Below are 57,671 nucleotides of genomic sequence, written 5' to 3' on the forward strand. Positions count from 1 at the left end.
AAAAAGATCAAGCCCAGCCCTATACCGAAAATATTAGCAAAAATTCCAATTAATATTTGCTCGGTCATAATTACTCCTATTACGTTAGACTTCGTTGCTCCCATTAACATATATAACCCTAATTCTTTCTTACGTGCTTCTATGAAAATAGAAGTAGAGTACAAAATAAATATGACGAAAAAAGAAATAATTATAACATTACATATGATAAGTCCCCAGCGTACGTTTTGATACCACATCGTCTCTTGCATATACGGATGTACAATGACAGACATATATGCAAAAGAAGCAAATATTGCAAAACAACTACTTAAGAAAAACACTTTATAATTACGCCAATTTCCTTTTATATTTTGCAGCGCTAGTTGCCGAATGTTCATCTATCTTCCTCCTGTAACTTACTACATAGGCAAAAAGCTAGAGGTTCCCCTAGCTTTTTACGTGTTTTAAATATCCTCTTTGCGCGATCATAAAGTAAATGGCAGAAGCTAAAATGTATGCTCCAATTACAAGCGCACCTGATTTCCACAAATTAATATAAAGCATTTTCCCTAACGTATGAAGAGCAAATCCACTATGAATTGAACCGATTAAAATTGGTATAAAGAAGATAACTCCCATTTGTCGAATCGCAATTTTGCGAATTTCTTTATCTGTCATACCGATTCTCTTTAACGATTTAAATTGAATGCGATCTTGTTCTTTATCGTTAAACCATTTAAAATATGTCATACTACAAGCGAAGAAGAAGAACAGTACCGCTACGAAGAAACCGATGAACATTGTAATTGCTCCACCTTCTCTTATATCCTTATACGCAAACACTGAATTTCTCAATTCTCCTTGCTTTTCTGGTGCAATTTCATTTTTCAAATCTAATACAAGGTTTTCTGTACTTTTCCAATCCTCAATATAATAACCGTAATATTTTGTCTTTTCTTCATCTGGTACGAGTGTTGCATATTTCTCAAAATCTTGATCATTTACAATGAGATATTCACTATCATTAAAAACAGAATACTGCGTTGGATTATTTAATTGAACAGACTGCTTTTGTCCATTAATTGTAAATTCATACGATTTCGTACGATCTATCTTCATCAGTTCATTTGACATATCAACCATAACCATCGTTGCACTACCTGGTGCATTATGAACTTCTGTAGGTTGCTCTCTCTTTTGTTTGCGCACTTCTGCATTATATTCTTTTTCTGAAATAATCGTCATCGGTACTTCATGTTCACTATTAAACAACGTTATTTTCTGTGTTGCCGGTAGTTTAACGTATGTTACTTTTCGCGCATCTTCAAACCCGTGTCTCTTCACAAGCTCCTGTACCTTTTCTTCATTAATAAGGTTATGCGTATTTAACCCCTTTTCCTCATATGAAATAGCATGTGGTGTAAGTTCTACCGTTTTCGCACTCATATTTTCAAAATATACGTACAGTGTACCCACCGCTGAAGATACTACCGCCGTAATGATAGAAATTACAAATAGAAAACGAGCATTATCTTTCATTTTATAAATAAGGTTGCTAAGGACGAACATATTTGGGTACGTATAAAAAGATTGCTTTCTTTTTTGTAATGCTTTTAATACAACTGTACTACCTTGTGTAAATAGTAAATACGTTCCGCCAATTGTCAGTCCCACCACCGGTAAAAAGAGGATGAGGAAATTCAGAAACGTTACTTGGAAGCTAAGTACATATGCAACAATAATACATCCTATACCAACTACACATAACCATGTAAATGCAAACGGCTCTACTTTTTGCTTTCTTGCCTCTCTTAATAAATCAATAATTTGCAAGCGTCCTACTGTCCAAACACTAAACAATGATAGGATTAAAAATAGAATAAAGTATACACCAGCTGTAATAAGAACTGCTTTACTATTCCAAACAAGTGGAAGTGTCTTATCTATTTTTAATAATACGCTTAACGCTTGGAAAAATACTTTTGAACAAAGCATCCCAACCCCAATACCAACTACAATTGCAATACTACCTAACATCAGTTGCTCTAATATAATCATTCGGCCGAGCTGCGATTTCGTTCCGCCTATTAATGTTAGTAGACCAAACTCTTTTTTTCTTGCTCGTAAAAACGTTGAATTTGCATATAAAATAAAGAGTGCCGAGAAGATGACCACAATATAATTCATCGATTCTAATCCTTTTGTGATCATCTTTCTCATACTAATATTACCGCTTACGACATCTGGATGATAAATAAAAGAAGCATACATGAAAAATACGACAATCGATAAACAACTACTTATAAGAAACGCTTTATAGTTACGCCAATTTCCTTTTACGTTATTAAGCGCGAGCTGGCGAAAGTTCATGATATTCTCCTCCTAGCATCGCAAGTACGTCCAGGATTTCTTGGAAAAAGGCTTGTTTCGTTCTTCCTTTATGTATTTCCGAGAAAATTTCTCCATCGCGTATGAAAAGGATACGTTCACAATAACTAGCCGCTACTGGATCGTGCGTAACCATTGCAATCGTTACTTTCTTTTGCTCGTGTAAATCTTGCAGAGCACCCATTAGCGATTTTGCTGACTTCGAGTCTAAGTTTCCAGTTGGCTCATCTGCTAAAATTAACGTCGGTTCATGAATGATTGCTCTCGCTGCTGCTGCACGTTGTTGTTGTCCCCCAGATACTTCGTATACTTTTTTATTTAAAATTTCTTCGATGTTTAAAAACTTCGCAATTTCTAGTACTTTCGCATCGATTTCATTTACAGATTTCTTCGCCATTACAAGTGGTAAAATAATGTTTTCTTTAATGGATAACGTATCAAGTAAATTAAAATCTTGGAAGATGAACCCTAAATGTGTACGGCGAAACTCCGCTAATTTTGCAGCACGCATTTGATTAATTTCTTCACCATTTACAAGCACATGACCTGAAGTTTGCTTATCAATTGTTGCTAATAAATTTAAAAGCGTCGTTTTCCCACTTCCTGAAGGACCCATAATCCCTACAAATTCGCCTTCTTCTATTTTAAAATTTATATCGTTTAAAGCAGTCGTCGCTACTGAACCTTTTGATTGGTACACCTTCGTTAATCCTTTTACTTCAAGAACACTCATTTCTAATCCCCCTACGTGTTTTCTTCTTACATTTACTATAAGAAAAATAAGAAAAAGAAACGAGTGATTTCCCTTACAAAACGTTTTGTTATCTTACAGTTTTGTCATTTTTCTCATCAATGTATGATATTCTTCATCTTTTGCAAATTGGAACGTGAATGTTGTCCCTTCTCCTTCAGCCGATTGGACATACATTCCATGATGTAAATTATCGCAAATTTCCTTCGTAATATATAAGCCCATCCCAGTCGCTTCTCTCGTTTTACGTCCATTTATTCCCGTAAAAAATGGATCAAATATGCGCTTTACGTCTTGCTCTGGAATACCAATTCCATTGTCCTTAATATGTAATAACACCTTTTGATTTTTCTCTTCAATTTGAAATTGAATTTCTTTTTTCTCTGCCGCTGAAATTTTTGTATACTTGATTGCGTTTACAACAATTTGACCTATAGCAATACTCAGCCATTTTCTATCAGATGCAACCATACAAGTATCTTCTTCAAACATCACTTTCGGAAATACAGACGATTGAATAAAGGATTTCCGATTTTCATTAATAATACCTCGCACGACATCTATAACATTTACTACTTCTATCTTATAATCTTTCGCAAACTGCTCTAGTCTTGCCATATGTAACGCTAAATCTAAACCATTTAGTATACGGTTATTTTCTTCACGAATACTTTCAACTGTTGCTCTTGCCTCACGATGCTCTTTGCCAAACTTTTGCAGCAATAATTCAATAACAGATACTGGTGTTTTCATTTGGTGAATCCATTGGTTCATAAATATCATTTGCTGTTGCTCTTTTGCATGCTGTTTATGAACTTCATTCATATATTGCTGTCTTAATAACGTAAAAGATTCAACGACCATTTCTTGCTCTGATGTATAAGATTCATCAATAAGTAAAGAGTCATGTAATGTATTTCCATCAGTAACATACTTTTCGATCCTCTTTAAAAACACACTCCGTTTTCGGTAATCGTAAATGAGGTATACAGTAAACACAACTGTTCCTAATAAAAGTCCATATAACCACGTACTCCAATCAATGGATTTCTTTTCTAAAAGACTTTGCAGCTGTAAAACGAGCCCAAATAAACAAAGGCTAACAATATAAGAAAGAATTAAAGAAAAGCGGTCCATAAGGTAATTTTTAACCTTCATGCCCTTCGCCCCACTCCGTAAAAAGCGCATAACCATATCCACGTTTCGTTACAATTGCATTTTTAATGCCTAACTCCTCTAGTTTCTTCCTTACACGTTTTACATTTACGGTTAATGTATTATCATCCACAAATGCTACTTCATCCCATAGAGCTTCTAACAGTTCTTCGCGCGTTACATATTGATTCACCTGTTTCATTAAACACTCTAATAAGTAAAACTCATTTTTTGTCAGTTCAGTTTGTTGTCCTTGCCACTCAACAATATGCTGAGACGGGAATAACAACAGTCCATTTACACCTAAACAATCACTCTCAGCGGCAGAAGCATACTCTCCGTAACCACGGCGAAGTGCACTCTTCACCTTTGCCATTACGATATCTAAATGGAATGGCTTCGTAATATAATCATCGCCGCCATTTTCAATCGCCATTACTTGATCCATTTCTCCTGTTCTTGCAGAAACAAAAATAATTGGTGCATTCGATACAGTACGAATTTGACGACACCAATAAAAACCGTCAAAGTACGGTAAATTAATATCAAGTAACACGAGATGAGGATTCACTTTTACAAACTCATCTTTTATTTGACGTAAATCACTTGCTCTAAATGATTGATAGCCATACCTTTCTAAATGCTCTTCTAATATTCCCGCGATTTTCTCATCATCTTCTACAATTAATATTTTATACATGTTCGTTTTCTCCCCATAAAAAAATTCTTCTAAAACCACTCCCCTTTTTATTATAAATTGAAAATTTAATTAGTGGGGATTTTTTCCTATATAAATCCGATTTTTACGATATAAAAAAAGACTGCCGTATTTCGGCAGTCTTAATCGATAAATTCAAATTCATATTCAAGAATTTTTACAATATCTCCGTCTTTTGCACCACGTGCACGAAGCGCTTCATCAATACCCATTCCGCGCATTTGACGAGCGAAACGACGTACAGATTCATCACGTGAGAAGTCTGTCATCTTGAATGTTTTCTCGATATCGTAACCAGAGATAACAAACGTGCCATCACTTTCACGTGTAATTTCAAATTTAACACCTTCAGTATCAAATTTGTACATTACACTTGTATCAGACTCATCCGCAACTTCATGTATTGGGAATTCTGGTGTTGTTTCTATTAAGTTCGCTACTTCAAACAGTAAGTCACGAACCCCTTGTCTTGTTACAGCTGAGATTGGGAAGATTTTTACTTCGTCTCCCACTTTCTCTTTAAATGCTTGTAAGTTTTCTTCTGCATCTGGCATATCCATTTTGTTTGCAACAACAACTTGTGGACGCTCAGTTAAGCGAAGATTGTATTCTTTTAATTCATTATTAATCGTTACGTAATCTTCATATGGATCACGGCCTTCTAAACCAGACATATCAATAACATGCACGATTACACGTGTACGCTCAATATGACGTAAGAATTGGTGTCCAAGTCCGACGCCAGCATGTGCGCCTTCAATTAGTCCTGGAAGGTCAGCCATAACGAAGCTGCGGTTATCACCAGTTTCAACAACACCAAGATTTGGAACGATTGTTGTGAAGTGATACTCTGCAATTTTCGGACGCGCTGATGATACAACAGATAATAATGTAGATTTACCTACACTTGGGAATCCAACAAGTCCAACGTCTGCTAGTACTTTAAGTTCTAGAATAACATCACGCTCTTGACCTGGTTCCCCGTTCTCAGCGATTTCTGGCGCTGGGTTCGTAGCTGTTGCAAAACGTGAGTTACCACGGCCACCGCGGCCACCTTTTGCAATTACAGCAGTTTGTCCATGCGTTACTAAATCGGCAAGAATTTGACCAGTTTTTTCATCTTTTACTACTGTTCCTGGTGGAACCTTTACAAGTAAATCTTCAGATTTACGTCCGTGCTGACCTTTACTCATTCCGTGCTGACCGCGATCAGCTTTGAAATGACGTTGGTAGCGGAAGTCCATTAATGTACGTAAGCCTTCCTCAACTACGAAAACAACATCTGCACCTTTACCGCCGTCGCCACCTGCTGGGCCACCTTTTGGTACATACTTCTCACGACGATACGCAACCATACCGTTACCACCGTCGCCGCCTTTTACATATATCTTGACCTGATCTACAAACATTATTTCACCACACTTTTTTCAATTGGTTGTAATATAACTGAGACTTCTTCGTCTCGCACTGTATAAGAAATGGAATACCATTTATTGTTTTGGGTCGCAAGCCAATTCTGTAGTTCTTCTACACTCGTTAGCTTACCACGAAAATCAAAAAAGAAACGAGCATTATCCGCGTCACATTCAATTGTGATACAAACATAATTTTCAACATATACGTCTAAACTATGCTGAAGCATCGAGAAAAATTGATTCGTCCATGTACATACAGTCTCATCTAAGTGAGATAAGTTATGTAATTTCCCTAATACTTCGTACTCCAATAAGCACGGCTGCTGTTTCCAATTATATGTTAAAATCCACTCTGAAAATAAAGGCATTGATAGCCCCATCAGATTGGATTCTTGTCTCGCTTCTTGGACAAAACGATCGATGAGACTATGAATTTCTTCCACTTTTCCAAGGGAAAGGTTTCCTTTCACCATCTGCATACGATTGAGCCAATCATGTCTTGAATGGCGCAATGCATCTATAATTGTCCATTTTTCATTCATTTAGATACCCCTTAATATAGAAAAACTCTAACCTGCACTCAGGTTAGAGTTTTCCGTGAGTTCTTATGCTTCTTGAGCAACAGGATATACGCTCACTTGTTTGCGGTCACGACCAAGACGCTCAAAGCGTACTACGCCGTCAACTTTCGCGTATAAAGTGTCATCGCCACCACGACCAACGTTAACACCTGGATAAATTTTTGTACCGCGTTGACGGTAAAGAATTGAACCACCTGTAACCGTTTGACCATCTGCGCGTTTAGCACCAAGACGTTTTGACTGAGAGTCACGACCGTTCTTTGTACTACCTACACCTTTCTTAGATGCGAAAAACTGAAGATCTAATCTTAACATACGTTACACCTCCTGCACTTTTTCTATTAAACGGATATACTTTCCGTAATCAAGTTCGATCGTCTTAAGCGAAACAACTAATCCTTCTAAAAGCGTTTGTGCTTTTTCTGCTGTATGAACGTCTAAATCATTAGGCAATTCATACGTTAAGAATCCGCCATCACTTCCGAGTTCAATAGTTGCTTGCACATTACAAAGTTCTTCCACTGCATTTATAGAACCAAACACAACCGCTGTAGTTCCAGCACAGACAAGGTCTTGTCCATGTGGCGCATAATCGGCATGTCCAGTCATTTTAAATGATTGGATACTTCCTAATTTCGTGCGACTTATCGTAATTTTAATCATGTTAACCAGAATTAAGCGTTGATAGCTTCAACAACTAGCTTAGTGTAAGGTTGACGATGACCTTGTTTCTTACGATTGTTCTTTTTCGCTTTGTATTTGAAAACGATAATTTTCTTAGCGCGACCTTGTTTTTCAACTTTCGCAGTAACTGTTGCACCTTCTACAACTGGGCTACCAACTTTAACGTTTTCGCCACCAACGAAAAGAACTTTGTCAAAAGTAACAGTTTCACCAGCTTCAACATCTAATTTTTCAATGTAGATTGCTTGACCAGCTTCAACTTTAATTTGTTTTCCACCTGTTTCGATAATTGCGTACATACTTGCACCTCCTCTTAATTACTAAGACTCGCCAAAAACGAGGTAGACATAAATGCCTTTAGGGAACCTGTCTTGTGCGGTTGTAGCATATAGCCGTTTAGGTGCTATAAACTATAACATAAAGATGTTATCATGAATCATAGACGGTTGTCAATAAATGTTCTGCTAACTATTTTTTCCGCTCTACAATTTCTTTTTTACTTCCAAAACGAACGATAGCATACTTTTCGATATTATCATCTTTGAAATAAATTTCAAATGGAATATTTTTTTGTAATTCTTTTTGCAAAAACTGTTTTTGCAGTTCTTTAGGCGCAGCGATTAATACCGCTTCATCTTCTATATTGCCATATGTGATTAGTTCTCTCTCTAACTCATACGCAATTGTTTCATGCGACATCACATAACCCGTCGCTTTGCAAGGTACACACTCTTTTAATAATACGTCCCGTAAAGAATGCTTTTTACGTTTACGTGTCATTTCCAAAATCCCTAGCTCCGTAAAGCCGAGCACCCTTGTATATGTGCGGTCATCTTGCATAGCAGCTATAAGACATTCTCTTACCTTTTCTTTATCTTCTCTTTTTTTCATATTAATAAAATCAATTAATATCATACCACCAATATCACGAAGTCTTAATTGGCGTGCAATTTCTTCAGCTGCCATCTCATTTGTGCGAAGTACTGTATCTTGTAAATTTTGTTTTCCCGTAAACTTGCCCGTATTCACATCAATTACAGTCATCGTCTCCATTTGTTCTACAATTAAATAAGCACCATTTGGAAGCCACACAATTTTTTGGAGTGCTTTCTCAATTTCACGCTCTATTCCAAAATGGTTAAACATCGAAGACTTTTCATTATAAAAAGATACTTTTTCTTTTCCAACTTTGTCTTCTAATTCTTTTACTATACTTCTTGTATCTACAACTACTTTTTCAATGGTTTCAATTGGATTCTCTTGAAATACACGATCTAAAAAGGTCGTCGGTCGATGAAGTAATAACGGCGCCTTTCCTTGGCCCTCTTTTCTTTTTAACTCTTCATACAACTGTTGTAACCCTTGCATTTCAGCTTGTATTTCTTCAATTGCTCCTTTTTCAGAAGCAGAGCGGAAAATATATCCCCCCGTTCCCTCTATTTCAATTTGGAGTAACTGTTGTCTTCTTTTATTATTTTTTATTTTTCGAGAAACAGCGCGCATCTCATCAAACGGCATATAAACGACATATTTCCCGGTAAATTCTATATTCGCTGTCAATTTAGGCCCTTTCGTATCAATTGCCTCTTTCACAACTTGTACGAGTATCGCTTGCCCTTCATGTATACGATAAGAAGATGGTACATCATCGTATGAAAGGTAAGCATGTTTTTCTAAACCGATGTTTACAAAAGCTGCATTCATTCCAGCAATTGTTCTTACGACACGTCCAACATAAATATGCCCAACAATCTCTTGCTCTTCATTACGTTTCCATAAAAACTCAACAATTTTTTTCTTCTCTTCAATTGCAACGCGCTTTTCCGAACCAGCGTAATTCACATATAACGTTTTCAAAATTATTTCCTCACTTTATAATCTTCTTTGCTTTTACAATAATAAAAGGTTAGTGCTATCGTCAACACTAACCGATTAATTCTTCAACTGATGAAGTTGTTCGTTTTTCAGTAAAATATGCATAGAGCAATTCATTTTCATCCAATGTGTAATGCTCTTTATATTTTCCACGGACGATAATAGAATGCTTATATCCTCTACGAAATTTTGTGAAGATCGTATATAAACGATCTTCCGTTTGCACTTCAATAGGTGCAATCTTTTCGATTCCTCTTTTGTTTCCATAATAACGTTCTAATAAAAAACGCATAAATGCATACCGTCTTTGTTTCCACTCTTGATATAATGACACTGCTAAAAATATGAGTAGTACCCACATCATAATATTGTTACTATTCCAGAGTAACTGCCATCCTAATATTACACCAAAAAAAACACATGACAATTGCATCATCTTTTCATGTGCTTGTAAATAAGGGAAACGATATGATAATACATTAAACAATACTTTCCCGCCATCTAACGGCCAAATAGGGAGTAAATTAAATGCTAAAATAATTATATTATTCCACATAAAGAAATAATATAAATCTGTATTCAGCCAACCGACTTCGAACAACATATAACCTACCAGCATCATCCAAACATGTTGAATCGGTCCTGCAATTACGACAACAAGTTCCTCTTTCAATGACTTATTACCATGTTCCTCAAGCTCGGCCACGCCACCAAACGGCAAAAGTTGAATTCTTTTTATACGCCAATTATAGTGTGCTGCTGCAAAAGCATGCCCAAGTTCATGAATAAGAACAATACAAAATAACAGTAGTAACTCTTTAAAACGCGCAGTAAAAATACCAATGACAATAATAACCCAAAATAATGGATGCACGGAAATTTTCGTTAAAACGTCCCTATATTTAATCAAATGATATCACCTGGATCGGATCAATAAATTTTTCATTCTTTTTTATCGCGAAATAAAACTTTCCATTTTTATCATTTGTATCATTACTCACCGTTCCAATTTTTTGTTTCTTTGAAACGTAATCATATAATTTCACTGACATATCGTTTAAGTTTGCATACCATGACTCCGTACCATCTGCATGTTGAATTTGAACTGTATTTCCAAGTTCCTCTTTCTTGCCTGCAAAAACAACTAACCCTTCATTTACTGACTCCACTTTTGCATTTGTAGCTGTTTGGACAAATACACCTTGGCCATTTTTTTGAAACCCTTGCATTACCTTTCCAGAAGCAGGAATTGCATAATCCTTTTGCTGAATACTTCCTTCTTTTTTCTCGTTCGGCGAATAGAATACGAGCGGTTTTCCAAATTGCTTTTCATACCATTTCGCTACAGTAGCAAACTGAAATTCCTCTTTCATCACTTTTTCTGTAACAGCTTTAGCTCCATTGAATGAAGAAGGAGCATTCTTATATAAAATAGCAACCGAAAGAACTAATATTGCTGATAATAAAACTTTGAAGAAAAAGACTTCCTTTCGAAATAAAGGATGCATTTCCTTTTCTCCATCTTCAATAAATACCGCTTCACTATCGAAATTCCCTCCGTTAAAATACTGCTCTTCCTCCATCCTTTCTTGCTCGGCCTTCCTTTTTGCAATCCGCTTTTTAATTTCTTCTACGCGTCTATTCTTCATACTGTCTCCTTTCTTTCGTTAAGCTAATTTCATTAGAAACAGTTGTATACAGTTTGTACATATGTATGAGCTAAGAAAGAAAGATATTCGTGTGAAGAAAAAAGAAAGCACCTCGCATATGTGCGAAGTGCTCTTAACGGATTCCAAAGAAGTTTTTCACCTTTGCAAATACCGATACCTTTTCTTGTTCAAATGCTTGTAATGGTACATTCTCACCTAACAAGCGTCTTGCAATATTACGATAAGCCAACGCTGCTTTTCCGCTTGGTTGCAACGCCACAGGTTCACCTGTATTTGTAGCTCGAATAACTTCATCGTCATCTTCGACAACACCAAGAAGCTCGATTGACAATGTACGTACAATTTCATCAACATCTAACATATCCTGTTCATGAAGCATATGACTACGTACACGGTTAATAACAAGTTTCGGTGGTTCAATATCCTCTTTTTCTAAAAGCCCAATAATACGATCCGCATCGCGCATTGAGGATACTTCTGGAGTCGTAACAACGATTGCTTTATCCGCACCAGCTACCGCATTTTTAAATCCCTGCTCAATCCCCGCAGGACAATCGATTAATATGTAATCATAATCTTGACGTAATACTTGTATTAATTCATCCATTTGTTCAGGTGTTACCGCTGATTTATCACTCGTTTGTGCTGCAGGTAATAAATAAAGATCATCAAAACGTTTGTCTTTAATAAGAGCCTGAGGTAAACGGCAACGCCCTTCAACGACATCAACAAGATCAAATACAATACGATTTTCCAGCCCCATTACTACGTCTAAATTTCGAAGACCGATATCTGTGTCAATTAAGCACACTTTCTTTCCAGATAACGCTAGGGCCGTACCAATGTTCGCAGATGTAGTAGTTTTACCTACTCCGCCTTTTCCAGATGTAATTACTATTGCCTCTCCCACAGCTATACAATTCCCCTTTCTAACTTTGTTAAATTAGGTCTAAGATGAGTGAGAAGTTGCAGGCGATCGACAACAATGTGATTGTTCTCATTAATATACGCACATTCTGCCGCCTCCGCTCCGTCTTCTTTCTCTTCCGGAGCCCGCATTGCCACATCACTAATTCGAAGTTGCATCGGGTTCATAACAGATGCAGCGATTACAGCATCCGAATCCCCATAATACCCAGCATGTGCAATTCCTCTTAATGATCCTACGACAAAAATATTCCCCCCAGCGATAACCGTTCCGCCTGGATTAACATCTCCAATTAACAACAAATTTCCTTTTACATGTAAAACTTGTCCAGAGCGAACAATTTTGGAAATAGGGACAATTTCTGTTTCTTCTTTCCAAGCTATTGCTTCTGCTTTAGTGATAACATCACTTTCAATTGAATCCACAACAAGATTCTTTTTATTACGAATTAACGTACGAATCTCTTCTTGTTGGACTTCTGTTAAATAACGATTTCCTACTTTCACATGCACTTCAATTAAAGAGCGCCCATCACCATCGTAGTAATGTGTAGAAAGTTTTTCGTCTAATTCCACCAATAATTCTGAGAATGAACAACAATCATCTAAATGAAGCGTTATCCCATCTTTTGTCCCTTTTATCGTTACATTTTGTTGCTTTTTTTCTTCCACTAAAGTTCACCCCACCGATTCAATTCGACATAAAATTAGAAAATCCTTTTTTCTTTTTCTTCCATCGCTTTTGAAAGACGCACTATATATCGTCTCAGTGGGAAACAAACTATCAATAAGAAAATAGCATTTAACAATAAAGTAGAAAGGAGACGATCTGTGAAAAAGACATACGCTGGCATATGAGTACGTCCTAATAAAGTTAAGAATCCATACACATAATACTCTAGTGCTACAATGCTAGCTAATATGATAGAAACAACAATAAATAAATTCAATTGTAGTACTTTCATCACACTATATACTAAATAAGCTAAAATCGGATAAGCAAAAATATATATCCCGACAAGTTCTGTGTATACGGTATCAAATAAGAAGCCAAATAATAGTCCGTAATAAATCCCTTGGACCGGACTATAATACACTGTAATAAAACATAAGACGATTATAAAGAAATGCGGTGCTGCTATGCTGTCTTTCCAAAACACATCCGTTGGAACAACAGTAGCAAACATATTTTCAAATAGAAACACAAAAAGGAGCAAAAGAGGAAGAGCTGCTCTTTTTAATATCTTCATCATCTCTTCTTCTCCTCCTATTCTAATGGCGCTGAAGGTGTTGCACGTTTAGCAACCGTAATATGCTCTACGTCATTTAAATCAGCGGCAGGTTTTACATAAGCTGTTTTTGTTAAGCCATATGCATCCGGCTGAACTTCAACGATTTTTCCAATTACAAGACCTTTCGGGAAAATATCACCCAGTCCAGATGTTACAACTAGTTGATCTTTCACTACCGGTGCATCAGAGCCAATCTTTGTGAAAAGAAGTAATTGCTTTTCTTTGTCATAACCTTCAATCAATCCAAAGATTTTCTCTTGCCCTTGTACAATAGCAGAAACACGATTTGTTCGGCTCATAGAACTTAGTAATTCTACTGATGATGTAAACTGAGATACACTTTTCACTCTTCCAACTAACCCTTGTGAAGTTACTACAGCCATATCTTTTTTAATTCCTTGCTGTGCCCCTTTATCAATTCCAATTAAATCGTACCATTTATCTGGATTACGAGAAACAACAGTAGCTGGAATTTCAGTATACCCGCTATTTAACTCTTTTTTACCAGTTAGCTCTTGTAGCTTCTTGTTATCATCTTCTAATTGTTTTACTTTCCCTGATAGACCTGCATAATTATCTAATTTTGCTTTTAATTCTTTATTCTCTTCATACGTGCGCTTTACATCCTCTACATTTTCGAAGAATCCAGCTACGTATTTCGCTGGCTTTTGGAATACACGTTCTACAACACCGACAGTATCTTTAACAAACTGCTCTGGCCATGTTAAACTGTTCCGTTCTTTCAATGAGATTCCAATCAATGCCACGAGAAGAATAATACTAACCAACAAAACAATTAATCTTTTGTTTAAGAAAAACTGTGGCACGTTCACACCCTCTTAATTTCACTGATTTTTATTTTGCAATATTATCGAGCAGCAGTTTTGAAAAGATCGATATTGTCTAATGCTTTACCTGTTCCAATTGCTACGCAATCTAATGGATCTTCTGCAACAAGAACTGGCATTTTCGTTTCTTCACTAATTACTTTATCTAAATTACGTAGTAATGCCCCGCCACCTGTTAATACGATACCGCGGTCCATAATATCAGCCGCTAATTCAGGTGGAGTTTTTTCTAACGTATTTTTAACTGATTCTACAATCGCATCTACTGTATCTTTTAATGCATCTGCAATTTCTTCTGGCTGAATTAGTACTGTTTTTGGTAAACCACTTACTAAATCACGACCGCGAATTTCCATAGGCTCGATACCTTCGGGCTCGCCTGCAGAACCAATTTCTAATTTTAATGCTTCAGCTGTTCTTTCACCGATCATTAAGTTATAGCTTTTCTTAATGTACTGAATGATTGAATCGTCCATATCATCACCAGCAACACGGACTGACTGGCTTGTTACAATACCACCTAGAGAAATAATTGCAACTTCTGTTGTACCACCACCGATATCAACAACCATACTACCAGTTGGTTCCCAAACAGGTAAGTTTGCACCAATTGCTGCTGCAAATGGCTCTTCGATAGGATAAGCATCACGAGCACCCGCTTGACGAGTCGCATCGATTACTGCACGTCTTTCTACAGCTGTAATACCAGATGGTACACATACCATTACATACGGCTTACGTGAGAAGAAACCGTTTGATTTTTGAGCTTGTTGAATGTAATATTTCATCATTGTTGCAGTTGTTTCGTAATCAGCAATTACACCGTCTTTCATCGGGCGAAGTGCCACAACGTTCCCTGGTGTACGACCAATCATTTGTTTTGCGTCGCTACCTACAGCAACGATTTGTTTCGTATCAGTTTGTAACGCCACTACTGAAGGTTCACGTAAAACTACACCTTTTCCTTTTACATATACAAGCGTGTTCGCAGTTCCTAAGTCTATTCCAAGATCGCGAGTAAATCCACCAAATCCAAACATATTATTTATCTTCCTTTCTTGTTTTCACGGACTCATTTTTTCTTAATTTATATTATAAAAACAGTACGTTTTTTATATCTTTATCCTTTTTGTAGATAAATTTCTACAAAAAACTCATAAATCACATTATAAAACAAAATAAGTAAAAAGCATAGTCTTAAATATGACCTTTTTCCTTTAAACTCACGAATTTATGGTCACCTATTATAATATGATCAAGCACTTCAATTCCGATAATCTGGCCGCATTCTACTAAGCGTTTTGTTACTTCAATATCTTCACGGCTCGGCGTGGGATCTCCTGAGGGATGGTTATGAAGACATATGATAGAGGCTGCTGCACGACGGAAGGCTTCTTTAAAAACCTCCCTCGGGTGTACAATTGACGTGTTTAAACTTCCAATAAAGATCGTTTGCCTATGTATAACTTGATTTTTTGTATTTAAATATAAACAAACAAAATGCTCTTGTTGTAAAAAACGCATTTCTTCCATCATGTATTTCGCACAATCTTCTGGACTTCGAATACTATATCTATTTTGATATTCTAAACGTACCATTCTTCTGCCTAGTTCAAAGGCTGCCATAAGTTGCGATGCCTTTGAAATCCCAATACCATGTATACTAATTAGCTCCTCTAATGTTGCATCTTTCAACATACGTAAGCCATCAAATTGGTGTAAAATTTTATCTGACAACTTTAAAACTGTTTCTTCTTTAGAACCTGTTCTGAGTAACACTGCGAGAAGCTCTCGATTTGATAAACTTCCAGCACCTTCTAACAATAAACGCTCCCGTGGCTGTTCTTCTCTTACAACATCACGAATACCGTTCATCTCTCCACCCCTTTATTTGTTCTCTCAAAGAAAACCCCATGCAATTTTACGCATGGGTTACATCAATATCAAATTGTTTTAATTCCCGAACGAGACGTGCAATTGGTAAGCCAACTACACTATAGTAGTCCCCTTGAATATTTTGAACGAAAATAGATCCTTTACCTTGAATCCCATAACTACCGGCTTTATCAAGAGGTTCTTTCGACGCGACGTATGTATCAATTTCCTCTTCTGTTAACTCCCAAAATGTAACTTCTGTACGCTCATAAAAAGTAACCGTTTTTTCTTTTGCTATAATCGCAACACCTGTATACACTTCATGTGTTTTCCCTGATAGTAATTGTAACATCTCTCTCGCCTCATCCTCATTAGAAGGCTTACCAAGAATACGCGACTCATATGTAACAATTGTATCTGCACCTAACACAATGTGATCACTATTATTTTCTGCCACCGCTGATGCTTTTTGCAAGGCAAGCGACATTACAATATCAGAAGGCGATGAATATGCACCAATTGTTTCCTCTACTTCACTTACAACGATTTCAAATGGCACACTAGCTAACTCAAGTAATTCCTTCCTCCGAGGTGATCCTGAAGCTAAAATTATTTTTCTCATATTTTCTCCTTCCTTTCTCACATGAAGCAGAACAATTTATATTAATCGTATCAAAGGAATAGTTTGCCCACAAATGAAAGAAATATTAATTTCTCTAACTAAAATAAAACTTCTTTATTGCATACGATTATATTCCCGTCATAGAGAAAGCACTTTGCTCTAAATTCAAAAGAAAAGAAAGAAGTACATGTACTTCTTTCTTACTCATTTTATTATCCTATCATTTCACTTTCTACGAAACAATTTTTTCATACGAGAGTAAACCATCAATAATAACTTGATTTAATTTCGCCAAAGATTCCTTATCCATCTTCCCATCTTTTACTGTTTGTACAGCTACCGACGTATACATATACAGTTTCTTTGCTTCTTCTCGTTTCATACTTTCCCCTTCTTTTTCAACCTTTTTCCATTCTTTTTCAATTGCTTCTATATCTTTTGGGCTGCTTTTTCCACCAACTTGTACGCTAGAAGCATATTTTGCTAAATGAGTGTATAATGGCTGCACTTTTGTTAAAAATGTCCCTACTTCTTTATCATCTTTCAGCAATGCTTTATCTGTTATATCCCAGCTCTTTTTTAAAACGGAGACACCATCATTTTTATACTTAGTCATTAATTGATTTATAGACTGTTCATCGCTAGCAATACCAACAACTATTGCATACTTATCACCGCTCGGTCTCAAAGCACCAATGCCCCCATTGCCTTTCCATTCTTCAAGAGCTGCCTGTCCCTTTTCTTCAGAAGAATAAAGCCCCCCTTGAACAAAAAATAATTTCATCGGATCCAATGACGTTCCTGCCTGTGCTTTTTGTTTTTCTTCTTTCGGTGCTGGTGTTTGTTCTGCCGTTCCACCCACCTTTGATTCTCCATTTCCAGTCGGCCTTGAAGCTGTCACTTCACTTCCTCCTGTCGTTCCTTGTCCAGTAAGTAAATGAAGCATCCCCATTCCAAACGCCGTACCGATAATGATTGCAGTTGCAACGATTACAATTAATGTATTACTCCACTTCTTTCGGTATTTTTCCACAGACATTGATTTCGCTTTTTGAAACGGAACAACATTTTTCGGTCGTTCACTTTCTACTACCATCCATTCAAATTCATCTTTCTTTTTTTCCTCATACTTCGCTTCTGTTCCATTCACTTTCACTGAGATCGTTCGTGATTGCTTGTCCATACACTCACACCTCACCTCTTATCGTTGTCCGCATCATATCATATTCATTTCATAAAAAAACGAGATATTTGTCAGAGGAATTCGCCAAATAACCCTATATATTTATCTTATATGTATGCATTTGACTTCATTTGTAGAACAAAAAAACTAGATAGCAAAGACTATCTAGTTTTTCTCGCGAATATATTTTCGTACTTCAGAAATGAAATAAAGAGAACCCGTTATGATAAGAACATCATTTTCTGCTATCTTTTCAACTTTTGTATCAATTGCCTCTTTCCAATTTTCAAAAACTAATTTTGATTCTTTCTGTGAATATGATGCAAGCTTGTCAGCAGAAATAGCACGATCAAAGGCGAATGTTGTAAAAATAATTTCATCTGCAATGGTTTCTAATTGGCCTACCATGTTATGTAATTGTTTATCACCAAGGGCAGTAAATAACACTATTACATTTTTATCTTTGTAATGCGCTTCTACTGTTTTCACAAGGCTTTCGATACCTTCTGGATTATGAGCACCATCTATAATAATATCCGGGTTACTTTGCAGCTTTTCAAAGCGCCCAATCCAATATGCTTCCAGTAATCCCGTTCTTATTTCCTCTTCCTCAATTAAAAATGATAAATATGTTTTTACATACATTACTGCCATAAGTGCTAACGCTGCATTTCCTACTTGATGAATGCCTTTCATTGAGATTTGCAAATCTTCAAATGCAGAAAAAGGACAAGTAAAATCAAACTGTTCCCCATCTTCATTAGACTGTTTATGTAACGCTGTAAAATGCTTGCTAAGTTCGTATAAGTTTGCATGATTTTCCTTTGCAACATTTTGAATGACTTGCAAAGCTTCTTCATCTTGTACACCAGTAATTACCGGCACGCCAGACTTAATAATCCCCGCCTTTTCATATGCAATTTCCCCTAGTGTATTTCCTAAAATATGCATATGATCGTGACCGATATTCGTAATAATCGTGAGAACAGGGTGTATTACATTAGTAGAGTCAAAACGTCCACCAAGCCCTGTTTCAAATAAAACAACATCACAGAAATTGACTTTACCGAAATAGTAAATCGCCATAACAGTAATAATTTCAAACTCTGTCGCTTCCCCTAAATCCGTTTCATCTAGTTTTTCCACGACTGGTTTTACCATCTTTACAAGTTCAGTAATCTCTTCGTCTGCAATTGGTGTTCCATTCACACTAATGCGTTCATTAAATGATTCGATGTAAGGAGAGGTAAACGTTCCTACCTTATATTTCGCGCCTTCTAACATGTAACGCATATATGTTAACGTTGAACCTTTTCCATTTGTACCAGCAAGATGAACACATTTTATATGACGCTCTGGATTTCCAAGTTCTTCTAACATCCATCTCATTCTTTCTAATCCTGGCTTAATTCCAAATTTCAATCGGCTATGGATCCACCCTATCGCTTCTTCGTATGTATGTATCACGTATGTTTTTCCCCTTTCAAAAGACAACTTTCATAGTTCTATTATACGCAAAGAAAAGAGACTCACCAATATAGTGAGTCTCTAAAAACATTTTTACTTTTCAAGATCTGCTAGACGTTGACGAACTGCTTCGCGTTTTTCTAGGTAATCTTGCTCTTTCGCACGCTCTCCTTCAATAACCGCTGCAGGAGCTTTCGCTACGAAACCTTGGTTAGAAAGTTTCTTCTGTACACGTTCTACTTCTTTATCGAACTTCTCAAGTTCTTTCTCAAGACGAGCTCTCTCTTCATCAAGATTGATAAGATCAGCTAACGGTAAGAATAACTCTGCACCTGATACGATTGCAGTCATTGCTTTTTCTGGCGCTTGTAAGTCCGTTTGAATTGTTAATTCGCTTGGGTTACAGAAACGCTCAATGTAAGAGCTGTTTTTCGTAAGTTGAGCAAGTACAGCCTCATCTTTTGCTTTAATTTGCATTTGAACTTTTTTGCTCATTGGCGTATTTACTTCTGCACGGATATTACGAACAGAGCGAATGATATCAACTAGAAGGTGCATTTCTGCCGCAGCTTCCGTATCTTGTAAATCTTCGCGAACTGTTGGCCACGCAGCTACTGTAATAGATTCGCCTTCATGCGGTAAATGTTGCCAAATTTTCTCTGTTACGAATGGCATGAATGGGTGTAATAGACGCATTGTTTGATCTAATACGTAAGCTAAAATAGAACGAGTTGTTTTCTTAGCTGCTTCATCTTCACCGTATAGTGGAAGTTTCGCCATTTCAATATACCAATCACAGAAATCGTCCCAAATGAAGTTGTATAATGAACGACCAGCTTCACCAAACTCATATTTATCCATGTTACGTGTTACGCTTTCGATTGTTTCGTTTAAGCGCGTTAAGATCCACTTATCTGCTACTGATTTTTCACCAGTTAAATCGATTTCTTCATACTTCATATCATCCATGTTCATTAATACGAAACGTGATGCGTTCCAAATTTTATTAATGAAGTTCCAAGTAGATTCTACTTTTTCCATGCTGAAACGTAAATCTTGACCTGGTGCACTTCCTGTTGATAAGAAGAAACGCATTGCATCTGCACCGTACTTCTCGATAACATCCATTGGGTCAATACCGTTACCAAGAGATTTACTCATCTTACGACCTTGCTCGTCACGAACTAAACCGTGAATTAATACATCTTTAAATGGACGCTCTCCTGTAAACTCTAAACCTTGGAAAATCATACGAGATACCCAGAAGAAGATGATATCATAACCCGTTACTAGTGCATCTGTTGAATAGTAACGTTTGAAATCTGCTGAATCTTCATTTGGCCAACCAAGTGTTGAGAATGGCCATAACGCTGAACTGAACCATGTATCAAGTACGTCGTTATCTTGATTCCAGTTTTCAATATCTGCTGGTGCTTCTGTACCTACGTATACTTCACCAGTTTCTTTATGGTACCAAGCTGGAATACGGTGTCCCCACCATAATTGACGAGAAATACACCAGTCATGAATATTTTCCATCCAACGTAAATATGTGTTTTCAAAACGCTCTGGTACGAACGTTACTTTTTCTTCTTCTTTTTGTTGAAGCGCTACTGCTTTTTCAGCAAGTGGAGCCATTTTTACGAACCACTGTGTTGATAAATAAGGCTCAACAACTGCACCGCTACGCTCACTATGACCTACTGAATGCATATGTGGCTCGATTTCTACTAATACGCCAGCTTCTTGTAAGTCTTTTACTAATTCTTTACGGCATTCGAAACGATCCATACCGTTATACTTACCAGCTTTTTCGTTCATTGTTCCATCTTCGTTCATTACTAATATGCGTGGTAAGTCATGACGGTTACCTACTTCAAAGTCATTCGGGTCATGAGCTGGTGTAATTTTTACAACGCCCGTTCCGAAATCTTTTTCTACGTACTCATCAGCAATAATCGGAATCTCACGGCCTACGATTGGAAGTGTAACTGTTTTTCCGATTAAATGTTTGTAACGATCGTCTTCTGGATGAACTGCTACTGCTGTATCACCAAGCATCGTTTCTGGACGAGTTGTCGCAAGACGAATGTGACCAGAACCATCTGTTAACGGATAGTTCATATGATAGAATGCACCTTGAACTTCTTTATGAATTACTTCAATATCAGAAAGAGCTGTACGTGTTGCTGGATCCCAGTTGATGATATATTCACCACGGTAAATTAAGCCTTTTTCGTATAATTGAACGAATACTTTATTAACCGCATCTGATAAACCTTTGTCTAATGTGAAGCGTTCACGAGAATAGTCTAGTCCTAAACCAACTTTTCCCCATTGTTGACGAATGTGAGAAGCGTACTCTTCTTTCCACTCCCAAGCTTTTTCAAGAAATTTTTCACGGCCAAGATCGTAACGTGAAATACCTTCTTCACGAAGTTTTCCTTCTACTTTCGCTTGTGTTGCGATACCAGCATGGTCCATTCCTGGAAGCCATAGTACATCGTATCCTTGCATACGCTTCGTACGAGTTAAAATATCTTGAAGAGTTGTATCCCAAGCATGACCTAGGTGTAACTTACCAGTTACGTTCGGAGGTGGAATTACAATTGTATACGGTTGTTTCTTCTCGTCTCCTGTTGCTTCAAAATATTTGCCTTCAAGCCACCATTGATAAAGGCCTTCTTCAACGGACATATGATCATATTTAGTTGGTAAATTCTTTTCCGTGTTTGACATTATTTTCCCTCCTTAAAATAAAAAATGTCCCTCATCCAAAAAGGACGAGGGACATCGCGGTACCACCTTTATTTACAAACAAATTCATAATTTGCTTATACTCTTAATTTGATAACGGACAAATCCGTCTTTTCCTAATAAGAACTATTCCGTTCAGAAAAGATGCTCCAGGGCTACCTTCTAACATAACTATCTAGAGAATCTCCCAGCTAATGATTCTCCTCTCTGAAGACGTTTCATGTTATACTCTTCCCCTTCAAGGCATTTATATGATTGTTAATTATTATATACAATAGTGTAAAAAACGAAACCTTATTCGTCAAGATAAATTTAAAACTACAGCTTTTCGTGCCAAAAAAGAAGATAAGTAGAATCCTCTACTTATCTTCTTTACCCCGCTATTTGCGGGCAGTAAGACCTCCACCTCAAAACTCAGCTGAATCAAAGAAGTTAGATGGGAGCCCTGCTGCCCGTAAACGCCCAATTGGTGAAGGCTAATCATCAGCGGGGAATGCCTTTACTTTATCCGTTCCCTTGCTGGGCAGCTTGTAATTGCGACAGGAAATATTCTATATTGCTAACGAGCCAATGCGATTGTTGCAAACTCTTTACTCCGCGCAGTTCATTTTCCTCGTTGCGATTATCTCTTCTTTTCTTATAGGACTGGATTTGCCGAATAAATTGCGATGGATACGTCATATACGCAAACATAAGTAGTTGCTCTTCTTTCGTAAAAGGGAAATTTTTTTGATACATTTGAAACCATTCAAACCGATCACTTCTTGCAATTGGATATGTGTTTAAAGACCGTGAATAAAAACCTACTATATCTTGCACAGGCGTTGCAAACTTCGATTTTTCTAAACTAATAAAATAGCCATTCCGCTCATAGTCAAATAAAAAATGATTAAGTGACACATTACCATGCACAAAAGTAATACGCGTTTTCTCTTTTTCTTTCATCGCATCGTTCCACTCATTTAATTGCTTCGTTGCAAATTCACGCGCTCTCATTACATGATGATAGTACGTACAATATTGCAATTCAAACGGGGACATATACCATTTTGATTCAGATTCTACGAGAAACTCTTCTAACATCTCACCATCATTTTCCCAACGATCGGATATACTTGTATAATGTTTTTCTAAATCTTCTTCCGTATACGTTTCTTCCTTCACAGTTTTTTGATGCAACGTTCCAAGTGTCTGAAACATTTTATGGTATTGATCATTGTCCTCACCGTTTCCTTCTGCACGTTCTAACCAAGGCATTAAATAATAATTATACGTCCCGTCACTTAAAATATAACTTCCATCCGTCGCATGATATATAGGTACATAATTTGAAAAACCTTTCTCCTTCAAATATTGAATATGATGCAGAAAGTTATTCCGCTCTAACTTTCTGCCTTCTATTTTCTTGAGTGCATATGGACCTTGATTCGTATAAATTTTCATTACATTTCCGTGCTCTTCCATATGCTGCGTATCCAATCTATATTGCCTCACGATAGGTTCATAGTGATTTCGCAACTCAATATCCATACGAATAACCCTTTCTATTCAAAACATAGCCTCTAAGAAAGGAAGTGAGTGAAAACACTCACTTCCTTATTTCGTCTTTACCCTTGAAACGGGAATATAAATAATTTGCCCCGTATTTAAAAATATATCTTCTGTTTGATTAACACGGTATAAATTTTGTACAGACGTTTCATAACGGTCTGCAATAGATTCAATTGTATCCCCTTCTTGCACGAAATACATTCTTAACTTTGTAAATTCTTCTTCCGGTTCTTTCGTAAATAGTTTTGTTAAATAAAGCGCATTTTCATCTCGCTGTGAGTACTCTTCTTCTTGTTCTTCCTGCTTTTTCGCTTTTTCTTTCTTGAAATCTTTTCGTCCGAACAGTTCAAATTGCGGCGTTGTTTCTTGCTCCTCTTCACGTTCCACAAATTCATGTTCTTCTATTTTCTCTTCTTCTAATTCCTGCTCTTTTCTTTCCTCTAATTGGAACGGTTCAAATGCGTAATCTTCCCACTCATCTGATTCCTTATATGCTGGTTCTTCTACATGCGGCGCCGGTCTATTTTCATCCTCTTGCGCTGAATCTTCTTCTAACTCAGCATACACCGTTTCTTCCTCTTCCTCTTCAACTTCATCCTCGCTTCTCTCTTCATCACACAAACCGGTAATAGATATATCCGCTAATAATTGTAAGCAACCATTTTCCTTTAATTCATAATCAAATTCCTCGATTGATACATATAGCTCTTCAATTACTTTCACTCGATTTCTCGGAATTGATATTTCAAGTGGAAAGGAATGAACAAGTTCATTAACCCCATCTTCTCTTGTTTCTACATAATCAATTGACTTTGCTGGCGATAGTTCTCTTAATGAATACGCTGAATCATCTTTTCGTGCAACATACTCTCCCGTTAAATCTAATTGTCCTCTCACGATTACTTCATGATCAAGCTCTTCTATCTCAACGTCTGGATCTAACGAAATTGACAAAAGTTCTTCGACTTCCTGTCCTTTTTGGAACCACACAGATTCTTTTAATGAAAATCGTAATGAATGATCTGCAGCCACTTCTTTTCCCCCTCCCAAACTATATGTCATTACAGATTTATGTGCGGAAAGCTTACTTTATGAATAAAAAAAATCGCTCCCCTTACGGAGAGCGATTTTCTCTAATACATTACGCTTTTAATTTTGACATTGCAATTTCAGCTGCTGCAATCGTCGCTTCAATATCTGCATCACTATGTGCTGTCGATAAGAATAAACCTTCGAATTGAGATGGCGGTAAGAATACACCTTGTTCTACCATTTCACGATAGTAAGCCGCAAAGAATTCTAAGTTTGAAGATTTTGCTGCATCGTAATTAATAACGGGTTCATCTGTAAAGAAAATACCAATCATAGAGCCTGCACGGTTAATATGGTGCGGAATGCCATGTTTTTCAGCTGCTTTACGTAATCCAGCTTCTAACATTTCAGCTTTACGCTCAAATTCTACATATGATTCTGGCGTTAACTGTACTAACGTTTCATAACCTGCCGCCATTGCAAGTGGGTTACCTGATAAAGTACCAGCTTGGTAAATCGGTCCGCTTGGCGCAACTTGGCGCATAATTTCCGCTTTACCACCGTATGCTCCTACTGGTAAACCACCACCGATTACTTTACCTAAGCATGTTAAATCAGGCGTTACGCCATAATAACCTTGGCCACAATTATAAGCTACTCGGAACCCTGTCATTACTTCATCAAAAATAAGCAATGCACCGTTTTGTTCTGTTACTTCACGAAGACCTTCTAAAAATCCAGGCTGCGGAGGAACAACCCCCATATTTCCTGCTACTGGTTCTACAATTACACAAGCAATATCATCACCGAATTGTTCAAACGCGTATTTTACACTTTCTAAATCGTTATAAGCTACTGTAATCGTATTTTTCGCTACACCTTCTGGTACACCAGGACTATCTGGTAAACCTAAAGTCGCCACACCAGAACCAGCTTTAATTAATAACGAATCACCATGACCGTGGTAACAACCGATAAATTTCAAGATTTTATTACGACCTGTATAACCACGAGCTAAACGTAGTGCACTCATTGTTGCTTCCGTTCCAGAGTTAACCATACGCACAATCTCAATTGATGGCACGCGCTCAATAACAAGTTTTGCTAATTTATTTTCAATTTCTGTTGGTGCACCGAAGCTTGTACCTCTTTCAGCAACAGATTTTAACGCTTCTACAACACGATCATTTGCATGACCATGAATTAAAGGACCCCATGATAATACGTAGTCGATGTATTCATTCCCATCGATATCATATACTTTAGAGCCTTTTCCACGCTCCATAAACAACGGATTCATCCCAACAGACTTAAAGGCACGAACCGGGCTATTTACGCCACCAGGCATTAAGTCTTGCGCCTCTTCAAACGCTGCAATTGACTTATCAAACTTTTTCATTATTTAGCGCCTCCTTCTTGTAACCATCTTGCTGCATCTTTTGCATGATACGTAATAATTAAATCTGCTCCTGCACGTTTCATACTAATTAATTTTTCAAGAACAACTTCTTTTTCATTAATCCAACCATTTTGCGCTGCCGCTTTAATCATCGAATATTCACCACTTACATTATAAGCGACAACTGGTAAATTAAAGTTATTTTTCACATCACGAACGATATCTAAGTAAGAAAGCGCTGGTTTTACGATTAAGAAGTCTGCACCTTCCATTACATCTGATTCTGCTTCACGGAATGCTTCCATACGGTTTGCCGGATCCATTTGATATGTTTTACGGTCACCAAATTGCGGTGCACCGTGCGCAGCATCACGGAATGGTCCATAAAATGCTGATGAATATTTCACAGCGTACGACATAACTGGCACGTGTCCAAAACCATTTTCGTCTAATGCATGGCGAATTGCTGTTACGAAGCCGTCCATCATGTTTGATGGCGCAATAATGTCCGCTCCTGCTTTCGCTTGACTTACAGCTGTTTTCGCAAGAACTGCAAGAGACTCGTCATTTAAAATAATACCATCTTCAATTACACCGCAATGACCATGGCTTGTAAATTGACATAAACATGTGTCTGCAACTACTACTAGCTCAGGGAAATCACCTTTAATTTGCTGAATAGCACGTTGTACAATTCCATGATCACAATATGCTGATGATCCAACTTCATCTTTTTCAGCAGGTAAACCAAATACAATAACAGAACGAATACCTAAATCAACAACTTCTTGCATTTCAGCTTGCAATAAATCTAAAGACATTTGATATACGCCTGGCATAGAAGGAACTTCATTACGAACATTTTCACCTTCTAATACAAAAATAGGGTAAATAAAATCTTCCGTATGTAAAAACGTTTCACGCACAAGCGCACGCATGCCCCCGCTTTGTCTTAAACGACGATGACGATTAAATTGTAAAGAGTTCATAGATTTCTATCCCCATTCTTTCATTTTATAGATTCACAAACACATTGTAGTAATGCTTCTACAGTGTACTCTTTCGGCACAATAACAGACGGAAAATAAAGACTTGCCTCTTTTTCCGTAATAGGTCCTATACAAGCAATTGTACATTTTTTTGTCCATTCTCTCCAGTTTGTACCCTTAAGTAAACGAACAAAACTAGTAACAGTTGAAGGGCTCGTAAATGTAATAATGTCTACTTTCCCTAACTTCAATGCCGCTATAAGCTCTTGCTTTTTTTCTATATTCACTTTCGTACCGTATACGGTTAGCTCATCTAGAGAAACACCAATTTCCCGTAGGGCAACCGGAATTACCTCTCTTGCTAAATTCCCTTTCGGAAATAAAATACGTTCATTTCCACTTAATTCTTTTAGAAACTCTTCTGCAAATGCTTCTGCAACAAATGAAGTCGGAACAAAATGAACTTGATAGCCCCTTTTTTCTAACTCTAATTTTGTTTTCACACCTACCGCAGCGATTTTAATGGTTAGTGGTAGTTTCTTTTTTAAACTATCTAGAAAAAAAGCTACACCATTTCTGCTCGTAAAAATAACCCAGTCGTATGAATGTAGCTGCTCTTCAATATGTTGAATTTGCCTATGAGACATACCTTCCATACGCAAAAGCGGAATTTCCAATGGAATTCCGCTCTTTTCTTTCACTGCTACACTCATTTGTTTCGCTTGATGCTGGGCACGTGTAATCAATACCGTTTTTCCAGCGAGAGCGTTCATATTTATTGTTGCTCCTTATTTGCAGCAAGAATGAGTTCTTTGGCGCCTTGCTTAATTAAACGGTCCGCGGCCTCTAATCCTACTTCCTCAGGATTAGTACCCACTACTGTCTCTTTTAATAAAACAGAGCCATCCATAGAGCCGACAAGAGCTGTTAATTCGATTGCATCGTTTTCTGTAAGGGTTGCATATCCAGCAATTGGAACTTGGCATCCACCTTCAAGTTTATGAAGAAATACTCGCTCCGCTGCCACTGTTCTTTCTGTTATCGTATCATTAATATGCGCTAACAATTGCAATAAATCCTTATCATCCTCACGACACTCAATCGCTAATGCACCTTGTCCTACAGCAGGTACACATAACGCTTCATCTAAATGTTCTGTAATAACTTCATCATCCCAGCCCATTCTTTGTAATCCAGCTGTCGCTAAAATAATCGCATCGTAATCTTCTTCTTTTAATTTACGTAAACGTGTATCGATATTCCCGCGAATCCACTTAACTTGTAAATCTGGTCTCGCAGCGAGTAGCTGTGCACTACGTCTTAAACTACTCGTACCTAAAATAGCACCTTCCGCTAACTCTTTAAACGATGCTCCATTTTTTGAGATAAAAGCATCACGAGGGTCAACACGCTTTGGTGTACAGCCAATCATTAAACCTTCTGGAAGTACGGCTGGCATATCTTTCATACTATGTACAGCCATATCGATTTCTTTCGTAAGTAGCGCATGTTCAATCTCTTTTACAAACAAGCCTTTGCCGCCTACTTTTGAAAGAGTAACATCTAAAATAACATCACCTTTTGTGACAATTTCTTTCACTTCAAATTCATATGGTAGACCTAGGGCTTTTAACTGATCAATAAACCAGTTTGTTTGCGTTAATGCTAGTTTACTCTTTCGTGATCCTACAATAATTTTGCGCATAATTCTCTCTCCTCATTATAAATACCAAAAGTGGAAATTGGATAAACTGCTTAATAGAAAAATGTTTACTAGCATTACGAGAAACGATCCGATATTCCACTGTACAATTTTCTTACCTTGCAACACATCTGCCGCTCGTAAATATAAACCTGTGCAATACACAAATAGAACGACAAAAGATCCGATTACTTTCGTATCATACCAATGGAAATTATCCAATTTTGTATATCCCCATATACATCCTAATAAAATTGCTAGTAAGAAAAATGGAACAGAAAATAAATTTAATCCGTAAGACATAGATTCTAGCTTCGGTAAATTCCCTAACCTTCTTAATCTCGCATTCCATTTTTTCTTTTTTAATAGGCGATATTGTAATAAGTACATAATAGAAAAAATGAACGATACAGTAAACGTTGCGTAAGAAATAATTGCCATACCGACATGCACGTATACAAGTTCTGAAACTAATTGTTCCGCAAGTACTGGCGACATCTTTCCGAGCGGTGTAAAAATAGAAAAAGCGCTTACGCCAAATGCAACAACATTTGTAAAAAAGACTAAAAAGTCGATTCTCATAAATCGATTAATGACTAACGACATCGTAATCAATAACCAAACATAAAAATAAATCCCTGATAATAAAGTTAAAATAGGATTCGTTTCTGAATCTGTAGCCCTAAGCAACATAAAAATAGACTGCAGGACCCATACAATCGCAAGTAACCAAAAAGCAAATCGGTTCGCCTTTCGGTTACTTTGGAAATAATCTATAAAATATAAACTAATGCTACAAGCATATAAAATAATTGCAATATGATAAATAATACTGTTATTTAAAAAACTCATCCGATCATCCTTCCAAATTATAAAGATGGAACGGATGGTGTCCACACTTTTTTATGTTCTACTTCTTCCGCACAACTCTCTACGTCTTCCGTTTCTAAATCGAAAATCTTCGCAAATAACGCTAATTTTTCGCTCGCTCCCTCTTCAGCAGCTATTTCTTTCGCTACTAAAATTGGGTCTTTTAATAATTGATTAATAATACTTTTCGTATGCTTACTAATGACTTTTTTCTCACGATCACTAAGGTTTGGTATTTTTCGCTCTAGGCTTACCATCGTTTCACTTTGGATTGCAAGTGCCTTATCACGAAGAGCTGATATTAATGGAACAACACCAAGTGTACTTAACCACGTTTTAAATAGAACAATTTCCTCTTCAATCATAAATTGAATTTTCTCTGCTTCTTTCAAACGCTCAGCACGGTTTGCCTCCACTACTCCTTGTAAATCATCAATATCATACAAGAAAGAACCTTCTAGCTCATCAATCGCTGGATCAATATCACGTGGCACTGCAATGTCAACCATAAACAAAGGGCGACCAGAGCGCATTTTCTCTACCTTCGTCATCATCTCTTTCGTAATGACATACTCCGATGCACCAGTTGAACTAATTAAAATATCTGCTTCTAATAATGCACATTGTAATTCGCTTAACGATTTTGCATGTCCCATATATTTCTCAGCCATTACTTCTGCTTTCGAAAGCGTCCTATTCATAACTGTTACTTTACGAGCACCACTTCCATATAAGTTTTGCAGTGCAAGTTCGCCCATTTTACCAGCACCAAGAATAAGCACATGACAATCTGTTAACTCGCCAAATATTTTCTTTCCAAGCTCAACAGCAGCATAACTAACAGACATCGCACTTTCCCCGATTGTTGTTTCTGAGTGGGCACGTTTTGCTAATGTAATGACTTGCTTAAACAATTCATTAAAAATTGTGCCTGTTGCTTTAACTTGTTGCGCTTCTAAAAAGCTATCTTTTATTTGACCTAAAATCTGCGTTTCTCCGACTACCATAGAATCTAAACCGCACGTTACGCGGAATAAATGATCTATTGCACCATCTTGTTCAAAAATAGTTAAATATGGCGCGACTTCTTCTATTTCAAGCTGAAACCAATCAGCTAAAAACTTCTTAATATAATACCGTCCCGTGTGTAATTGATCGACAACAGCATAAATCTCAGTGCGATTACAAGTTGATACAATGACATTCTCTAACACGCTCTTTTGATTTTGTAATGTAGTCATCGCTCGCTCTAGTTCTGCTGCCTGAAATGTGAGTTTCTCACGAAATTCTACAGGGGCTGTTCGATAATTTACACTAACAACAAGAATATGCACGCAGCATGTCCCCCTTCACCCGTTTTATCACTTTATCTACTATCATAATACAACTTTCCTCTTATGAATCTGACAATCGTGTGAACAACCGATTATTTTTTAATTATTCTCCGTATGTAATAAAGGAGATTCAGTAACACTAATAAAAAAAACTTCTACTTTATAATGATTATAAATTAATAACTCTATTTGTACGTTACCAAAAAAAGCCCTCATAATCAAGTGATGGAAACTATTCCATATAAATTATAACATCATCTTCCCTATCTTCTTTCATCATGAAGGAAAATATGTATGATTGTTCCAAAATGCAACAAAGACTTTCTCAATACAATGTATTTGACATTGTATTTCTTTTTCGTTATATTGGTTTTACAAAATTAAATTGTGCACAACTTAATTAGAAGGGAGTTATTTATGACAGAGGACTCTTTGCATCTAGATAACCAACTTTGTTTTTCTATTTACGCCTGCTCTAGAGAGGTTACTCGTTTTTATCGACCTTATTTAGAAGAAATGGGTATTACGTATCCCCAGTACATTACTTTACTCGTACTATGGGAGCAAGATGGACTAACAGTAAAAGAAATTGGAGAACGTCTATTTTTAGATTCTGGTACGTTAACACCTATGTTAAAACGCATGGAATCATTAAAACTTGTAAAACGTGTTCGTTCCAAAGAAGACGAGCGAAAAGTTTGTATTGAATTAACAGAACAAGGCAAAGATTTAAAGGAAAAGGCTTGTTCATTACCGACAACGATGGCTACAAACTTAGGAATTACAGAGCAAGAATATCGCTCTTTATTAATTCAACTAAATAAACTAATTGACACAATGAAAACAATTAATGATGGAAAAGGGGAATAAATATGGATAAATTATATACTGCTTCAGTAACAGCAACAGGTGGAAGAAATGGGAAAGTAGTTTCAGATGATGGCATATTAAATCTTGATGTAAAAATGCCGAAAGCACTAGGTGGTGCAGGCGGAGAAGCAACAAATCCAGAACAACTATTTGCAGCTGGTTATGCAGCTTGTTTCGATAGTGCATTACAACTTGTCATTCGTACAAAACGTGTGAAAGTAGAAAGTACAGAAGTAACTGCTCACGTTTCTATCGGAAAAGATACAGATGGTGGTTTCGGTCTATCTGCTGTACTTGATGTACATGTGGCTGGCGTTTCACATAGCGAAGCACAAGAACTTGTAGAAGCGGCTCACGGTGTATGTCCTTACTCGAAAGCAACACGAGGAAATATTGAAGTTACATTAAACGTACGCTAAAAAATTTAGCAAAACAAAAACGCGCGACATTCGTCACGCGTTTTTTGTTTTTGTAAATTTATGAATTGCTTTCCACGCTTCTTCTTTTCCAAGTCCTGTTTCAGAAGAGAATAGAACAATTTCATCGCCAATTTCAACAGCAAGCGTTTCTTTTACAACTTTTAAATGCTTTTGCCATTTCCCTTTCGGAATTTTATCGGCTTTCGTCGCAATAATAATTGTTGGGATTTCATAATGCTTTAAGAAATCATACATCATCACGTCATCACTTGTTGGTTGGTGACGTAAATCAACTACTAATACAGCTGCGTCTAATTGCTCACGGGTTGTAAAGTACGTTTCAATCATTTTCCCCCATGCAGCGCGCTCCGATTTAGATACTTTTGCATATCCATAACCTGGAACGTCAACAAAGTGCATCATCTCATTGATTAAGAAAAAGTTCAGCGTTTGCGTTTTTCCTGGTTTAGAAGAAATACGCACTAACTTTTTACGATTTAAAATTTTATTAATAAAGGAAGACTTCCCCACATTTGAACGACCTGCTAATGCAATTTCTGGTAAATCACTGTCTGGATATTGTTCTGGTTTAACAGCACTAATTACAATATCTGCTTTTGTTACTTTCATTGTTTCACTCCTACTAATGCGTGCTCCAATACTTCATCTAAATGAGATGCAAGCACAAACGTAAGGTTTTCTTTTACGCTCTCTGGAATATCATCTAAATCTTTCTCGTTTTCTGCTGGCAAAATAATTTTTGTTAAGCCTGCGCGGTGAGCACTTAATGTTTTTTCTTTTAAACCACCAATTGGTAATACACGACCACGAAGTGTAATTTCACCTGTCATACCCACTTCTTTACTTACAGGAATACCTGTTAGCGCAGAAATAAGTGCCGTTGCCATCGTAATACCTGCTGACGGTCCGTCTTTTGGAACTGCTCCTTCTGGAACGTGAATATGAATATCATTTTTCTCATGGAAATTCGGATCGATCTGAAGCTCTTCTGCACGAGAACGTATATAACTAAACGCAGCTTGTGCTGATTCTTTCATAACATCCCCAAGTTTCCCTGTTAAAATTAGTTTCCCTTTTCCTGGCGCTACAGAAACTTCAATGGCAAGTGTATCGCCGCCTGCTGCTGTGTAAGCTAGACCTGTTGCCATACCAACTTGGTCTGTTTTTTCAGCTTGCCCATAACGGAATATGTGTTTACCAAGTAAATCAACAATCTTTTTCTCTGTCACAACGATACGTTTACGTTCTGCTGTAACGATAATCTTCGCTACTTTACGGCAAACTTTTGCAATTTGGCGCTCTAGCGTACGAACACCAGCCTCACGTGTATAATAACGAATAATCTCAAGCAGCGCTTCATCACGCACTTGTAAATTACCTTTTCGTAAGCCATGTTCTTTTAATTGTTTCGGCAATAAATGCTCACGAGCAATGTGTACTTTTTCAAGTTCTGTATAGCCAGCAATCGAAATGATTTCCATGCGGTCAAGTAATGGACCTGGAATACTTGAAAGTGTATTAGCAGTTGCTACAAACATAACTTTTGATAGATCATATGGTTCTTCAATGTAATGATCACTGAAGTTATGGTTTTGTTCTGGATCTAATACTTCAAGTAATGCCGCTGATGGATCTCCACGGAAATCGTTAGACATTTTATCAATCTCATCTAATAAGAAGACTGGATTAACTGTTTTCGCCTTTTTCATACCTTGAATAATGCGTCCTGGCATTGCTCCAACATATGTACGACGGTGACCACGAATTTCAGATTCATCACGCACACCACCAAGAGATACACGGACGAAGTTACGATTCAATGATGTTGCAATTGAACGCGCTAATGAAGTTTTGCCGACCCCAGGAGGGCCTACTAAACAAAGGATAGGTCCTTTTAATGAATTCGTTAACTTCTGTACAGCTAAATATTCAAGTACACGCTCTTTCACTTTTTCAAGACCGTAATGATCGTTATTTAAAATCTCTTCCGAATGAGCAAGATCAATTATATCTTCTGTTGCCTCTGTCCACGGAAGCGCTAATAACCAATCAATATAATTGCGAATAACACCACTCTCCGCAGAACTTGCTGGTAACTTTTCATAACGATCTAATTCTTTCAGGGCAGCCTTCATTGTTTCTTCCGGCATTCCTGACTGTTCAATTTTCTCACGAAGTTCTTCTACTTCTCCGCCCTTGCCTTCTTTGTCGCCAAGTTCAGTTTGAATCGCCTTCATTTGCTCACGTAAGAAATATTCTTTTTGCGTGCGCTCCATGGAACGTTTCACTTTTTGCCCAATTTTCTTTTCTAGGCTAAGTAACTCTTGTTCATCTTGAATAATTGAAATAAGTGTTTGTAATCGTTCTTTTACAGATACAATCTCTAAAATCTCTTGTTTCTGCTTCGTTTTAATCGGCAAGTGAGAAGCAATTAAATCAGCTAATCTCCCTGGTTCTTCCACATCAGCTACCGTTGCAAAAGTTTCATTTGAAACTTTTTTCGAAACTTTAATATATTGTTCGAAATGCTCCAGTAACGTACGCATAAAAGCTTTCTCTTCTAAATCATCTTCTACTTCTTCAGTTACCGTTTTAATAGACACTTGTACTACATTTTCTTCTTCGATAAACTCTATTACTTCTGCTCTATGTAAACCTTCCACAAGGACACGAAGCGTACCGTTCGGCAATTTTAACATTTGCTTCACTTTCGCCACTGTACCTACACTATATATGTCATCTTCTTTCGGATCATCGATATTCATTTCTTTTTGCATTGCTAAAAAGATGATATTTTCATCCATTGCCGCCTGCTCTAGTGCTTGTATCGATTTATCACGTCCTACATCAAGATGCAAAACCATCGTTGGATATACGAGAACGCCTCTTAATGGTAGGAGGGGCACGATTCTTTCGTTCGTATTCATACTAGACATAGCACCTCCATAATAAATTAAACTCCTGTTCAACTATTTTATATTACAATACACCTAGATGCAATTGCTGAGATTCCGCGCAATTGTAAATAGCTTGTTTTTCTACCTCACGAAAAGAAAAAGACTCCGATTAAGCATACAAACTTAAACGAAGTCTGGCAAATTTTATTATTGTTTATTTTTACATAGATTGTGCATCTGTTTCGTCTACGTTAGTATGTACATCTAGCTCTCTATGCATATTTCCTTGCATAAACGTTAACTCAAATACTTCTTTTAACTTACGGACAGGAATAATTTCAATTCCCTTGATCGTATACAAAAATGGTTGCATATTTTCAGCAGGAATAATGACTTTCTTAGCTCCCGCTTTTTTCGCAGCTTTTATTTTTGCGTATACACCACCAATAGGCTTTACTTCTCCGTGTATACTTATTTCACCTGTCATCGCTACTTCATTATTTACATACGTGCGATGCACCGCAGAATATACACCTGTTGCCATAGCGATTCCTGCAGAAGGGCCATCAATTGGGATACCCCCTGGAAAATTAATATGTATATCGTATCCTTCTGGCAACACATCTAAAGAACGAAGTACTGTTAATACATTATCAACAGAGCCTTTCGCCATACTTTTACGACGAATAGATTTCGTTTGACTACCAATACTTTCTTCTTCCACAATTCCGGTAACATTTACCGATCCTTTATCTTTCGCCGGAATTGCTGTTACTTCAATTTCTAATAACGCACCTGTATTTGGTCCGTATACAGCAAGACCATTTACAAGACCAATCCTTGGAATCGGATAAATGCGCTTTTCATATTTCGGTGTAAGCTGACTTGAGTGAACAACCCACTCTATATCTTCATCCTTAATGAAAGAACGTTCTTCATTTATCGCCATACCCGCAGAGATTTGCACGAGATTAATCGCTTCTCGTCCATTCCTTGCATACATCCCAATCATCTCAATACCATTTTCACCTATTTGCATTTCCACTTTTTCCGCGGCATTTTTCGCTACTTTTTGAATTTCTTCCGTATCTAATTCACGGAAAAATACTTCTAAGCAACGTGACCGAATAGCAGGAGGAATTTCCTCTGGCGAACGTGTCGTTGCTCCAACTAAGCGAAAATCTGCCGGTAAGCCTTTTTGGAAAATATCATGTATATATGTTGGGATCATTGTATTTTCTTCACTATAGTACGCACTTTCTAAAAATACTTTTCGATCTTCTAACACCTTTAACATTTTGTTCATTTGAATCGGATGGAGCTCGCCAATCTCATCAATAAACAAAATACCACCATGTGCATCTGTTACAGCACCTTTTTTCGGTTGCGGAATACCTGCTTGCCCCATCGCCCCAGCACCTTGATAAATCGGATCATGCACCGAACCAATTAAAGGGTCTGCGATACCACGTTCATCAAACCGAGCTGTTGTCGCATCAAGTTCAATAAATGTTGCATTCGTACGAAATGGAGATTTAGGATTTCGTTTCGCTTCTTCTAATACAAGACGTGCTGCCGCTGTTTTCCCAACACCTGGTGGGCCATATATGATTACATGTTGCGGATTCGGACCACAAAGAGCCGCTTTTAACGACTTAATTCCGTCCTCTTGCCCTACAATATCTAAAAAGGTTGTAGGACGCACCTTTTCTGCTAGCGGCTCTGTTAAAGAAATCTCACGCATTTTACGAAGCTGTTCTAATTCTTTTTTCGATTCTCGATCAATTGAAACTTTTTGTGTTCGTTGATTTCGAAGTAAATGCCAGAAATACAATCCGACAATTACACCAAAAACAAGTTGAACAACTAAAAATATATTTGTCCAGCTCATTATTTATTTCCTCCCGCAATATTTTATCTCTTAGTATTTCCGCGGAGGAACGTAGCTAAACATAAAGAAAAACAGCAATTATAAAAATTGCTGTTTCCCTTTCGCATTATGCAGATGTTTTTGTATCAAGTACAGTACCGTCTTGTAACACCAATTTTGGCGGCTCATTATCAGCTACTGTTTCTTTTGTAAGAATACACTTCTCGATATCTTTACGAGATGGAAGTTCGAACATTACATCAAGCATTAAGCCTTCAATAATAGAACGAAGTCCACGAGCACCCGTTTTACGTTCAATTGCTTTTTTCGCAATTTCGATTAGTGCACCTTCTTCAAACTCTAACTCAACATCGTCAAGCTCCAATAGTTTTTGGAATTGCTTAACAAGTGCATTTTTCGGTTTCGTTAAAATATCAACAAGAGCATCTTCATCAAGTGGCTCTAGGTTCGCAATAACTGGAAGACGACCGATAAACTCTGGAATTAAACCAAATCTTAAAAGATCCTCTGGTAATACGTGAGATAAAACATGCTTCTCATTTACATCAGCATTTTTCTTCTCAGAACCAAATCCAATTACTTTTTCACCAAGGCGACGTTTAATAATCGGCTCAATGCCATCAAACGCTCCACCACAAATGAATAAGATGTTCGTTGTATCAATTTGAATAAACTCTTGGTGCGGATGCTTACGACCACCTTGAGGTGGAACGCTTGCTACAGTACCTTCTAAAATTTTCAGAAGTGCTTGCTGCACACCTTCACCAGATACATCACGTGTAATTGATGGATTTTCGGACTTACGTGCCACTTTATCAATCTCATCAATATAAATGATTCCTTTTTCCGCTTTCTCTACATCATAATCAGCTGCTTGAATTAATTTTAGTAAGATATTTTCTACATCTTCTCCAACATATCCAGCTTCTGTTAAAGATGTTGCGTCCGCGATTGCAAATGGAACATTTAGAATACGCGCTAACGTTTGTGCAAGTAATGTTTTACCACTACCTGTTGGCCCGATAAGTGCGATATTACTCTTCGCTAATTCTACATCATCAATTTTGCTGTTAGAATTAATGCGTTTGTAATGGTTATATACCGCTACCGCTAGTGCTTTTTTCGCGCTATCTTGCCCGATGACATACTCATCTAAGATTTCACGAATTTCTACCGGTTTCGGTACATCTTTGAATTCTACTTCTTCGTCCTTCGCAAGCTCCTCTTGTACAATTTCAGTACAAAGTTCGATACACTCGTCACAAATGTAAACACCTGGACCTGCCACTAACTTTCGAACTTGCGTTTGTGTTTTACCACAGAAAGAACATTTTAATTGCCCTTTTTCATCATTAAATTTAAACATATTTTCACACCCCTTACAAAGTGCTAACCTCTTGCCTTCGTATGTACACGATAAATGTATCGTATGTAAATACATATTATGTCACTACGTGGCGAGAAATACAAATAATATGACTAGTTATGTACAAATAAAAAATTTTTAAAACTTTTGAAATATGTATATTCGACTTGTAAAGGAACTTTTCCTTCTCCATCGAAAAGTTTTATAAATATATTTCTATATTTATAAAACAAGGCACGATTTTAATCGTGCCTTGTTATTTTATTATGCAGCGTTTTCTACTAAGAAGTCTACAGCTTTACGCACTTTAAGATCTTCAGCTAAAGCGTCTACGCTTCCAAGAGCTTGCTTGATAGCGTCTACTGGCATACCGTACATTTCAGCCATTTTTTCAACTTCTGCAGTTACTTCTTCTTCAGTAACTTCGATGTTTTCAGCTTCAATGATAGCTTCAAGAACAAGATTGATTCTTACACGTTTTTGTGCATCTTCTTTCATTTGCTCTTTTAATTTGTCAGCATCAGTACCTGTGAATTGGTAGTAAAGCTCAAGGTTCATACCTTGTTGGCTTAAACGTTGCTCGAATTCACGAACCATACGATCTAACTCAGTGTTGATCATAGCTTCTGGAATTTCGATTTCAGCGTTAGCAGCAGCTAATTCTACTACTTCGTCACGTACTTTGTGCTCAGCTTCGTGCTTTTTGCCTTCTTCTAAGTTTGTGCGAAGTTTTGCTTTTAATTCATCAAGAGTTGCAACCGCTTCGTCTGCTTCTTTAGCGAACTCGTCGTTTAACTCAGGAAGTTCTTTTGTTTTGATTTCATGAATTGTTACTTTGAATGTTGCTGGTTTGCCAGCTAATTCAGCAGCATGGTACTCTTCTGGGAATGATACTTCAACGTCTTTAGACTCACCAGATTTAAGACCGATTACTTGCTCTTCGAAACCTGGGATGAATGTACCAGAACCGATTGCTAGAGAGTAGTTTTCGCCTTTTCCACCTTCAAATGCTTCGCCATCAACGAAACCTTCGAAGTCGATTACAGCTGTATCACCGTTTTCAACAGTTCCTTCTTCTTTAACAACTAGTTCAGCTTGACGCTCTTGTAAAGATTTTAATTCGTTCTCTACATCTTCGTCAGTTACAGTTGTTTCAACTTTTTCTACTGCTAAACCTTTGTACTCACCTAATTTAACTTCAGGTTTTACTGTAACTTTTGCAGTGAAGATAAGGTTAGCATTTTTTTCGAACTTCTCGATGTCGATTTCAGGATGATCAACTGGGAAGATACCAGCTTCTTCAATCGCTTCACCGTATGCTTTTGGTAAAATGATATCTAAAGCATCTTGGTATAAAGATTCAATACCAAAGCGTTGTTCGAATAATGGACGAGGCATTTTTCCTTTACGGAAACCTGGTACGTTAATTGTTTTTACTACTTTTTTGAACGCAGCGTCGATAGAGTTGTTTACTTCTTTAGCATCAACTTCGATTGTTAAAACGCCAACGTTACCTTCTAATTTTTCCCATTTTGTAGACATTTATTCTTTCCCTCCAACTATAATAATGTATGCACATACCTCTATAGATTAAGATCTTCATTATCTCTTTTTTGAAATAACAAATACACAAATAATCCTCTAGCAAAAGCTTTCAGATATAATGTTCCAATCTACTAATTGCCCAGAAGACAACTACGGTATATTTTGTTCGAGAATAATATGAAACATATTAAGTAAGAGAATTACACTTCTCTTCTCTTACAAACAGGCAGTTTTCTGCCTTTTGCAACCCTTACATTATAACATAGAATATGCTCGTTTCAAGAACTGAACGATTCTTTTTCATAATTATACGGGCAAATATCCTTCTCTTTCAACACGTAATAACCATTGATAGGCAATATGAAACTCTTCCAATTCGATATTGTATGCTGCCATAAGCTCTTCTTCATCAATAGCCAATCCGAAACGCTTTCTTCCAATTCTCTCTAAAACAGCTGACCAAATCTCTTCTTTATCCATTAATAGAGCGAATGGGAAAACGCTAATTTGCAATTCTTTCCAATATGTAACCATCGCTTCAAATATATCGGGATAATTTTGCTCTAATCGACTTGATAATTTATGTATAATGTTATTGGATTGCTCCTCATTATGACCTGTAAATGCTGGAATTACCTTAATCGTATTCCCAAACTTTTCTACCTCTATTTCCTCTTCTACCTGACTTTCTATCATTTTATACAAAATAGAAGTTTTCAAATAGGGGTGTTGCTCTTCGTCTATTAAAAATTTCTTTAAAACAGGTAATGCAAGATCTAAGTCTTTTAATGAAAGTCGCTGAATCGCTCTTAGCTTCTGTCCAAAGTTTTCTCCAAAAATTTCTTTAGTAAACTCATCCAACTCAAAATTTGAATCCACTAGCGATGCGTCTCCCTCATTTAGCATACCTTCTGCAAATAAAGCAAGCTGCGCTAATTTTTCCTTTTGATCAGGCATTATATCTTTCGTTTGTAAAACCTTTTCAACAGTTTCAATAACACCTTCATAATCATTTGTTTGAACTAAAATAGTCACGTACGTTTCAAGAATATCACCAAATAAGACAACTCCTGTTTTAAGCAACTGTTCACATTTGTCTTTCGCTTCTTCCATACGTTTTAATTCGAGTAAACAAATAACTGAAGCTAATTCCGTTTGTTCCGTTTCCGCATTATACTGACGTAATATTTCAAAGCAGCGCAATGCATCTTCGAACTTCCGCTCTTTCAGCGCTAAAAAACCTTCATCAATATAGCGCTCTGATAGTTGTGGAAACAATACGACCGTATTTTCTTTTTTATCCATACGTCCGCCTCTTTTTCTTGATTTTAATTATGTTCAAAGTAAATATATCAAATGCGTAATGAGAACACAACATCCCAAAACTATTTGTTTGAAATATGAAAATATTTAATTTTTACATTCCAATACAAATAAATCTCTACTAAAAATTAAAATTGTACAAATAAAAATCCCCAGCAACAAACGCAGAGGATTCATCATTAATGGAAAGCTTTTATAATTGTGGGGTATATTACAAGGGTAATAATTTGGAGAACAATAATTGCCATAACAATCATGCTAAAATAGAAGATTGGTTTACTTCGCTTCATTAAAAACATAATAATAAGCATCGTACAAGCAAACAAACTTAAGAAGAACAAACTTGTTGTCGAACTAAGTATACCACTTGGGACAAAGAACAATAATACTACACTACAAGTACCTATAATTCCAAATAACCATTCCATTCATTCACTCATTCCCTTTCCCTCTCATGGCTGTTTTCTCTAAGCAATCAAATGTTTCACAACATCAACTACATACGTTAATTTCTCATACGCTACAAATCCAAAAGCAACCGTCAAGCCCGTTACAACTAATCCTTTCATCATTTCTGCCTCCTCGTTTTATCGTTGTTATCTTCATTATAAAAGATTAGCAATTTCTTACCATCGAACTACCTTACAGTTACCTTACAGAATTGTAAGATTTCAAAAAGAGATTGAAAAACACCTCATATCGCTTGAGGTGCTTTCACGGAATTTATTTATAATCACTTGCAAAATTAACTTTTTTCTCTTGGTTATTTTTCGGAGAATCCACTCTTAAACTAATAGATTTACTAAATAATTTAGGATCAAAATAATTATTCATTACTTTTCTTAACTTACCTTCAGATATTTTCGTATTACAAGAAAACAAAGGATGAAGATCATGTTAATATATTTTTGTACAATTAAGACTTTAATTTACAAGGGGGATTATATATGTTTAAAAAAATGGCCGCAGATGTATTAGGACTAAGCGATGTAGGTTCTGTTATTACACCGAAAGACTATGATAAGGTCGATGCCGATGATTATGTAATGCATGAAGATGGGGAGAAAATTTACTTTCTAATTAAATCAAAATCAGATGAATATTGCTTCACAAACAAAGGGTTAATTCACTTAGACGGTACAAGCGCAACAAGTAAAAAACGTACACTACGCCGCTTTAGCTATAGTAAATATCAAATTAAAAACGTAGCGCTTGAAACTGCGGGAACGATTGATTTAGATGTAGAAATTAAGTTCCAAATGGGCGATGAACACTATTCAATTGATGTCCATAAAAAACATATTGAAGAATTAAAAGATTTATATAAAGCTTTACTTAAAATAGAAGAAATCTCATACGACAACGATATTACATTGCAGTATGCCCATAAAAGTTTAGATATGGCATCTAACGCTTTCAGCCGTATTTCAAACGCACAAGTAAATTTAGCAGAACAGTTTAAAGAAATAAACGAAATCGCTTTTAACTGGCTCGTTGATACGAAGAAACAATATAATGTGAAAGATTATGGTTTTGTCTTTGACAAGTTTATTAACAACTAATTTAAAACAAACAAAAAACCTTGTTATCAAAAGATAACAAGGTTTTCTTAGCGTCCCAGGAGAGATTCGAACTCCCGCTCCGCCCATTTCTGTACTATTTTATATATTTTGATCGCAGTCTTAATATATCTTCTCCTTCGCGAATGCCTGCCGATCCCTTTCTCACATTTTTTACGACAGTCCAATTCGGGTTAGTTTCATCACCGATGTTCTGTACTGTAAAATTGCCATCACCATATTTCCGGTGACCTTCTGCCAATTTCTCCGTTAAATCATTCTCATTTGATCTCGCCATCTTTGCGCCATCTCCCTTTTTTATACGACCTTCTTAAACCATCTAACCAATCACAGGTCCAGTCAATTGGAGATTCTCGTTTTCCGCTTCTATTAATTGTAACACACTACCGGGAATAAGTTCCGATAACTGCTGCTGAATCGTACTAGAATGGTAAAGAGTTTTATAATATTGTAAGTAAACAATTAAGAGAATCTGGATATGGATTTGAGTTCCATCATAAACCTATTGATTCTTTAAATTAAATAAGAGGAATAGGGCGCATAAATGGCGCTCTTTTTATTTAAGAAAAAGAAGTACATATGCAACTGCTTAATATCAAAGGAAAGGTCGCAAATATCAAGAATGAACTACACCTATAACCCAAACATCAAATTTTAGACAAACAAAAAACCTTGTTATCAAAAGATAACAAGGTCTTTTTAGCGTCCCAGGAGAGATTCGAACTCCCGACCGTACGCTTAGAAGGCGTATGCTCTATCCGGCTGAGCTACTGGGACATGGAGCGGGTGAAGAGAATCGAACTCTCGACCAGAGCTTGGAAGGCTCTTGTTTTACCACTAAACTACACCCGCATATGTTATTTTCTTTTCTTCGTTAGCGCCGTTGCCCTATCGACAATATTTATTATATGTATAACCACACATAAAGTCAACACCTTTTTTAAAAGAGGATAAATTTTCTTATCCTCTTTTAAAAACTGCTTGTTCAACTAGTTGTCCGTCTAACGTTTCAAAACGAACTTCCATTTGATTTTCATCCATTTCTAATAAAGCAAATGTCTTTTCTACACGCTGACGTGGTAATAAAATACTGCCTGGATTAATAAATAAAACGCCCTCGATTAATTCCGCACCTAATACGTGAGAATGTCCAAAGCATGCAACTTGCGCTCCCACTTCTTCAGCATGGTACGCTAGCGTTTGTAATGTCATTTTCACATTATGGCGATGTCCATGCACAACTAAGAAGCGAATTCCATCTACATCAGTTACAATTTCATCTTGAAAGTTAGCATAATCACAGTTTCCTTTTACAACACGGAAACCTTGCAGTTCTTCATGAGCAGGCGTTAGCTCTGAATCACCGCAATGAATCATGATATCTACTTTCCCTTCATATTTCTCTTTCAACTGCTGTAATTCCTTCACAGAGCTATGACTATCACTTACGATTAAAGCTTTCATCATTCTCTCTCCCTTATTCTCCTAAAAACCATTCCGGGATTTTTTCTTCTAATTTACGAAGAGCACGGCCACGATGGCTAATAGCATTTTTCTCATCTGAACTTAGTTCCGCCATCGCTTTTTTATATTCTTCCACATAAAAAATCGGATCATATCCAAAGCCGTTTTCCCCGCGGCGTTGTTCTAAAATAAATCCTTCACACGTCCCGTTTACAATGACAGGCTTTTTATCACCTTCAGGGAAAGCAACTGCTAATGCACAATAGAAACGAGCTTTACGCTTTTCAAACGCTACTTCATTTAATTCTTGTAAAACTTTATCAATATTCGCTTGATCATCTTTCGGCTCTCCAGCAAAACGAGCTGAATACACGCCTGGTTTCCCGTTTAACGCATCTACAATAAGACCTGAATCATCCGCAATTACAATTGCATTCAACTGTCTACTCAAACTATCCGCTTTTAAGATCGCATTTTCTTCAAATGTTTCACCAGTTTCTTCGACTTCTTCAATATGAGGAAAATCGTGTAATGATTTCACTTCTAAATCAAATCGCTCAAATAACTCAGCAAATTCACGTACTTTCCCCATATTTTTTGTCGCTACAACAACTTGTTTCATTTTTTCCACCTCTACTCTATATGAGATACGATGTCACCTAACGCTTCTTTTTGCATATCAATCAGTTGGAAAATGCCTTGTTCTGCTGCATCAAGTAATTCATTTAACTGCGCTCTACTAAACGTCGCTTCTTCTCCAGTTCCTTGCACTTCAACGAACTGACCTTTTCCAGTCATAATTACATTCATATCAACGTCTGCTTTAGAATCTTCTGCATAGTTTAAATCTAAAACAACACCTTGCTCTTCAACAATTCCTACTGACGTTGCTGCTAAATAATCTTTTACTGGAATTTTAGATACTTTTTCTGCTTGTAATAACTTCTCAAACGCTAATACCATCGCTACATATGCACCTGTAATAGAAGCTGTTCTCGTTCCACCATCCGCTTGAATAACATCACAATCAATCCAAACCGTTCTCTCACCAAGCGCTTCTAAGTCAACTACCGCACGTAATGCTCGTCCAATTAAGCGCTGGATTTCCATTGTACGTCCTGTTACTTTCCCTTTACTTGACTCCCTAATTGTACGTTGTTCTGTCGCACGTGGAATCATCGCATATTCAGCTGTTACCCAGCCCTTTCCTTCTCCACGCATAAATGGCGGGACACGCTCTTCAATTGTCGCTGAGCAAATCACCTTTGTATCCCCAACCTCAATTAATACTGATCCTTCTGGATGTTTTAAATAATTCGTATGAATATGTATATGGCGTAATTCTGTTTTCTCTCTACCATCTACTCGCATAAAAATAACCTCCTCATAACTACTTGTTAGTATAGCCAAATTTAAATGTATGATATGTATACAATAAAAGAAGAGGAACCCAAAAAGCAATTCCTCTTTCTTACTTAAGTATATCAAATTATTGACGATTAAAAACTACCTGTATTCACGTTTTCTGGACGATCTACAGGTTTTATTAACTTTCCGCCCTTTTCATCTATAAGATTTGCTTTTCCATTTACTTCAATAGAAATATTTTTCACACCTTTCTTTTCTGTTAAAGATAAAACTAACGACTTCAATACGTAATTTGAAATCATATTTTTATCTGGGTTTACAAATATATTTTCATTAAAGTTTAATGTAAGATTTCCGTCTTGTAATTTCGGATTCGTAATAAGCTTAACGCCTGGATTAAAATCATTCAGGAGCGATTGATGGATCGGACCTTTTACAAGTTCATCTATAATTGCTGCATAGTCATTTTCTTTACCTTCTGCAACGCGGCGTGTGACTGGTACGTAGTATTGCTGTTTATTATTATTTTGCGCCATAAAATACAGTGTGACTGGTTTTGTATTTGTTACATCTGCTACTTGTTCATCATCGAAGTTAATACCATTTGCACGGCTCACTCCTTCACCAAGCGGTGTACCACCAACCGGCATCTTTGCCAATTTCTCACCATTTATTTGGAACTGCACTTGTTTTATCTCTGTAAATTGCGTCAACGTCCAAGCTATAGATTCAACGATTTGACGCTCTTCTTCTTTCGCATAGTTTTTCATTTCTTTAGAGAAATCAATAACTGCCGTTCCGTCCTTTTTCAAATCTAAGGTCATCGTTGTATTCGCCGGAATGACTGCACGAAACCCATTCGGTAATAAATTCGTTACCGGTCCATCTTTCACAAGGTATTCTAACGTTTGCTTCACAGTCTCATTTGCTTTCGGAGTAGGTATAGCTAACGTTTGTGGTACAACATAACCATTTTTATCAACAAGGTATAGTTCTCTATTTACCATTTGCCCTTGCTTATCTTTTTTAGCTACTTCTTTCTTCCCACCCTCTGTATACGTAACTTGTTTTGGCGGATCAATTTGTTCAGTTGCTTTCTCTTGATTTATAAAGCCACACCCTGTTAGTAAAACAGCGCTCACAGTAGCACCAACAACCCATTTAAAAGTGGATTTAGGCATGCCATTCCCCCCTAAAATCTAAGTTTGTACTATTATGTATACGAGCTGTTTCACGTTTTAGAACAAGCTGTGCCTCTTATAAATTGAAACTTTAATCAGCAGGGGTCTTACTACCCAGCAAATAGCAAGATAAAACAAAAACTCCTGATTTCTCAGGAGCTCACTTATATAAATTCTACTATTATTCTTTTTCTAAATGAATATGCTTCACATTTTCAATCGGTTGACCGAACCATTTTGATGCAATTTCTTTAAACAAGCCTATTTTTCCTGTTGTTAAGAAGAGATGATCGCTTTGTTCTTCTCCTTCATTCAACATTTTACTATGATATAAGATTGTACTTACTTCACGTGCTGTTTCATCACCAGAACTAATTAGTTGCACTTTATCTCCCATTACTTTTTTAATAACAGGTCCTAAAATCGGATAATGTGTACACCCTAATATAAGTGTATCAATATCGGTACTTTTCAGTGGTTGCAGCGTTTCTCTTACAACTTCATACGCCATTTCACTTTCGAAATTCCCACTCTCTACAAGTTCAACGAAAGGTGGACAAGCTAAACTTTCTACCATAACACGGTTATTAATAGACTTTAACGCCTCTTCGTATGCACCACTTTTCACCGTTCCAATCGTTCCAATAATCCCAACGTGATACGTGTTTGTCACTTTTAAAGCTGTACGTGATCCTGGGTGAATAACTCCTACTACTGGAATTGGTAATTGTTTTTGCATCTCTTCTAATACAACTGCAGTTGCTGTATTACACGCAATAACTAACATTTTAATATTTAAATCTAGTAAATGCTCCGTCATTTCCCACGTAAATTGACGTACTTCTTCTCGAGAACGTGGACCATAAGGACAACGTGCTGTATCTCCTAAATATATGATACGCTCTTTCGGCAACTGACGAATTAATTCCTTTGCTACTGTTAAACCGCCAACTCCTGAATCGATAACACCGATTGCTCTATTCAACTTCATCACCCGTTTTCTCATTCATCATCTTTTATGCTTATCATTATATTTTACACACTTTAAGTTCGCTCACTTCAAATGCTTCTGTATGAAAATTTTCATTTTCCCATGTATAGACTAGGACCTTTTTTATTTTGCTCCTTTTTTTCGTAATTTGCAAGATAGAAAAATAACCGACCTTCTATAAGAAAGTCGGTTTCTTATATATAAAGTGCATATTCATTGCTCCATCTTTTTTTGAAAAGAAGACATTCCCATTAATAAGAAGAAATGAGCAGAAATTAAAATGACGATAATTTATTTACAGCCCTTTTTATAGCCTTACCTATTTCCACGCTAGACTGTGGATTTTGTCCTGTAATTAAATGACCATCTACTACTACATGCGGCGTAAAATTTGGGGCTACATAAAACAAAGCTCCTTCTTCTTTCAACTTACTTTCTAACAAAAACGGAACGCGCTTTTCTAAATGTACAGCTCTTTCTTCATCGTTTGTATAACCTGTTATACGCTTACCCGCAACAAAAAACGAGCCATCCTTATTTTTCACACCGACTAAGGAGCTTACTCCGTGACAAACAGCCGCTACAATCCGGTTATTGTTATACATATTCTCAATCAAATTTGCTACATATGGATTACCTGGAAAATCTACAATCGCCCCGTGCCCACCACCAAATAAAACCGCATCATAATCCGAAAAATGAACATTTGAAATCGGCCTCGTATTTTGCAATAAAGAAGCTACATGCTTGAATTCGCGAGGTATACCATTCGGAATAGACACTCTATCTATAGGCACTCTCCCGCCTTTTATTGAAACAATATCAACATCAAACTTAGCCTTTTTAAATACATGATAAGGAGCTGCGAGCTCTTCCAGCCACAAACCAGTCGGGTGTCCATTCATATCATGAGCACTTGTTGAAACTAACAGTATCCTTTTCAACATATCCCCTCCTTATTACCTATTTATGTATGGAGTGTTCTTATCATTCATATAGCAAGTGAAGCAAACAAAAAATAGCCGACTTTTATATAAAAGTCGGCTGCTTTCTTATAATTCGAGCTCTCCCATACGAAGAAGCTCCACAACTGCTTGTGAACGTCCTTTAACCCCTAGCTTTTGCATTGCGTTTGAGATGTGGTTGCGAACTGTCTTTTCACTTATAAAAAGTTCACCTGCAATTTCCTTCGTTGTTTTATCTTGAACCAGCAATTCAAATACTTCTCTCTCTCTCTTTGTGAGTAAAGGTTTAGATTGATACGCTTTTTCCTTCAACTGGTATAACCCTCCTTGCTTAAGCCAGAGCTGTGTATGTGTAAGTTGGGTGTTTATTTAGTCAAGATATTGTATGAACGAAATGTGCAGGTGGTGAATGAAAATGGGCTTTATTTCCTATGTTATTTTAGACTTTTATACAGTGCGTACACTCTTTTTATCCACTTACTTTCCAACGCGCCATATTTGTTCTAGCAATATACTTACAACCGTACCTACAAATAAACCATTACCGAATATATATTGCATAACAGACGGCAAGGATTGGAGTGCTCCAGACGGTAAAAACATAACGCCGCTGCCAAATAATACTGCAACGCCTAAAATCGTTACATTCCTTTCACTCATCGGCACTTGTTTTATATTATTAAATCCAATTCCAATTAACTGTACGAACGAAGCCATTAAAACAGCCGATGCGACAGCTGATGGTAAAGATGCTAAGTAACGAATAATACTTGGAAAAAGAGACATTACGACTAGTAACGCACATGCCATTAAGAACGATCGTATATACTTTTGTTTTGTTAAACGTATAAATCCTGCCGTTGCTGGTAACGGAACGACACCTACAGTTGAAAATACAGAAGAGATGAGATGTGAAATCCCCCCAACCCATGTTCCATCTTTCAACTGTTTTTGTTCAATAGTCGCTTTATGAATAGTTGCTTGATTAATTGCTATAATAGCTGCCACCGTATTCGAAACTAAAATACATACCATAACGAAACTTGATACAGCCATACCTGTATTCCATTTTGGAAGTCCCCAAGCAAATATATGTGGAAGTTGCACAAAATGAGTTACTTGAGATGGGATTGTCACTTTTCCTGCAATGAGAAAAATAATCCACCCACTAATTAATCCTATTAAAACTGCATAACTTTTGACAAAGCCTTTTCCAAAATTAGATAGTATAATAACGAACAGAAATATACTAAACGCAATCATTGCTGTAAATCCGTCGATTTGAGAAATAGTAGCTGTAATTCCTAACATTCCTTTTAAAAATACACCACTTAATTGTAAACATAATAAAAGTAAAAACGTCCCTGTCACAAGCGGCGTAAATAAAAATAAAATACGTCCTATAAAACCAGTTACTCCTAATCCTATTAAAATAACACCGGAGATTATCATTCCTAATTCTAAAATTTGCAGTGTACTATGTAATTGATCCTGTCCGGCCGTTGCATAAGCAAGTACGGTAAATACACCAACCCAAGATCCAGCCGGCCCATCCGCAATTGGCAGTCTATGCCCAAGCCACCCTTGTAAAAAAGAAGATATACCAACTACAAAAAACGTACGCTGCATTAAATAAAATATTTCTTCCGTCGTAAGATGAAATAATCCGCCAACGACAATTGGTAGTGCTATTGAATTTGCTAATAAAAATATAAACCATTGCAAAGTTCCCATAATATGATTTTGGTTATGTTGATTGTCCAATTTTTTCATCCCTTCTAGCTTTCCTATAAAAATATATTGTAAGAATAAAAAAGAAGAGTTCTATACTCACCATTAGAACCCTCCTCAAAATATTTAAACGATTCTTCTACACAAGATTATTTAATTCCACCTCATTTAAACTTCCAACAACAATATTTCCTTTATACACGACTAAACGTTTTTCTGTTTGACGCGCTACTGCTTCAGCAGCGCATGTCGCATTCGTCAAAACAAAGTTCGCTTCATCCCCTATATTCGGCCATACTCGCTTCCCTTCATTATTTAACGTTTCTTTTCCTCCTGTAATAAAGCGGAGTGCTTTTCCTAAAGACCTTTCGTCACTCCACCCAAAACGCTCTGCTAATCGATTCACCTTTTGAAGCATATCACCTGTTCCAAACGGTGACCAATGATCTGTAATGCTATCATTGCCTAATGAAACCTTAACACCTTTTTTATCTAATAACGGAATTGGGATTACTTGTTTACCAATTGGCACTGTTGAAGTAATATCAATATTTACATTTGCGAGTCTTTCTGACACTTCTTCAGCCTCTTTATCAGTAACACCACCAAGTCCAAGTGCATGACTAATCGTTACACGGCCTTGCCATCCTGCTTCTTCTGTTAAACTTGCCAATCTCTTCATCGTAAACGTTCCAAGATTATTCGCATCGTGCAAATGAATATCAACATCCGCATTAAATTCTACTGCGATATCCATAATTGTATGTAATGACTTTTCGATGTCATTATCCACTGTAGCTGGATCTACTCCTCCGACTAGATGAGCACCCATACGCATCGCATCTTTCACGAGTTGTACAGAATTACTGCGCAATAATCCATGTTGCGGAAACGCAACAATTCTACTAGATACTCGATTTTTATATGTTTCTAATGCCGCTAACGTCGCCTCCAAATTACCAAGCCCAATAATTGGATCAACATTACAATGCGTTCTAATATTCGTTGCACCATTTTGCAGTAGTAACTCTAGCATATTTTCCGCTCTATTTTTGGCAGTCGCTAATTGCTTTGGTAAAATTTTTTCTTCTTCATTAAAACGTGTAAAAATACTTTCTGCTGGCATACAAGCTTTCCATGGGCCACTATAATATGTTTTATCAATGTGAATGTGCATCTCTTTGAAAGCTGGCAACATTAATAAGTGCTTAGCATCAAAAGTTACTATATCTTCCTCTTGAACAATCCCTTTTATAATTTTTTTAATTCGACCATCTTCAATAAGTAAACTGCATAATTCTGTTTCTGTTTGTGAAATTCTCTCTTCTTCATATGTATATCCTGATTCAAGCATTACGTTAGTCAACCAATATACTGTCATCTCTATTTCCCCACCCTTTATTAAAAATCACCTCATAACTACAAGTTTAATATCCACTGAAAATTAAGACAATTAATACGATCACTTCTCACAAAAAAATGTAATACAACCCCATAGTCTTCTCATAAATTTCCATATAGAATAAAAGTATGCAGTTTGATATAAAAAGGAGTTGATTGGAATATGTCAAAAAAGTTATGTAAATCCGAAACTGATAAAATGCTATTTGGTATATGTGGTGGTTTAGGAGAATATTTTGATATTAGCTCTACTCTTATTCGTATCATTTGGGTTATTGCTGTTTTATGTTTTGGGACAGGATTTTTAGTTTATTTCATTTGTTTATTACTTATGCCACGTTCGTACTAACGGCATCATTTCACATACTTAAGAAGAGCAAATCACCTATAGAAGCCTATAGGTGATTTTTTCATGAAGAATATTTCATCGTTAAATGTAATACCGCCACTTCTTCTTCTTCATTTTTATAAATATGCTTCTTATTCGCTTCAAATTGAATGGAATCAAACTCATTTAATTCGTATACATCATTCTCCACTTGAATAGACACTTTCCCTTTCATTACCGTTACAAGCTCAATCGCACCTTCATGATGAGCTTCTGGCTCATATATACTATTTGATCGTAAACAAGCACGGTGCATTTCCATCCCTGTTTCTTTCGTATAACGGAACATCGTTTCTAAATGCCACGCTTGTCCTTCATCTACTGCAAATCCTTCTCCACAGCGCGCAACAGCTACAGGTTCTCCAACAACCATTAATCTGGATAAAGGAATTGATAACCCTTTCGTTATTTTCCAAATGACAGCTAGCGTCGGATTTGTTTCCCCTCTTTCGATCTTTCCTAATGTTAATTTACTAACTCCTGTTTTATGAGCTAATTCTTCTAAACTTAATTTCTGTTCATTTCGAATTTGTCTCAATAACTGTCCAACTTGTTGAATGACTTCTTTCGTTTGCATATCTTCATTTTCTTTCATATATAAAACCACCTTAAAGTATAAAATAGTTTACTTTCAATAATTAAAAGTATATCATACTATACATAATTATTTATTTTCGAAAGGAGTGCTATACTTCATGCGCGCAATTTTATTAGGTCTTTTATCATCGGCCTTTTTTTCTGCAACCTTTATTATTAATAGAGCAATGAATGTATCTGGAACGAGCTGGGCTTGGACAGCTTCCTTCCGTTTTTTATTTGCTCTTCCTATTTTATTCCTTATCGTTTTATTTCGCAAAAACTTTAGGGGATTATGGGAAGAGTTAAAAAAACATCCATTGGCATGGATCGGATGGGGTTCTGTTGCCGGTATTGGTTTTTATTCTTTATTAAGTTTCGCAGCTGTCTTTTCTCCAGCTTGGCTCGTTGCTGGAACTTGGCAAGTTACGATTTTAGCTGGTTTACTACTATCACCACTATTTTTCGTGAAAATAGAAACAAAATCAGGTACGAAACTTGTACGTGGAAAAATTCCACTTCGTAGCTTATATGTTGCATTATTTATTTTACTTGGTGTAATTTGTATGCAAGCAACTGCCGCAGGCCATATTACAATGACTCAGTTCATTTCAGGTTTTTTACCTGTCGTATTAGCCGCTTTCTTATATCCGTTCGGTAACCGAAAAATGATGGAGCTTGTTGGTGAACGCCTTGATACGTTCCAACGTGTATTAGGAATGGCAATTGGAAGCCTTCCTATAACAATCTTGCTTGGTATATACGGATTTTCTACTACTGGCATTCCAACATCCAACCAAATGCTTCAAGGATTTTTGTTAGCATTATGTTCCGGCGTTATTGCAACGATGACATTTTTCTTTGCTACTGACTTAGCAAAAGATAACCTCGCTCTACTTGGAGCTGTTGAAGCAACACAAGCTGGAACGATGGTCTTTACCGTACTTGGAGAAATCATTTTCTTAAATGGTTCACTCCCTGGAGGGCTTTCTCTCATCGGAATGATTATTATAATGTTAGGAATGGTTGCAAATAGTATTTTAAACCGTTCTGTTCCAGTCGTTAAACAGAAAAAATCAGCATAAAAAAAGGGTATGGTTCTATAGAGATGAACCATACTCTTTTTTATTGTCCCCCTATTTCGCCTTATCAGAATAGTATTTCATTGGCTGCTTATACTAAAACTTATGTTATAATACGTTTCATGCGCATTAATAGGAGGTAAATTATGTTAAAAAAAGCAATCGCTGAATTTATTGGTACATTTGTACTTGTATTATTCGGAACTGGAGTAGCTGTCACTGGCGGCGGAATTGAAGGAATTGGAACATTAGGAATCGCTATGGCTTTCGGTCTATCTATTGTAGCTATGGCATATAGCATCGGAACAATTTCTGGATGTCACATTAACCCAGCAGTATCAGTAGCTATGTTCATCAACAAACGAATGAACGCTATGGAACTTTGTTATTATGTATTAGCTCAAATTTTAGGTGGTTTATTAGGAACTGCAACGTTAGTAACAATTTTAAAATCTGCTAAAACACCTTTAGATAATTTAGGACAAAATGGTTTCGGAACTCTTGGTTTATCTGGAGCATTTTTAGTTGAGTTCATTTTAACTTTCGTATTTATTTTAGTTATCGTTGCTGTAACAGGTAAAAAAGGAAGTTCTTCTTTAGCTGGACTAGTAATTGGTTTCACATTAGTTTTAATTCACTTATTAGGAATTCCGTTAACTGGAACATCTGTTAACCCAGCTCGTAGTATCGCACCAGCTTTATTTGTTGGTGGAGAAGCACTTTCTCAACTATGGGTATTCATCGTAGCACCAATTCTTGGTGGTATCTTCGCAGCTATCGTAGGTAAATTCATTTTAAATACTGAAAAATAGAATTTTCAATATTTCTGAATAAAAAAAGGCGAGCCCTCATTATGAGGAAGCTCGCTTTTTTTATTCTTTCATTTTAGACTTTAAATTTGTAACTAATTGATCTACCGTTACATTTGCAAGTACGTTTTCCATCGCTTCTTGCGCTTGCATTAAAATAATTTCTAATACTGATTGAATATTAGCTCCTACTGGACATTCAATGTTGGGATTTTCATGGAAGGAAAATAGCTGTCCTTCTTCTACAACTTCCACTGCTTTATATACATCAAGTAATGTAATTTCTTCTAAATCTCGAGCAAGTGTCGTACCACCTTTACCAGCTTGTACATCAACAAGTCCTGCTCTCTTCAACATTCCTGTAATGCGACGAATCACAACTGGATTTGTATTCACACTACCGGCAATCCATTCAGAGGTACAGCGAGAGTTTCGATCTATCGCAAGTAATGTCAGCATATGAACACCTACTGTAAAACGACTACTAATCCCCATCTGCACACCCTCCTTTTTATTCATTCTATTAAAAGACGACTCTTATCATTATATACTATTTTTAATTTATACATAAAGAAAAAGCATGATTTCAATAGGAAATCATGCTTTTCTCTCATTATTGACGCTTTATAAATTTCGCTAAATCTTTAAATTTCACTTTATCTGAGTAATTCATTACGCCGTTTACGTAAATGCGGCTTGTAACAGCATTTAATACCGCAATTGTCGCCAATAAGACTGCTAATGTTATCGTAATTTCTAGCATACCTGCTTCACCAGCTACAATACGTGAGAAGGTAACCATCGGTGTAAAAAATGGAACGTAAGAACTTACAACGACGATAGTACTATTCGGATCACTTAATGATTTAATACTAATAAAGAATGCAGCCATAATTAAAATCATTACCGGGAAAGATACAGCTTGTAAATCCTCCGTCTTAGACACGACAGCTCCAGCAGCAGCATACATCATCGCATAAAGTAAATATCCCGTAATGAAATAAACAAGAAACATGCTGATAACCTTTGCATCTAATTTCGTGAAGTCAATTGGAATACCCAATAGTGAGGCACTTTCTAAATCGACCCAACCTAACAAATATGGAATAAGATAACCACACGCCAATATGACAAGTTGCAATAACGCCGTTGAAACAACCGCTAAAATTTTCGCATACATCATCGTAAGAGGCTTCACTTTCGGAAGCATTACTTCCATTACACGTGACGCCTTTTCAGATGCAATATTCATTGCGATTGTATTTCCGAACGCTACAATAAACATATATAAAGCAAATGTAAAGAAATAGGCAATTCCGAAAGAAGATGTACGATCTTTTATCGCTTCTTGCTTTACTTGAATTTCTGTTTGTAATTGCTGTGCAATTTCTGTTGAAACATTATTTTTGGCAATCGTCACCATCGTATATTGTTGCTTTAAATATCCTGCCATAATTGCAGAAGTTGCTTGGCTTGGAAATCCATTATACATATATGTAATCGATGGAGCCCCATCCTTTTCCGTCACATGGAATAGACCATCTAAATCGCCTTCTTCTACTTGCTTATGCAGTTTATCAAAATCATCCTTTGAACCAATTGTTATTTTTGCTGATGGCAATAGCTTATTTAGCTCATCTTTTTGTACTTTATATGTGGAACTCTCTACTACAACTGCAATTTTATCTTTATCCTTATTTTTATCATCGCCTGAAGTAAAATGATTAAATGCAAAAATCCCAAACACAACTAAAAATAAAATCGCACTCGTAATTAATGATTTTTTAGATAAAAATGCTTCCCTAAAATAAAATGAAAATACGTGAGAAAATTTACGCATCGTTATTTCGCCCTCTCTACAAAGATTTCGTTTAACGTCGGCTCTAACATTTTGAATTGTCGTAAGCTAACACCTTGCTCTTGCAACTGTTGCAAAATCTTGAGAGCTTCCGCATCGTCTTGTACTTTCACATAAAGAAGGCCTTGTTGTTTTTCATACGATACATGTATAGCTTCTAATCCCTTTTCATTCTCTACTGTATCTTCAATCGTTAAATTACGGAAACCGTATTCTTTCTTAATATCACTTAGCTGTCCTTTTACGACTGCTTCACCTTTTTTCAAAATACATACATGTTGGCAAAAAGCCTCTACTTGTTCCATACGATGACTTGATAAAATAATCGTCTTTCCGCTCTGTACTTGTTCTTCAATAATACTAGCTAACATCCCAGCATTAACTGGATCGAGGCCGCTGAATGGTTCATCTAAAATGAGAAGTTCCGGATTATGAAGAAGAGCAGCAATTAATTGGATTTTTTGCTGATTCCCTTTTGAAAGCTCTCCAGCCGTTTTAAATTTATATTCTGGTATCGCTAAACGCTCTAACCAGTGATCAATAGCGTGATCCACTTCTTTCTTCGACATTCCTTCTAATCTACCAAAATATCGCAGCTGATCTATTACTCTACTTTTTGTATATAAACCTCTTTCTTCTGGTAAATACCCAATTGTTACACCACTATTTCCAAATGCTTTTCCATCCCATGTAATCGAACCTTCATTAGGCGTTAATAATCCGAGAAGCATTTTGATTGTTGTTGTTTTCCCTGCACCATTTCGTCCAAGTAACCCTAGTACTTCACCTTTTGGTAACGAAATTTGCAAACCGTTAACTGCTTTTGATTCCCCAAATTGTTTCGTTAAGTTTTGAATTTGTAAACTCAAGTATAAAGC

Annotated in this window: 58 protein-coding genes, 2 tRNA genes, 1 pseudogene and 2 other annotated features (1 of these 63 only partly in view); of the genes and pseudogenes, 7 read left to right on the forward strand and 54 right to left on the reverse strand. The window is 36.7% G+C overall.

The genetic code is table 11. The features are described 5' to 3' along the window. The 31 genes from DN407_RS21975 to hemA all read right to left on the reverse strand — a co-directional run. A protein-coding gene (locus DN407_RS21975) for an ABC transporter permease (protein ID WP_001026334.1) crosses the window boundary here: on the reverse strand, positions 1-380 show its 5' end (the start). 1,534 nt of this gene lie to the left of the window's left edge; the window shows 380 of its 1,914 coding nt (coding positions 1-380); the start codon lies at positions 378-380; its stop codon lies beyond the left edge, outside the window. Between the two features lie 49 nt (positions 381-429). Then, complete coding sequence (locus tag DN407_RS21980; protein WP_097842816.1) at positions 430-2,352, reverse strand: ABC transporter permease; 1,923 nt, start codon at positions 2,350-2,352, stop codon at positions 430-432. After that, entirely contained in the window at positions 2,327-3,103 is a 777-nt protein-coding gene (locus tag DN407_RS21985; protein WP_000114529.1) for an ABC transporter ATP-binding protein, read from the reverse strand. Before DN407_RS21985 ends, DN407_RS21980 begins: the two co-directional genes overlap by 26 nt. A 93-nt stretch (positions 3,104-3,196) precedes the next feature. Next, positions 3,197-4,279, reverse strand: a complete 1,083-nt coding sequence (locus DN407_RS21990) for a HAMP domain-containing histidine kinase (RefSeq protein WP_000865398.1) — start codon at positions 4,277-4,279, stop codon at positions 3,197-3,199. Then, positions 4,269-4,976 (reverse strand): response regulator transcription factor, encoded by a 708-nt coding sequence (locus DN407_RS21995; protein WP_001986640.1) that lies wholly within the window; start codon positions 4,974-4,976, stop codon positions 4,269-4,271. The genes DN407_RS21990 and DN407_RS21995 overlap by 11 nt, the downstream gene beginning before the upstream one ends. Before the next feature lie 140 nt (positions 4,977-5,116). Then, positions 5,117-6,403, reverse strand: a complete 1,287-nt coding sequence (gene obgE / locus DN407_RS22000; RefSeq protein WP_000497128.1) for a GTPase ObgE — start codon at positions 6,401-6,403, stop codon at positions 5,117-5,119. Continuing rightward, positions 6,403-6,951 carry a sporulation initiation phosphotransferase B gene (locus tag DN407_RS22005; RefSeq protein WP_001003584.1) on the reverse strand — a complete coding sequence of 183 codons (549 nt, stop codon included), beginning with the start codon at positions 6,949-6,951 and terminating at the stop codon, positions 6,403-6,405. The genes obgE and DN407_RS22005 overlap by 1 nt, the downstream gene beginning before the upstream one ends. A 63-nt stretch (positions 6,952-7,014) precedes the next feature. After that, complete coding sequence (gene rpmA, locus DN407_RS31705) at positions 7,015-7,305, reverse strand: 50S ribosomal protein L27 (protein WP_000944958.1); 291 nt, start codon at positions 7,303-7,305, stop codon at positions 7,015-7,017. Positions 7,306-7,308: 3 nt separating this feature from the next. Then, positions 7,309-7,653, reverse strand: coding sequence for a ribosomal-processing cysteine protease Prp (locus DN407_RS31710; protein ID WP_002001054.1), 345 nt, complete (start codon positions 7,651-7,653; stop codon positions 7,309-7,311). Positions 7,654-7,664: 11 nt separating this feature from the next. Next, entirely contained in the window at positions 7,665-7,973 is a 309-nt protein-coding gene (gene rplU / locus DN407_RS22015) for a 50S ribosomal protein L21 (protein WP_000270907.1), read from the reverse strand. A 14-nt stretch (positions 7,974-7,987) separates the two neighbouring features. Then, positions 7,988-8,065, reverse strand: a sequence feature (ribosomal protein L21 leader region). A gap of 77 nt (positions 8,066-8,142) precedes the next feature. Beyond that, positions 8,143-9,531, reverse strand: coding sequence for an Rne/Rng family ribonuclease (locus DN407_RS22020; RefSeq protein ID WP_149216634.1), 1,389 nt, complete (start codon positions 9,529-9,531; stop codon positions 8,143-8,145). Between the two features lie 67 nt (positions 9,532-9,598). After that, on the reverse strand, positions 9,599-10,459 hold the full coding sequence (gene spoIVFB, locus DN407_RS22025) for a stage IV sporulation intramembrane metalloprotease SpoIVFB (protein ID WP_000599056.1): 861 nt from the start codon (positions 10,457-10,459) through the stop codon (positions 9,599-9,601). Further along, positions 10,452-11,198 carry a stage IV sporulation protein SpoIVFA gene (spoIVFA, locus tag DN407_RS22030; protein ID WP_000797471.1) on the reverse strand — a complete coding sequence of 249 codons (747 nt, stop codon included), beginning with the start codon at positions 11,196-11,198 and terminating at the stop codon, positions 10,452-10,454. Before spoIVFA ends, spoIVFB begins: the two co-directional genes overlap by 8 nt. A 133-nt stretch (positions 11,199-11,331) precedes the next feature. After that, the gene (gene minD / locus DN407_RS22035) at positions 11,332-12,129 is read right to left on the reverse strand and encodes a septum site-determining protein MinD (protein ID WP_000503309.1); all 798 of its coding nucleotides are present in this window, start codon (positions 12,127-12,129) and stop codon (positions 11,332-11,334) included. 2 nt (positions 12,130-12,131) lie between these two features. After that, entirely contained in the window at positions 12,132-12,818 is a 687-nt protein-coding gene (gene minC, locus DN407_RS22040) for a septum site-determining protein MinC (RefSeq protein ID WP_000391525.1), read from the reverse strand. A 35-nt stretch (positions 12,819-12,853) separates the two neighbouring features. After that, on the reverse strand, positions 12,854-13,399 hold the full coding sequence (gene mreD / locus DN407_RS22045) for a rod shape-determining protein MreD (RefSeq protein ID WP_065703119.1): 546 nt from the start codon (positions 13,397-13,399) through the stop codon (positions 12,854-12,856). Positions 13,400-13,413: 14 nt separating this feature from the next. Continuing rightward, entirely contained in the window at positions 13,414-14,265 is an 852-nt protein-coding gene (gene mreC / locus DN407_RS22050) for a rod shape-determining protein MreC (protein ID WP_001135490.1), read from the reverse strand. A 41-nt stretch (positions 14,266-14,306) separates the two neighbouring features. Next, on the reverse strand, positions 14,307-15,326 hold the full coding sequence (gene mreB, locus DN407_RS22055; RefSeq protein ID WP_000466736.1) for a cell shape-determining protein MreB: 1,020 nt from the start codon (positions 15,324-15,326) through the stop codon (positions 14,307-14,309). A 157-nt stretch (positions 15,327-15,483) separates the two neighbouring features. Continuing rightward, positions 15,484-16,161, reverse strand: a complete 678-nt coding sequence (gene radC / locus DN407_RS22060) for a DNA repair protein RadC (RefSeq protein ID WP_001013391.1) — start codon at positions 16,159-16,161, stop codon at positions 15,484-15,486. Positions 16,162-16,207: 46 nt separating this feature from the next. After that, complete coding sequence (locus DN407_RS22065) at positions 16,208-16,783, reverse strand: Maf family protein (RefSeq protein WP_149216635.1); 576 nt, start codon at positions 16,781-16,783, stop codon at positions 16,208-16,210. Positions 16,784-17,015: 232 nt separating this feature from the next. Continuing rightward, a complete protein-coding gene (locus DN407_RS22070) occupies positions 17,016-17,966 on the reverse strand; it encodes a hypothetical protein (RefSeq protein WP_000361010.1) in 951 nt (316 codons plus the stop codon). A gap of 165 nt (positions 17,967-18,131) precedes the next feature. Then, positions 18,132-19,433, reverse strand: coding sequence for a bifunctional folylpolyglutamate synthase/dihydrofolate synthase (locus tag DN407_RS22075; RefSeq protein ID WP_000582070.1), 1,302 nt, complete (start codon positions 19,431-19,433; stop codon positions 18,132-18,134). A gap of 93 nt (positions 19,434-19,526) precedes the next feature. Beyond that, positions 19,527-22,172 (reverse strand): valine--tRNA ligase, encoded by a 2,646-nt coding sequence (locus DN407_RS22080; protein ID WP_000072250.1) that lies wholly within the window; start codon positions 22,170-22,172, stop codon positions 19,527-19,529. A 37-nt stretch (positions 22,173-22,209) separates the two neighbouring features. Beyond that, positions 22,210-22,441: a binding site (T-box leader), on the reverse strand. Between the two features lie 253 nt (positions 22,442-22,694). Further along, positions 22,695-23,720, reverse strand: a complete 1,026-nt coding sequence (gene ysxE / locus DN407_RS22090) for a spore coat protein YsxE (protein WP_000350658.1) — start codon at positions 23,718-23,720, stop codon at positions 22,695-22,697. Positions 23,721-23,786: 66 nt separating this feature from the next. Next, positions 23,787-24,803 (reverse strand): stage VI sporulation protein D, encoded by a 1,017-nt coding sequence (spoVID, locus tag DN407_RS22095; RefSeq protein ID WP_141444320.1) that lies wholly within the window; start codon positions 24,801-24,803, stop codon positions 23,787-23,789. 79 nt (positions 24,804-24,882) lie between these two features. Continuing rightward, on the reverse strand, positions 24,883-26,172 hold the full coding sequence (gene hemL / locus DN407_RS22100) for a glutamate-1-semialdehyde 2,1-aminomutase (RefSeq protein ID WP_000712943.1): 1,290 nt from the start codon (positions 26,170-26,172) through the stop codon (positions 24,883-24,885). After that, positions 26,172-27,161: a porphobilinogen synthase gene (gene hemB / locus DN407_RS22105; RefSeq protein WP_001087065.1), complete on the reverse strand. Its 990-nt coding sequence runs from the start codon at positions 27,159-27,161 to the stop codon at positions 26,172-26,174. The genes hemL and hemB overlap by 1 nt, the downstream gene beginning before the upstream one ends. A gap of 20 nt (positions 27,162-27,181) precedes the next feature. Further along, the gene (gene hemD, locus DN407_RS22110; RefSeq protein WP_000992350.1) at positions 27,182-27,934 is read right to left on the reverse strand and encodes a uroporphyrinogen-III synthase; all 753 of its coding nucleotides are present in this window, start codon (positions 27,932-27,934) and stop codon (positions 27,182-27,184) included. 2 nt (positions 27,935-27,936) lie between these two features. After that, on the reverse strand, positions 27,937-28,866 hold the full coding sequence (gene hemC / locus DN407_RS22115) for a hydroxymethylbilane synthase (protein WP_001226396.1): 930 nt from the start codon (positions 28,864-28,866) through the stop codon (positions 27,937-27,939). Positions 28,867-28,881: 15 nt separating this feature from the next. After that, positions 28,882-29,715 carry a cytochrome c biogenesis protein gene (locus tag DN407_RS22120; protein ID WP_000008991.1) on the reverse strand — a complete coding sequence of 278 codons (834 nt, stop codon included), beginning with the start codon at positions 29,713-29,715 and terminating at the stop codon, positions 28,882-28,884. 17 nt (positions 29,716-29,732) lie between these two features. Continuing rightward, positions 29,733-31,067, reverse strand: a complete 1,335-nt coding sequence (gene hemA, locus DN407_RS22125) for a glutamyl-tRNA reductase (RefSeq protein ID WP_000547867.1) — start codon at positions 31,065-31,067, stop codon at positions 29,733-29,735. Positions 31,068-31,484: 417 nt separating this feature from the next. On the opposite strand from hemA, the gene DN407_RS22130 reads away from it, so the two are divergent. Together DN407_RS22130 and DN407_RS22135 are read left to right on the forward strand one after the other, a co-directional pair. Continuing rightward, on the forward strand, positions 31,485-31,937 hold the full coding sequence (locus tag DN407_RS22130) for a MarR family winged helix-turn-helix transcriptional regulator (RefSeq protein ID WP_000133916.1): 453 nt from the start codon (positions 31,485-31,487) through the stop codon (positions 31,935-31,937). Between the two features lie 2 nt (positions 31,938-31,939). After that, complete coding sequence (locus DN407_RS22135) at positions 31,940-32,356, forward strand: organic hydroperoxide resistance protein (RefSeq protein ID WP_000359781.1); 417 nt, start codon at positions 31,940-31,942, stop codon at positions 32,354-32,356. 33 nt (positions 32,357-32,389) lie between these two features. Here the strand turns inward: DN407_RS22135 and ysxC are convergent, their stop codons facing one another. From ysxC to DN407_RS22170, 7 genes are all read right to left on the reverse strand, one after another. Continuing rightward, entirely contained in the window at positions 32,390-32,986 is a 597-nt protein-coding gene (gene ysxC / locus DN407_RS22140) for a ribosome biogenesis GTP-binding protein YsxC (protein WP_000869116.1), read from the reverse strand. Beyond that, positions 32,983-35,313, reverse strand: a complete 2,331-nt coding sequence (gene lon / locus DN407_RS22145; protein ID WP_000097285.1) for an endopeptidase La — start codon at positions 35,311-35,313, stop codon at positions 32,983-32,985. The genes ysxC and lon overlap by 4 nt, the downstream gene beginning before the upstream one ends. Before the next feature lie 181 nt (positions 35,314-35,494). Then, positions 35,495-37,165, reverse strand: coding sequence for an ATP-dependent protease LonB (gene lonB, locus DN407_RS22150; protein ID WP_000119180.1), 1,671 nt, complete (start codon positions 37,163-37,165; stop codon positions 35,495-35,497). Between the two features lie 106 nt (positions 37,166-37,271). Then, positions 37,272-38,531 carry an ATP-dependent protease ATP-binding subunit ClpX gene (gene clpX, locus DN407_RS22155; RefSeq protein WP_000472289.1) on the reverse strand — a complete coding sequence of 420 codons (1,260 nt, stop codon included), beginning with the start codon at positions 38,529-38,531 and terminating at the stop codon, positions 37,272-37,274. Positions 38,532-38,795: 264 nt separating this feature from the next. Then, entirely contained in the window at positions 38,796-40,073 is a 1,278-nt protein-coding gene (gene tig, locus DN407_RS22160) for a trigger factor (RefSeq protein WP_000105215.1), read from the reverse strand. A 309-nt stretch (positions 40,074-40,382) separates the two neighbouring features. Next, positions 40,383-41,381, reverse strand: a complete 999-nt coding sequence (locus DN407_RS22165; RefSeq protein ID WP_000358272.1) for a hypothetical protein — start codon at positions 41,379-41,381, stop codon at positions 40,383-40,385. Positions 41,382-41,578: 197 nt separating this feature from the next. After that, the gene (locus DN407_RS22170; protein ID WP_001983650.1) at positions 41,579-41,827 is read right to left on the reverse strand and encodes a hypothetical protein; all 249 of its coding nucleotides are present in this window, start codon (positions 41,825-41,827) and stop codon (positions 41,579-41,581) included. A gap of 519 nt (positions 41,828-42,346) precedes the next feature. Here DN407_RS22170 and DN407_RS22175 point away from each other — a divergent pair. After that, positions 42,347-42,961: a PH domain-containing protein gene (locus tag DN407_RS22175; RefSeq protein WP_000473866.1), complete on the forward strand. Its 615-nt coding sequence runs from the start codon at positions 42,347-42,349 to the stop codon at positions 42,959-42,961. A gap of 94 nt (positions 42,962-43,055) precedes the next feature. Here the strand turns inward: DN407_RS22175 and DN407_RS22180 are convergent, their stop codons facing one another. Further along, positions 43,056-43,256 (reverse strand): hypothetical protein, encoded by a 201-nt coding sequence (locus DN407_RS22180; protein ID WP_000124460.1) that lies wholly within the window; start codon positions 43,254-43,256, stop codon positions 43,056-43,058. 152 nt (positions 43,257-43,408) lie between these two features. Between DN407_RS22180 and DN407_RS32965 the strand changes: the two are divergent. Then, positions 43,409-43,501 (forward strand): annotated as a pseudogene (locus DN407_RS32965) (DUF6572 domain-containing protein); the annotation flags it as partial. A 181-nt stretch (positions 43,502-43,682) separates the two neighbouring features. Here the strand turns inward: DN407_RS32965 and DN407_RS22185 are convergent. From DN407_RS22185 to DN407_RS22235, 11 genes are all read right to left on the reverse strand, one after another. After that, positions 43,683-43,756, reverse strand: a tRNA-Arg gene (locus DN407_RS22185). Position 43,757: 1 nt separating this feature from the next. After that, positions 43,758-43,831: transfer RNA gene (locus DN407_RS22190), tRNA-Gly, on the reverse strand. 108 nt (positions 43,832-43,939) lie between these two features. Next, positions 43,940-44,443, reverse strand: a complete 504-nt coding sequence (locus DN407_RS22195) for a metallophosphoesterase (RefSeq protein WP_000645505.1) — start codon at positions 44,441-44,443, stop codon at positions 43,940-43,942. A 13-nt stretch (positions 44,444-44,456) separates the two neighbouring features. Then, positions 44,457-45,065: an XTP/dITP diphosphatase gene (locus DN407_RS22200; protein ID WP_000815943.1), complete on the reverse strand. Its 609-nt coding sequence runs from the start codon at positions 45,063-45,065 to the stop codon at positions 44,457-44,459. Between the two features lie 11 nt (positions 45,066-45,076). Then, positions 45,077-45,814, reverse strand: coding sequence for a ribonuclease PH (gene rph / locus DN407_RS22205; RefSeq protein ID WP_001261765.1), 738 nt, complete (start codon positions 45,812-45,814; stop codon positions 45,077-45,079). A 128-nt stretch (positions 45,815-45,942) separates the two neighbouring features. Continuing rightward, positions 45,943-46,992: a spore germination protein GerM gene (gerM, locus tag DN407_RS22210; protein ID WP_001126746.1), complete on the reverse strand. Its 1,050-nt coding sequence runs from the start codon at positions 46,990-46,992 to the stop codon at positions 45,943-45,945. A 181-nt stretch (positions 46,993-47,173) separates the two neighbouring features. After that, the gene (gene racE / locus DN407_RS22215) at positions 47,174-47,983 is read right to left on the reverse strand and encodes a glutamate racemase (protein ID WP_000774005.1); all 810 of its coding nucleotides are present in this window, start codon (positions 47,981-47,983) and stop codon (positions 47,174-47,176) included. A gap of 275 nt (positions 47,984-48,258) precedes the next feature. Beyond that, complete coding sequence (locus DN407_RS22220) at positions 48,259-48,930, reverse strand: type 1 glutamine amidotransferase domain-containing protein (protein WP_000919605.1); 672 nt, start codon at positions 48,928-48,930, stop codon at positions 48,259-48,261. 105 nt (positions 48,931-49,035) lie between these two features. Continuing rightward, positions 49,036-49,260, reverse strand: a complete 225-nt coding sequence (gene gerE, locus DN407_RS22225) for a spore germination transcription factor GerE (protein WP_000659484.1) — start codon at positions 49,258-49,260, stop codon at positions 49,036-49,038. A 165-nt stretch (positions 49,261-49,425) separates the two neighbouring features. Further along, positions 49,426-50,721 (reverse strand): purine/pyrimidine permease, encoded by a 1,296-nt coding sequence (locus DN407_RS22230; protein WP_000732141.1) that lies wholly within the window; start codon positions 50,719-50,721, stop codon positions 49,426-49,428. A gap of 97 nt (positions 50,722-50,818) precedes the next feature. After that, complete coding sequence (locus tag DN407_RS22235; protein WP_098340797.1) at positions 50,819-52,060, reverse strand: amidohydrolase family protein; 1,242 nt, start codon at positions 52,058-52,060, stop codon at positions 50,819-50,821. A gap of 183 nt (positions 52,061-52,243) precedes the next feature. Here DN407_RS22235 and DN407_RS22240 point away from each other — a divergent pair, with 183 nt between their 5' ends. After that, complete coding sequence (locus tag DN407_RS22240; RefSeq protein WP_000038411.1) at positions 52,244-52,429, forward strand: PspC domain-containing protein; 186 nt, start codon at positions 52,244-52,246, stop codon at positions 52,427-52,429. Positions 52,430-52,490: 61 nt separating this feature from the next. Here the strand turns inward: DN407_RS22240 and DN407_RS22245 are convergent, their stop codons facing one another. After that, positions 52,491-53,063, reverse strand: coding sequence for a helix-turn-helix domain-containing protein (locus DN407_RS22245; RefSeq protein WP_000661924.1), 573 nt, complete (start codon positions 53,061-53,063; stop codon positions 52,491-52,493). 100 nt (positions 53,064-53,163) lie between these two features. Between DN407_RS22245 and DN407_RS22250 the strand changes: the two genes are divergently transcribed. Next, on the forward strand, positions 53,164-54,129 hold the full coding sequence (locus DN407_RS22250) for a DMT family transporter (protein WP_149216636.1): 966 nt from the start codon (positions 53,164-53,166) through the stop codon (positions 54,127-54,129). Between the two features lie 143 nt (positions 54,130-54,272). Then, a complete protein-coding gene (locus tag DN407_RS22255) occupies positions 54,273-54,938 on the forward strand; it encodes an aquaporin (protein WP_000913213.1) in 666 nt (221 codons plus the stop codon). Between the two features lie 60 nt (positions 54,939-54,998). On the opposite strand, the gene DN407_RS22260 is transcribed toward DN407_RS22255, so the two are convergent. From DN407_RS22260 to DN407_RS22270, 3 genes are all read right to left on the reverse strand, one after another. After that, positions 54,999-55,430, reverse strand: coding sequence for an Rrf2 family transcriptional regulator (locus DN407_RS22260; protein WP_000512998.1), 432 nt, complete (start codon positions 55,428-55,430; stop codon positions 54,999-55,001). 118 nt (positions 55,431-55,548) lie between these two features. Continuing rightward, positions 55,549-56,775, reverse strand: a complete 1,227-nt coding sequence (locus tag DN407_RS22265; RefSeq protein WP_149216637.1) for an ABC transporter permease — start codon at positions 56,773-56,775, stop codon at positions 55,549-55,551. Between the two features lie 2 nt (positions 56,776-56,777). Next, entirely contained in the window at positions 56,778-57,662 is an 885-nt protein-coding gene (locus DN407_RS22270) for an ABC transporter ATP-binding protein (protein WP_000058117.1), read from the reverse strand. Between the last annotated feature and the right edge of the window lie 9 nt (positions 57,663-57,671).

The organism is Bacillus sp. JAS24-2 (genome assembly GCF_008274905.1).
GTDB classification, from domain to species: domain Bacteria; phylum Bacillota; class Bacilli; order Bacillales; family Bacillaceae_G; genus Bacillus_A; species Bacillus_A cereus.

What these genes read in the sequence shown, in the direction of transcription:
- DN407_RS21985 (WP_000114529.1), bottom strand. Translation starts at nt 3,103, where the DNA reads ATGAGTGTTCTTGAAGTAAAAGGATTAACGAAGGTGTACCAATCAAAA.
- DN407_RS22245 (WP_000661924.1), bottom strand. Translation starts at nt 53,063, where the DNA reads ATGAAAGAAAATGAAGATATGCAAACGAAAGAAGTCATTCAACAAGTT.
- ysxE (WP_000350658.1), bottom strand. Translation starts at nt 23,720, where the DNA reads ATGGATATTGAGTTGCGAAATCACTATGAACCTATCGTGAGGCAATAT.
- DN407_RS22165 (WP_000358272.1), bottom strand. Translation starts at nt 41,381, where the DNA reads ATGGATAAAAAAGAAAATACGGTCGTATTGTTTCCACAACTATCAGAG.
- DN407_RS22080 (WP_000072250.1), bottom strand. Translation starts at nt 22,172, where the DNA reads ATGTCAAACACGGAAAAGAATTTACCAACTAAATATGATCATATGTCC.
- DN407_RS22135 (WP_000359781.1), top strand. Translation starts at nt 31,940, where the DNA reads ATGGATAAATTATATACTGCTTCAGTAACAGCAACAGGTGGAAGAAAT.
- DN407_RS22175 (WP_000473866.1), top strand. Translation starts at nt 42,347, where the DNA reads ATGTTTAAAAAAATGGCCGCAGATGTATTAGGACTAAGCGATGTAGGT.
- gerM (WP_001126746.1), bottom strand. Translation starts at nt 46,992, where the DNA reads ATGCCTAAATCCACTTTTAAATGGGTTGTTGGTGCTACTGTGAGCGCT.
- DN407_RS22260 (WP_000512998.1), bottom strand. Translation starts at nt 55,430, where the DNA reads ATGGGGATTAGTAGTCGTTTTACAGTAGGTGTTCATATGCTGACATTA.
- hemB (WP_001087065.1), bottom strand. Translation starts at nt 27,161, where the DNA reads ATGAACTCTTTACAATTTAATCGTCATCGTCGTTTAAGACAAAGCGGG.
- DN407_RS22240 (WP_000038411.1), top strand. Translation starts at nt 52,244, where the DNA reads ATGTCAAAAAAGTTATGTAAATCCGAAACTGATAAAATGCTATTTGGT.
- hemC (WP_001226396.1), bottom strand. Translation starts at nt 28,866, where the DNA reads ATGCGCAAAATTATTGTAGGATCACGAAAGAGTAAACTAGCATTAACG.
- DN407_RS21980 (WP_097842816.1), bottom strand. Translation starts at nt 2,352, where the DNA reads ATGAACTTTCGCCAGCTCGCGCTTAATAACGTAAAAGGAAATTGGCGT.
- hemD (WP_000992350.1), bottom strand. Translation starts at nt 27,934, where the DNA reads ATGAACGCTCTCGCTGGAAAAACGGTATTGATTACACGTGCCCAGCAT.
- DN407_RS22070 (WP_000361010.1), bottom strand. Translation starts at nt 17,966, where the DNA reads ATGGACAAGCAATCACGAACGATCTCAGTGAAAGTGAATGGAACAGAA.
- DN407_RS22250 (WP_149216636.1), top strand. Translation starts at nt 53,164, where the DNA reads ATGCGCGCAATTTTATTAGGTCTTTTATCATCGGCCTTTTTTTCTGCA.
- DN407_RS22230 (WP_000732141.1), bottom strand. Translation starts at nt 50,721, where the DNA reads ATGAAAAAATTGGACAATCAACATAACCAAAATCATATTATGGGAACT.
- DN407_RS22065 (WP_149216635.1), bottom strand. Translation starts at nt 16,783, where the DNA reads ATGAGAAAAATAATTTTAGCTTCAGGATCACCTCGGAGGAAGGAATTA.
- DN407_RS22130 (WP_000133916.1), top strand. Translation starts at nt 31,485, where the DNA reads ATGACAGAGGACTCTTTGCATCTAGATAACCAACTTTGTTTTTCTATT.
- mreD (WP_065703119.1), bottom strand. Translation starts at nt 13,399, where the DNA reads ATGATGAAGATATTAAAAAGAGCAGCTCTTCCTCTTTTGCTCCTTTTT.
- rph (WP_001261765.1), bottom strand. Translation starts at nt 45,814, where the DNA reads ATGCGAGTAGATGGTAGAGAGAAAACAGAATTACGCCATATACATATT.
- DN407_RS21990 (WP_000865398.1), bottom strand. Translation starts at nt 4,279, where the DNA reads ATGAAGGTTAAAAATTACCTTATGGACCGCTTTTCTTTAATTCTTTCT.
- DN407_RS22120 (WP_000008991.1), bottom strand. Translation starts at nt 29,715, where the DNA reads ATGAGTTTTTTAAATAACAGTATTATTTATCATATTGCAATTATTTTA.
- racE (WP_000774005.1), bottom strand. Translation starts at nt 47,983, where the DNA reads ATGAAGTTGAATAGAGCAATCGGTGTTATCGATTCAGGAGTTGGCGGT.
- spoVID (WP_141444320.1), bottom strand. Translation starts at nt 24,803, where the DNA reads ATGACATATAGTTTGGGAGGGGGAAAAGAAGTGGCTGCAGATCATTCA.
- DN407_RS22255 (WP_000913213.1), top strand. Translation starts at nt 54,273, where the DNA reads ATGTTAAAAAAAGCAATCGCTGAATTTATTGGTACATTTGTACTTGTA.
- lon (WP_000097285.1), bottom strand. Translation starts at nt 35,313, where the DNA reads ATGTCTAGTATGAATACGAACGAAAGAATCGTGCCCCTCCTACCATTA.
- DN407_RS22200 (WP_000815943.1), bottom strand. Translation starts at nt 45,065, where the DNA reads ATGAAACAAGTTGTTGTAGCGACAAAAAATATGGGGAAAGTACGTGAA.
- lonB (WP_000119180.1), bottom strand. Translation starts at nt 37,165, where the DNA reads ATGAGCTGGACAAATATATTTTTAGTTGTTCAACTTGTTTTTGGTGTA.
- DN407_RS21995 (WP_001986640.1), bottom strand. Translation starts at nt 4,976, where the DNA reads ATGTATAAAATATTAATTGTAGAAGATGATGAGAAAATCGCGGGAATA.
- DN407_RS22195 (WP_000645505.1), bottom strand. Translation starts at nt 44,443, where the DNA reads ATGAAAGCTTTAATCGTAAGTGATAGTCATAGCTCTGTGAAGGAATTA.
- obgE (WP_000497128.1), bottom strand. Translation starts at nt 6,403, where the DNA reads ATGTTTGTAGATCAGGTCAAGATATATGTAAAAGGCGGCGACGGTGGT.
- tig (WP_000105215.1), bottom strand. Translation starts at nt 40,073, where the DNA reads ATGTCTACAAAATGGGAAAAATTAGAAGGTAACGTTGGCGTTTTAACA.
- hemL (WP_000712943.1), bottom strand. Translation starts at nt 26,172, where the DNA reads ATGAAAAAGTTTGATAAGTCAATTGCAGCGTTTGAAGAGGCGCAAGAC.
- rpmA (WP_000944958.1), bottom strand. Translation starts at nt 7,305, where the DNA reads ATGTTAAGATTAGATCTTCAGTTTTTCGCATCTAAGAAAGGTGTAGGT.
- DN407_RS22180 (WP_000124460.1), bottom strand. Translation starts at nt 43,256, where the DNA reads ATGGCGAGATCAAATGAGAATGATTTAACGGAGAAATTGGCAGAAGGT.
- mreB (WP_000466736.1), bottom strand. Translation starts at nt 15,326, where the DNA reads ATGTTTGGATTTGGTGGATTTACTCGCGATCTTGGAATAGACTTAGGA.
- spoIVFA (WP_000797471.1), bottom strand. Translation starts at nt 11,198, where the DNA reads ATGAAGAATAGACGCGTAGAAGAAATTAAAAAGCGGATTGCAAAAAGG.
- clpX (WP_000472289.1), bottom strand. Translation starts at nt 38,531, where the DNA reads ATGTTTAAATTTAATGATGAAAAAGGGCAATTAAAATGTTCTTTCTGT.
- radC (WP_001013391.1), bottom strand. Translation starts at nt 16,161, where the DNA reads ATGAACGGTATTCGTGATGTTGTAAGAGAAGAACAGCCACGGGAGCGT.
- ysxC (WP_000869116.1), bottom strand. Translation starts at nt 32,986, where the DNA reads ATGAAAGTAACAAAAGCAGATATTGTAATTAGTGCTGTTAAACCAGAA.
- DN407_RS22235 (WP_098340797.1), bottom strand. Translation starts at nt 52,060, where the DNA reads ATGACAGTATATTGGTTGACTAACGTAATGCTTGAATCAGGATATACA.
- DN407_RS22005 (WP_001003584.1), bottom strand. Translation starts at nt 6,951, where the DNA reads ATGAATGAAAAATGGACAATTATAGATGCATTGCGCCATTCAAGACAT.
- DN407_RS22220 (WP_000919605.1), bottom strand. Translation starts at nt 48,930, where the DNA reads ATGTTGAAAAGGATACTGTTAGTTTCAACAAGTGCTCATGATATGAAT.
- DN407_RS31710 (WP_002001054.1), bottom strand. Translation starts at nt 7,653, where the DNA reads ATGATTAAAATTACGATAAGTCGCACGAAATTAGGAAGTATCCAATCA.
- DN407_RS22170 (WP_001983650.1), bottom strand. Translation starts at nt 41,827, where the DNA reads ATGGAATGGTTATTTGGAATTATAGGTACTTGTAGTGTAGTATTATTG.
- DN407_RS22265 (WP_149216637.1), bottom strand. Translation starts at nt 56,775, where the DNA reads ATGCGTAAATTTTCTCACGTATTTTCATTTTATTTTAGGGAAGCATTT.
- rplU (WP_000270907.1), bottom strand. Translation starts at nt 7,973, where the DNA reads ATGTACGCAATTATCGAAACAGGTGGAAAACAAATTAAAGTTGAAGCT.